Genomic DNA, 49,490 nt, shown 5'->3' with positions numbered 1-49,490 from the left:
ATTGGCGGCATGGCTTTTGCCTTTCCAAGCAGGAGTTCCACCTGCTAAATTACACGACTTTACCATTGGTCGCTCGCGCCTTGTAGTTCCCCTTCTTTTCAGCGAGACATGGAGACTCCCCGCATCAGGACGAGCTAGCTCACCTCTGCTTCCTCCGGACTTAATATGACTGTGCCAACACCGAGAAGAATCAAAGCAAACAAGGTGAGCACCCCCATGTGCATCCACATCTGCGACAAAGCGTGCCCCGCGGCCATGCGCTGTATCGCATCAATGGCCCATTTCTGCGGCACGAAGTTGGCGATTTTCTGCATCCACTCCGGCATCAGCGTTACCGGCCAGAAGCAGCCGCCGAGCATGCAGGTTGGGGTTACGATCAAAGAGTTGATCATGCCCAAATTCGACGCATTCTTTACCATGCCGGCAACCGCGCTGGCAATACCCATGCTGGCCAATAGGAAAAACTCCAGAATGACAAATTGCGAGAAGAACGGAAGGCCATAATCGTAGCCGGCCACATAGCGGGTAACAAGCAAGATAACAAGCACTTGCAGCGTTCCTACCAAAAAACTGCCCAGAAAGTTGCCCAGCATAATTTCGATGGAGCGGACCGGGGCCGTAAAGGTTCTCGCCATCGTCCGCATTCTCCGATCCTCCATAATAACAGAGATGGTGTTGTTGATGACTCCCATCATGAACATCAGCATGAACCCAATGACCAGATGCATACTCGGATTCACATATAAATTCAAGTCCGTGACATTCGCCTTCACTTGGTGTTTGTTCATCTGGGTGAGGGTCTTTTCTACGGCTGCTTGAAGCGGGCTCTCCTGAAGTCCTTGCTTTCGATGCACATCCACCGTTTCCTGATAGCCGGTAAGGATGCTGTCAAGCGCTATTTTCAGCGTAACGGCAGCTTCGCTTACACTCAATTGGTACATGTCGACTTGCGGTTCGGCGCCCTTGAGCAGCGTCTCGCTGAATCCTTCCGGAATGACGAACGCGCCTCCGACCTTTTGCTTGGTCACGTCTTCTTTGATGTCGTCTTCAGAGGGAGCTTCCAGCAATCGGTAATCCGGAATCAGCGTCAGCTCCTGCACCAAGTGAGCGCCGAGAGGACCGCGATCCATGTTGACATAAGCGATATCAACTTGACGCTTGTCGTGCCCTGTAACACCTATGATCAAAGAAACAAGGCTGGCCGGAATGAGCAGGTAGATCAGAAAGCCCCTTTTCTGCAAAAGCGTTCGCCGAAGCATATTAAATGCGATAAACAAGCTATTCATGATATCCCGCCTTTCGGTACACGATGAAGGAAACGAGCAGCAATCCGCCGCTTATGCATGCCAGAACGAACACGTGATGGCCTAAGACGGAGAGATCGCTGTCCAGCATAATGCGATACATACTTTGCATCGCCCAATAGTTCAGTGTGAAATTGCCCAATTGACTCAGCAATCCATCTGGAAGAGGCGTAAATCCTCCGCTAAGAAAGGACATGGCTAGAACGATCATCTGGAAAACGGTAGAGATTCCTTTGGACGCTTTCACCACCAACGCTGCGAGAACGGCGAGACTCATGGACGCCACGATGACAAAAAAGCAAACAAGCGCCAGCATCCCGTATGAGGTTCCCCAGTCCACATGATAAAAGAGAACGGTTGCCGCTATGATAATTGCCGCTTGGCAGATCGCAATGAACGCATTGCCGAGCACTTTGCCAAGCAAAATCTTATACTCATGCACGGGCATGGCATTTAATCGGGATAAAGTATGGTTATCTTTCTCGCCTTGAAGTCCCATCGCGGTAGACAAGCCGGAATACAGCAAAAACATAACCAGCATCGATACCGCGTAATACTGCATAGCGGAATATTGGGAATTGGACGCCGACAAATGGCCTAACCTAACATGAGAGGCGGCTCCTGATGCCGGGATGGTATCCGCCCCGCCCTGCTTTTGCAGCTCAGCCGCCGCCTCCGGCCCGGCTGAAATGGCGACAGCTTGATTCAGATTCACTTTATCCAGGAAGGAGCGCAGCACCGTTTCAGCGGTCAAATTCTGCTCATAGTTATTGCCGAGAATCATCTCCCATTCCGCCTCTTTCCCTTCCAGCACGCGGGCGCTGAAATCGCTCGGGATGATAAGCGCAAACTCGGAATCGCCTGCTCGCAGATGCTTGACTGCCTCATCGCGCGACGGAACGGCCGTGGCTTGGATTAGATTCGCCAATTGGGGCGAATGAAGAAACGCATCCACGGCGGATTTCAGAGCGCCGGAGTCCGCTTCTACGACATCCAATTTAACAGGCTTTATGTTCCGATCCTCTACTTTGAAAGCGCCTGAAAGCGCGGAACCCAATATGAAAATGAGCAAGAGAGGCATGACGAATTGGATGAGCATGACGTAACGCATACGCATCATCCGCACTATTTCATATTTTGCAATCGTCCAAATCTGCATCGCGCTCTCCCCCTAATCCCGCAAAGTTCTTCCGGTCAATGACAGGAACAAAGCCTCTAAATCGGGCTCTACCTGTACGAGCGATTGAATTTTGACATCGTGTTTGGATAAGATGAACAAAATATCTTGCAAATAAGCTTGCGAGGAGCCGACTAACAGCTCAAGCGCCTGCTCATGGACGTTCACCTGTTTAATCTTCGGATGATCCCGCAGCTCCTTCACCGCTTGTTCGCTTAAGTTCGCTACCTGCAGCATAATTTTGTTGTCCTGCGCGACTTTGCCCCGCAGCTCCTCCTGCGTGCCGCAGGCGATCAGGCGGCCATGGTCCATGATGCCGACACGGGTGGATATGGCAGCCACTTCTTCCATGTAGTGCGAAGTGTAAATAATCGTCGAGCCCATGCGATTCAAGGTTTGGACCGACTCCAGGATATGGTTCCTCGACTGGGGATCGATTCCCACGGTCGGCTCGTCCATAATGATCAGTTTGGGATGGTGCATAATCGCGCAGGCAATATTCAATCTCCTCTTCATTCCGCCGGAGAAGGCCTTGGGCTTATCGCCCGCCCGGTCCGACAAGCCGACGAATTCCAGCGCCTCCTTTACCCGGCTTTGCAGCAGATTGCCTCTTAAGCCGTAAAGTCTGGCAAAAAACGTAACGTTTTCTCTTGCGCTTAAACTTTCGAAAATGGCAAGCTCTTGCGGCACAAGACCAATGAGGCGTTTCACCTCCAGCGTCTCCTTCGCAACGGAATAACCGTCAACAACCATTTCGCCGCCGTCCATTTTGAGCAGGCCGCTGAGCATTTTGATCGTGGTGCTCTTACCCGCTCCGTTAGGGCCCAACAACCCGAAGATTTCGCCTTTCTGAATCGATAAATTCAAGTGATCTACGGAGATTTGATTGCTGTATTTTTTGACAACATTTTTAATTTGAATAAAACTCATGAGATCCTCTCCCTTTTGCCAAGTGCTTTGACTATCCTTATTGTATCCTGGAATCATCGCCGCTACAGGTAGAATAAGTCATTTTGCATAGTGACAAAAGTCATAAACACGCAGTAAAACATATAAACCAGCTTGTCAATTATGCTATAATTTGGTTATCAGCTTGCGAAGGAAGGGAACCGCTTGTCACCTTTACTGCCAGTAACGCGCTACGCTCTCATTCTCATTCCAGCAGTTGCTTCTATTTATCTGGAAAACTACGCGTCCAATAGCAATTATGCGTTCTTTATTCTTTTATTTATTTGGGTCGCCGAGCTGCGCAGAAAGATTTTCAAACAATCCGCATGGATGCTGCTCGTCGAAATCGGATTCGGCGGATGGTTGAGCAATCAGTATCACGGCTTATTATTCCTGCTCTTCTTCTCCACGCTGCTGACCTATCTGTTCGCCTTTCATCGTTCTATCGGCTATTCTTTCTTTGGCCTCCAACTGGTCCTCCTAAACTTGAGTTTGCATGGCCAGCCAAGCAGCTATTACGTCATAGCCAATCTGATGTTAGCCGCTCAAGCGCTGCTTTTGCTGCATATGCACCGGATCGAGCAAAACAAAGTGGACATCGAGCTTCTATACGATCGGCTTCGGCGGCAGCATTACGAGCTGGATGAAGCCCGCATGCAACTGCTCGATTATGCCAAACAGGTCGAGAATATCGCGCAGCTCAATGAGCGGAACCGCATTTCCCGCGATATTCACGATGATCTCGGGCATCAGTTAATCCGTCTCAAGATGATGATGGAGGCGGCCCTGCGAATATTGCCGGTGCAGATGAGCAAAGGCATGGAGATGTTAACTTCGGTCCGGGACCAATTGACTGAAAGCATGGAGCTGCTGCGCTCAACGGTGCGGAGACTGAAGCCGGATGACGATTCGATGCAGACCTTTACCCTTGACAAGCTCATCGAAGGATTAACGAAGGAAAACGGCATCTCCATTGACGTTGACATTCAGGGAATGCCCTACGTCCTGTATCCCAGTCTTGCCTTTATTTTATACCGCAACGCCCAAGAAGCCATCACGAATGCAATTCGACACGGCGGTGCAACCCGGGTACATATTCAGTTAATCTATGAAACCAAGCAAATTACGATGCATGTTGCGAACAACGGTCAGCCCCCTGCGGGTGACACCGTGAAAGGACTCGGCATGACAGGCATGGAGGAACGCAGCAAGCTCATAGGCGGGCAGCTTTATGTGGCGTTCGAGGCACCTTTTTCCGTGACGACGGTTCTGCCGACGTTTCGCCAAACGCACTAACGCACTAATACAGGAAAGGGATGACATCAACATGATTCATGTTCTCATAACCGATGACGATCCATTCATCCGGGAAAGCTTAAAACTAATCATCGGACTTGACGAAAATATCACCGTGGCAGGCACGTGCACCCATGGCGATGAAGCTCTCGCTTTTATCCAAAGCGGCCAAAAGGTCGATGTCGTGCTCATGGACATTAGAATGCCCATCTGCGACGGCGTCGAGGGGACGCTCAAGATCAAACAAGCGTATCCGGCAATTTCCGTTCTGATTTTGACGACGTTCGACGACGATGAATTTATCGTACAGGCGCTGAGAAACGGAGCCAGCGGTTACCTGCTGAAAAACATATCGCCGGATCGCATCATTCAAGGCATTAAGACGGTTGAACAGGGCAATCTGCTGATTCATCCCGACATCGCCAAGAAATTGGCCAGCTTCATCAGCCCCAGCCCTGCTCCTAACGCGGCGGCTCCCATTACGCTCAGAGATTATGGATTAACAGCCAGCGAACAAGCTGTCGTTGAGAAAATTTCAGAAGGGCTGTCGAATAAAGAAATCGCCCAGGAGCTTTTCCTGAGCGAAGGCACGGTAAAAAATTATATAACTGAAATTCTCAGCAAGCTCAATCTTCGCGACCGCACGCAGATCGCCATTTTTTATTTAAAAAAACAATCAGGCGCACACGGCTAGATCATTAGTTTTTAACCTTTTCGACCTGGATATCCTCCTTGGAGGAGCTGCCTACAACATAATCCGGCGTGTTATTGATGCTGTTAATCTGTGTCAGCTTGAGTGTTGTGCGGTAGTAATGCCCATTCTCTGACAGTAAATAGTTGTATGTATTGAGCTCCGGCAGCGCATCGATGATAATGGGGCTCGTCATATAAGGCGTCTTGTTGATTTCATAATATCGGAAGTTATCGACGTATTCCTTGATCGCTTTCAGCTTGACTGGATCCTTTTCTCCGGTAATGGGGACGGCATTATAATTCGCATACGATACTTGCGGAGGCTGGTTCCCCCAGACCTTCTTCAATTCATCCTCGCCGACGTACAGCTCCTCCGAATATTTCTCCTTCGCTTTGCGCAGGCCCGCCGTTTTCAAACCCATTCGTTCCACATCCGCTAAACGGTAGTAGGCCTGCTCCGTCGTATTCGTGAGAACCGGATAGGTGGCACCGAGATATTCGAAATATTGGACATAGGGATATTGGAACACAATTTCCGTATAGCTCGTCTCGTTCCCCTCCGAAGGTTGGGCAGGATTAACCCGCGGATTGATATAGATCGTTTTGGTGCTGTCCTGCCAATTGACGATCGCCCCCAAGTAATTTCCCAACTCTTTCACAGGCAAATAGCTGCTGTTGTTATAAATCAACGGCGGATTCGCCAGCTTCACCTGCTGCCCGTTGACAACCACATTGAAATCAGTTCTTAAATACGCATCGACACGCTGCAGCACATCCTGCGCATAAACGCCTACCGTAAAACAAGTTGCCATCAAAGTGCCCAGAATCGTGATTTTCGTCCATTTTTTCATTTTCATAGCTAGATTTCTCCTGTCCATCCTTTTATGATAATTCCATAATTCGGCAAACTCCTATTTTTTCCTGCTTTTTTTGACAAAATGAGACCTTCTTCCTACTTAACTTCTATGAAACTTGCAAATCATTGCAGAGCGTACGAAATTCCTTTAAAATAATTGGAAAAACGCAAGTGAAAAGAGGCCTGCCGATTATGAGTTTTACCGGATTTACACAGCATGATTTCGATACCTTTGCTATAGAAGGCTTGGATGGCCGGATGGAAGCCATTCGCGAGCGCATTCAGCCTAAATTTAAAGCGTTAGGAGATTCATTGACGCAGGATCTCTCTCTCTTATCCGGGAACGAAATGTTCCTACATATTGCCAAACATCTGCGCCGCAAAATTAATCCTCCGGTGGACACCTGGATGGCCATCTGCCCGAACAAAAGAGGCTATAAGCAAGTTCCTCACTTCCAGGTCGGCCTTTTTGACGATCGTGTGTTTATCTGGCTGGCGCTCATCTATGAGCTGCCGAATAAGAGCAACATCGCCACAACTTATATGAATCAGATCGACCGCATTCAGGAAGAGATTCCTTCCGATTTCGTCCTTTCCTTCGATCATATGAAAAAGGATGTCACCCCTCTTGCCGATTTAGACCGCAGCGGCTGGAACGACGCATTGATTCGTTTCCGCGACGTCAAAAAAGCGGAGCTGCTGATCGGCAGAAACCTTCATTACCAAGATCCGCTGCTCAGCCGGCCTGAGGAGTTTGAAAGGTTAATTAAACAAACGTTCGAGAAGCTCATTCCCTTGTATCAACTTGCCGTCGACGCGAAATAACTCGAAACGTGGAAATTTTTATGTAAAACTAAGGTAATTTTAAACTAAAATTAATCCCTCCTGCACAGACTATGTTCTGTAATTCCTATTACTCGGGAAAGGAGGTCGTACACGCATGAACCAGCCTTATATGAAAAAGCTTCTAGTGAGCACGATAGCTTTCTCTTTCGTTCTGGGAGCAAGCATGCTTCCTACCCTCTCCGCTTCGGCCAGCGCCCCTTCCGGGGACCCGCAGGAAATCGTTTCTCTGCAGCAAACCGATGACAAAGGGCATGGGCATCACAGCCGCAAATGGCCGATTATCGAGGAATCTGCTACGGTCATCGGCGTTGACAAAGAAGTGCTGATGAAGTCGCTCAAGAGCGGCAAGAGCATCGTGGAAGCAGCCGCTGACAAAGGGATAAGCGAAGCCGACTTAACGGCAAAGCTCCAGCAGCTTCGTACCGGGAAAATTGAAGTAGCCGTTAAAGACGGCAAGCTGACCGCCGATCAAGGCGAGCATATGAAGCAAAAGCTCGGCGAACATTTAAAGTTCATCCTCAACGAGAAAAACCTGCTCGACAACCACGGCAAAAGCAAGTGGCAACGGTTCGGAATGAAACCCGACACGGAAAAGCTGGCCAAAACACTCGGACTGAGCAAGGATGAATTGCATGCCCAGCTCCGTTCCGGCAAATCGCTCGCCGAAATCGCGCAATCGAAAGGCATGTCCAAGGACAAGCTTGTTGCGTCCATCAAAGAGCAGTTAACCCCTTCCATTGAGAAATGGGTTGACCACAAGAGAGATACGAAAGCTAAGGAATAACTGCACGCAAAAAAGACTGCCCAATGTCATCGTTGATGGTTTGAGCAGTCTTTTTTTGTTATTGAGGTCTTTCGTAAAAAATGAGTGATTACTCACTTCACAAATACATACAGATAACGTATGATGAGGATATTAAAAAATGAGTGATTACTCACTTCAGAAAGAGGTGCCCGACCATGGCGATCCACACATCTATCCAAGTCCAGCATGTCAACAAGCAATTCGGAGAAAAAGCGGTGCTGCAGGACATTACCTTAACTGTTCCGAGCGCGCAAATTTTCGGCCTTCTCGGTCCCTCCGGCTCTGGCAAAACGACACTTGTAAGGCTCATTGCAGGGATTGATGCTCCCACTTCCGGCACCGTCGACGTGCTCGGAGAACGCATGCCGCAATTGGCGATGCTGTCCAAGATCGGTTATATGGCGCAATCCGACGCTCTGTATGCAGAACTGACGGCACAGGAGAATATGGAGTTCTTTGCTTCCTTGTACGGACTCGCGGGAGCAAGACGCAAGCAGCGCATTCAGGATGTGATGGAACTCGTTGATTTAGGGCCGCACTTAAAAAAACAGGTTTCCAACTACTCCGGGGGGATGAAGCGCCGTCTTTCGCTCGCTATCTCGCTTCTGCATGAACCATCCATTCTTATTCTCGACGAGCCGACAGTCGGCATCGATCCCGTATTGCGAAAGTCCATCTGGGATGAGCTCACAACGCTCAGCCGGAAAGGCACCACGATTCTCGTCACCACGCACGTCATGGACGAAGCGGACAAATGCCACCAGCTCGGGATGATTCGCGACGGCAGGCTTACGGCAGTAGGCACTCCGGAGGAATTGAAACAAGCGACCTCCTCTTCGACAATTGAAGAAGCATTTCTATACTACGGAGGTGTGCGCGCATGAGAATTCGGGCGATCGTTATTCGGATTTTACGACAGTTTTTCCATGATAAACGGACATTGATGATGATGCTTGTTGCTCCCATGCTCATTCTTTTCATGATGTCTTTGGTTTTTAACGGCAGCACCTATGTCCCTAAGCTGGGCGCTGTGAATGTCCCTGCTCCGCTCATTCAGAAGCTGCAGGACTTGGATGCGGAAGTCACGGTCTATACGGCCGAAGAGGCTCAAAAGGAACTTGAAGCTGTCCGTTTAGACGCTGTCCTTACGATGAATGGAGCAGCCCCGCAGCTGACGCTTGAAGGCAGCGATCCCAGCAAGAATAAAGCCGTTTTATTCCTGCTGCAAAAGGCTTTGCAAGCTGCAGTTCCGGCCAGCTCTTCCCAGCAAGCACCGGTCATCGCCTATTTGCACGGTTCAGCCGACATGGCCGCATTCGATAATTTCGGACCTGTTCTTATTGGGTTCTTCGTCTTTTTCTTCGTCTTCCTGCTCTCCGGCGTATCCTTTTTAAGGGAACGCACCGGCGGAACGCTAGAGCGCCTTTTGGCTACGCCGCTGCGCCGCTGGGAAATCGTTGTCGGCTATATTCTCGGCTTCGGCATCTTCACTATGCTGCAAGCGGCTCTTATCGCCTGGTTTTCAACAAGCGTGCTCGGCCTTATGATGGTTGGCTCATTCTGGTATGTGCTTCTGATTACGGTTCTGCTTGCGTTAGCGGCGCTATCCCTTGGCACCTTGATCTCTGCTTTCGCCAACAATGAATTCCAAATGATTCAATTCATACCGCTCATTATCGTGCCGCAGGTGTTCTTCTCGGGCCTTTTCAGCTTAGATACGATGTCTGTCTATCTCCGCTGGATCGGAGTCGTCATGCCCTTGAAATACGGCGCAGACGCCCTGCGCAATATTATGATTCGCGGAGCAGGATGGGATCGCATTTGGTTGGACATCGTTGTACTCGCAGCGTTCACGTTGATCTTCATGCTCTTGAACATACTGGCACTGCGGAAGCATCGTAAGATATAATAGTTGAATGCGATCAGCTAACTTTAGGAGGTGAATGCATTGTCCGACACCGAGAATGAAATCGAGCCATGGCTGAAAGAGCTGCTTCGCTTGAATGACGAAGAGGAGAAAATGACCGGTAAACAAATCAAAATTGTTCAAGCGGCTGTTGAAGTTTTCTCCGAGAAAGGATTCGCAGGCTCCTCAACCAGTGAAATCGCCCAGAAAGCAGGCGTAGCGGAAGGAACGATTTTCCGTCACTATAAAACCAAAAAAGATCTGCTGCTCTCGATCGTCGCTCCGATGATGACGAGGCTTATCGCCCCTTTTGCCGTGAAAGATTTTACGAAGGTGCTGGAGGCAGATTATCCGACTGTAGAACAATTTCTTCGTACCGTTACGGTGAACCGGCTGGAATTTGCCCGCAAGCATTTTCCCGTGATCAAAATATTCATGCACGAAATCCCCTTCCATACCGAGCTTAGGGAGCAATTCAAGCAGAACGTAGCCGATATGGTGCTGCAAAAAGCGTACAAAGCGATCCGGCATTTTCAAAAGGAAGGCCAGCTGATTGATATTCCGGCTCCGACCAGTATGCGGCTCATTGTTTCCAGCATCATCGGCCTGTTGATTACCCGGTTTTTATTCGTTCCGGAATCGGAGTGGGATGAAGCCAAGGAAATCGATTATACGGTCAATTTCATCTTGTACGGCTTAGCCCCGCGGGAACCATAAGCGCCAAGATAAAAAAAGCTGTACACCTGTCTTCCTTGTTGGGAAGGCGGGTGTACAGCTTTTTGCAGTTGTATCAGACCGTTTGCTGCTGCACGCGCGTCTGACGATCGACAAGCATGAAGCGCTGCAGCAGCAGAATCGCCGCCAAGCAGAGCACGCCGCCGATAATAAACGGCAAGGAGTGCGCGATGGCGAACACCGCTCCGCCAAGCAGCGGGCCGGCAATACGGCCCAGGCTGTCCATCGAAGAGCTGAGGCCCGTTGCGACGCCCTGCCCGACTGTCGTCCGCTGTGTAATCAGCGACGTCACACAAGGGCGTATGAGCGCGTTGCCCGCTCCGAATACCGACAGGTAGATCGCGGCGGTTACTACGCTGCTGGAATACAGCAGCAGGAAGAAGCCCGCTGCCGACAGCAGCAACCCGATGCCGATCACCTTTTGCTCGGCGCCTTGCTTGACCAATCGGCGTACAACACCGCCTTGGATCAAGGCTCCGACGATGCCGCTGGCAAGGAACATCATGCCGATATCGAATGGCGTCGCGCCGATTTTGTCCATTTGGTAATACTGAAGCGTCGCTTCCAATCCAGCAAGCGTAAAGGTAACGAAGAAGGACAGCACATACAAGTATTTGGAGGCGCCGGAGAACGCCGTCCATCTGGATGGTGCCTTTTCCTTCACAGAGGATCGCTTATCGGCGGGCAGCGATTCCGAAAGAATAGCGAAAGCAAAGAGGAACGATGCGAAGGCCAGCGCCGACGCAGCAAAGAAAGGCACATAAGTCCCCCAGCGGCTCAGAATCCCCCCAAGCGCCGGCCCGAAAATAAAGCCCAGACCGATCGACATGCCTACCATTCCCATGCCTTTCGTCCGGTTCTCGGCCGTTGTAATGTCCGCCACGTAAGCGACCGCACAAGCCGTTGCCGCTCCTGAGAACAAACCTCCCAGAATACGGGACACGTACATCACCCACAGATGGCCGTTCGCGAATCCGAAAATCAAAAAGGAGATGCAGAAGCCTAGGAGGCCAACCAAGATAATGGGTCTGCGTCCGATACGGTCCGAAATCCCGCCCCAGATCGGAGACATAAGAAAGGAAGCTGCCGAGTAGACCGATAACAACAGCGCGTTATGGTACTGGGAGCCTGCCCCCTTAACAACCTCCGGAAGTATGGGGATGATAATGCCAAAACCTACGAAAATGGTCATCAACAGCAACATGATGATTCCAATTTGTTTATTCATGATGATGTTTATCCTCCAAACCAAACGTTTTCCTTATCGTATCATACCTTTTTTGGGGATGGAAATGAACATTTGAAGAACAAGCAGCAGCACAAGCACTGCTCCGCTCATCAAAAAAGGCGCATGATAGCCGTATACGTCCCACAGCTTGCCGGAAACGATCGGCCCGATAATCATGCCCAGCCCCTCTATCGTCAGAAAGAATCCCCATACGGCACCTCTTTTCTCAGGCGGGATGGCCGAAGCTATCAGCGCATTCCAAGCCGGTATGATGCATGCATAGCCGATCCCAAGCAAGGCAACCAACATATACAGTATGGTCATTGATTTAGCAAACGTAAACATTAACAGTGCCGCAGCGCTCATCGTAAAGCCGGTGATCAAGAACGGACGTATGCCGCGGCGATCCACCCATTTTCCCACCGGCACCAGGCAAATGACCGTCACGGCCCCCCCAGCGACCAAAAACATGCTGTAGGCAAACGAAGAGAGTTTAAGCACCTCTTTCGCGTACAGGGTAAGAATGGGTGTCAATATGCCAAGTGCAAACGTCTGTGCGAACATAGCCGGAAACATCAGCGGACTAACCGACATAGAGCGTCTTACTTCACTTAGATAGGTCGAGATTCGCTGCATGAGCGGCGCCGCTGCCTTGCTGCTCTGGGTCACCGCCTTCTCTGCTGCGCCCTGCTCTCTCGAACGCTTTCTTGGAAGAAACAGCGCCACAATCACCACTATCGTCATACAAGCAATTAATAGACGAAATGCGGTCATGTACCGGTTTTCGCCGACAAAGAAATTAATGGCCACCGGCCCGAGCCCAACCCCCGACAGCCATGCCATGTAGACAACGCTCATGATTGTCGCTTTGCCATCCTCCCCGGCCACTTCGGTCGTTCCTGTAATGACACAGGGCCATAACGGAGCCGTGCCAAAGCCGAGCAGCGCGCAGCCGACGATCATCCATATGTATTGGGATGTCGTAGCCATGAGGACTACCGAGATGAAGGTCAGAAGCACACCGGTGAGCATCGTCGTACGATAACCGAGCTTGTCTATGATCCAGCCGACAGGTGTGCGCAGCACGTTATCGCCTATATACTGAGCCGCAAGAGTCCAGCCAATAATAAACGCCGACGCACCGAGCGCAGTTTTCATATATACCGGCAATATCGTAATCAGCAGAGCGCCCTTCACAAATTCGACGATAAACATAATAATTAACAATTCGATCACAAATGGGGAAAACAGCCGGTTTTTCCGCCATTTTTGCATCAAACTCATATCATTTCTCCTTATTTAGCCGTATTTTAACAAGTGCTGTTAGTTTTTCCCCAATTGGCACAAACTATTTTCAAAAAATTAGCTTGCATGAAATCTCTAGTTTGATATACTCATTTTGTTTGTTGCAACTTTCGACAAGCAATCTACGATAGAAGGGAAGCGATAATCAGGTGGATCATACCCGTACCCCCCTGTTCCATGCATTGCTTAAGCATGCTGAAAGAAATCCGATTCAGTTTCACATTCCTGGCCATAAAAAAGGAGTCGGCATGGACCCGGAGTTTCGTTCCTTTATTGGGGACAATGCCCTGTCCATCGACCTCATCAATATAGCACCGCTAGATGACCTCCATCAACCGATGGGCGTCATCGAGGAAGCCCAGAAGCTTGCTGCGGACGCCTATGGTGCCGATCATACGTTCTTCTCGGTACAAGGAACGAGCGGAGCCATCATGACGATGATTATGACGGTCTGTTCGGAAGGCGATAAAATTATCGTCCCGCGAAATGTACATAAATCCGTCTTGGCCGCCATTATTTTCGTAGGCGCGAAGCCGGTATTTATTCAACCTGCACGCGACAAGAACTTAGGGATCGATCACGGCATTCCGACTCGTTCGGTCCGCCGGGCGCTGGAGAAACATCCTGACGCCAAAGCCGTATTGGTCATCAACCCGACCTACTATGGCGTATGCACCAACCTGAAAGAGATCGTTGACCTGGTACACAGCTACAACATGCCGGTCCTCGTCGATGAAGCGCACGGGGTGCTCATTCATTTCCATGACAAGCTGCCGATGTCTGCGATGGAAGCCGGCGCCGATATGGCGGCAACGAGCGTTCATAAGCTGGGCGGTTCCATGACGCAAAGCTCGGTCCTTAACGTGAAAGGCAACCGTGTAAATCCGAAGCGTATCCAGACGATTATTTCCATGCTTACGACGACTTCGACGTCTTATATTTTGCTAGCTTCGCTAGATACCGCTCGCAGACATTTGGCTTTGAACGGGCATGAAATGGCGGAACGCACCATTGCGCTTGCGCAGTATACCAGAAAGCAAATCAATGAAATTCCAAACCTGTACTGCTTTGGGGAAGAGATTTTGGGAGAAGAAGCTACTTATACTTACGATCCTACCAAAATATGCGTGCATGTGCGCAAGCTTGGCATCACAGGCTTTGAGGTCGAGAATTGGCTGCGCGAGCATTACAATATTGAAGTCGAAATGAGCGACATGTACAACATCCTGTGCCTCGTTACGCCGGGAGATACGCAAGAGAACGTTGAAATTTTACTCGAAGCTCTGCGCAAGCTCTCCCACATGAATGACGATGTGGTTGAGGTGAAAGAGGTTGTCATTAAAGTGCCTGCGATCCCTCAATTAACGCTGACGCCACGGGACGCTTTCTACGGAGAGACGGAAGTATTGCCGTTCAAGGATTCCGCTGACCGCATTATTGCCGAATTCATCTATGTGTATCCGCCGGGAATTCCAATTCTGCTTCCGGGTGAAGTCATCACACAGGAGCTTATTGATTACATTGTCGAGCATGTGGAGGTCGGGCTTCCTGTCAAAGGGCCTGAGGACCGCAGCGTTCAAAATGTTAAAGTCATCGTCGAGACGCAAGCGATTTTCTAAACGCCCGTCATTCAGGTATATATTGTAAAACCGTTTACATGATGCTATGATGTTGGTGATGTTTAGCGAATGAGGTGAACAAGGAATGGCTCAAAGCGCTTATATTAAATTCGTAACAGGCTCCCAAGTATCCGCACTCACCTTGGATGAACTCAAGGAAAAGCTTTTGCATTACCGTGATCAGCTCAGTCTGACAGCCAAGCAGCTTGGCTGGGAGTATGACGAGGCCGGATTCCCCTACACCATTGAGACGAAGCCGGAAGGCGAAGGCAAATGGTTCTATCTGAAAGGTATCAATCCTTTATACAAATATATCGTGATTGGTGTCGGCAGCGAGAAGAATCAAGAGGAAGACCGGCATTATGTCCAAGTCGTATTACCCGACGACGCCACCCATGGCGACAAGAGCAAAGGCAACGAATTCTGCAAATACCTTGGCAAACTGCTGAAAGCTGAACTTCATCTATTCAACGGCAGAATCATGTACTTTAATCCTCGTAAATGAATTCTTACACAAATGGGCTGTCCCGGAAGTTTTTCAAACTTCCAGGACAGCCCCATTTTACAGGCCAATAATTAGCGAAGGGCTGCCCATCCAGTAGGTAATCTACTAGAGGGGCAGCCCTTCTTATGTATAGCTCTTATTCTTCGCCTTCTTGAGCTACGATCTCATTGTAAATGGTCACTACGCGCTCCCATTCTTCTTCATCCTCAATGTTGACTAGGAAAGCATCGTCGCCATCTTCTTCAACACGGAAAATTACGCCGTCCGCTTCAGGATCATTGCGATCAAGCAATACAGCATATGCTTGCTCTTGAGATTGGAAGGTATATACCATCACCATCTCGTGCTCTTCACCGTTCTCGTCCGTTACGATAAAAACATCTTCCCCATGCTCGTGATCGTGGTCACAGTCCGGGCCGTGTACATGATCGTGCTTCTCATCGCTCACAGGCAGAACCTCATTTCGTCGAATAATTAGTTACGTCATTATCCTATCATTTTCATATTCAGAGGTCAAACCACTTTCTGATCAGCTTATCCTATTCCGATTGGATCTGCTTCTCGGAAACGACGGAATAATCGCTGGCTCCATCCTGCTTCATCGCAAATTTAACGACATAGGTGCCGGCCTCGTCAAAGGAAACGCCGTACAAAGGCACCTTTAGCCAAAAAGCCTGCTTCGACTCCGTAATGGATTTCACAACCGGTGTAACGACACTCTTGCCGCTTGGCGATATGATCGAAACTCTCACCGAATTAATGTTCGTCTTCAAATTGTCTACTTGCGCAAATACGATAAAGTCCGCTAGCTTGCCCTTCTCCACGACGCCGAACGGAACGATGGCGGAGTCTTTACGCACTTCTGTCGTGAAGAACAAGTGCACGTTCGGTTTGTATAAGTAAGCGGTCTTGTTCGAATTATCCCATTTCACCAACGCTTGCAATGCATCGCTTACAGCGCGTAAAGGCAAAACCGTGCTCCCATCGACGATCAGTGGCGGAACATCGGAATCACCGAACTCCGACGTCGTATCGTTGACAACCAGACGGGCAACGTTGAATCCCTTAAAATCCCCCCATATCGACGAGGCCACCACTGCAGCCGTACTTAGAACAAAAAACACCAGCATCAACGTGAATATCCGCTGAACTACTTTCATCTTCAATAACCTCCAGCTCTCGTTAGTAATCTTCATGTCTGCATCTTTATACTCCGAAGGCACAGAAGAGTTGCGATGATTTTATAATTTTGATAAAAAAGCTAGAACGCGTTGGATATACGCCTCCGGCTGCATCTGATAGGAACCGACATGCCCCGCTTTTTGGGTGATCCACAGCTCGAAAGCGTCCGGATGACGGCGCCACATCCCTTCGCTATTGGACCAAGGGATCGCGTTATCGTCCCGGCTGTGTATGAACAGGATCGGTCTGGGATAAATACGATCGACTGCGGCAAGCGCATCCACATGCTTCGGATTAACGCCTATCAACCTTGGCAAAATGCCCAGAATCAAGGGAGTGAACGGAAACCGCGGCAGTTTGGACCATACCGGCAGGTTATCTCTTAAATAAGGACTCAGTTGGCTGAAAGCACTGTCCGTAATAACTCCCGAAACGGAGGACTCTTCGGCTGCTGCGAGTAGCGATGTGCTGCCCCCCATCGAGAAGCCCAATAAGCAAATTTTACCTGGCACATGCTCCTGCACCCAGCGGATGGCTCCTAGGATATCCTGCTTCTCCAAATAGCCGACGGTTGTCAAATGGCCTTCCGAATTGCCGGAATTGCGAAAATCAAACATGAGTACATGATAGCCCGCATCTACGATTGACTTGGCTAACGCTAGTGCCGGAAGTCCCTTTTCCAACCGGGTTCCGGCATAGCCGTGAGACATAATCACCGTTACGGCAAGCTCGCGAGCTCCCGCCGAAGGCGATTGAAAAAACCATCCATCAAGCTTAACATCATCCGACAGGCTTGAGAATGTAATATCCTGCTTCAGCAAGCCGTATTGCTCCGGAGACTCGTCGACGATCTTGCGTTTCGGATGGGTCAACTGCCAACCTACGTAGGTAGCTATACCTATTAAACTCAAGCCCACCAGCACAATCAGCGTACCAATTATGAACCAAATCATCGTCATTATCATCACCTTTAGGATAAAAATAGGAGTTAAGCATGATGCTATAGGCTTTCCAGGCAAGCACATAAAGGTTGAAATCGGACAACCACCCATGCTACATTAGAAAAAGATGGTTTTTGTCGAAAAATGGGGGCAGCTGAATGAGTTTGCAAATTCAAATGTTGGGAACCGGCAGTGCTTTTGCCAAAACATTTTATAATACAAGCGCATTAGTCCGTTCAAATGGGATGAACATCCTCATCGACTGCGGGCTAACGACGCCAAAATCACTTTACGACATCCACATGAAGCCAGACCAAATCGATGGTATCGTCATTTCACATATTCATGCCGATCATGTCGGCGGCCTGGAAGAGATCGCTTTTCGATTATTATATGAAAGCAACCAGAAGAAAACAAAGCTTTTCCTTACGAAAGCGATTGCCGATATTTTGTGGGAAAACACCCTGAGAGGCGGCATGTATAATCCGGAGGAAGGCTACTATGCCCTCGAGGATTATTTCGATGTCAACGTGATCGAGGAGCGAGTGCCTTTTGAAATCGGTCCCGGACTCTCCGTTGAATTCATACCGACCCTTCATATTCCCCGCAAACCCAGCTACTCGCTGTTCATCAACGACCGCATCTTCTATAGCGCGGATATCCGCTTCAATGAGGATTTGCTTGTTCACGAAGTCGTTGATAAAAGAAATTGTCATACGATCTTTCACGATTGTCAATTAAGCGGCCAAGGCTTCATCCACGCCACGCTGGGCGAATTGCTAACATTACCAGAGCATATTCAGCAGCGGATGTATCTCATGCATTATGCGGACAATATGAATGAATTCATAGGTAAAACCGGCAGCATGAAATTTGTCCACCAGCACCAAGTCATCGAATTTCCAGAATCATGATACGCCTGAGAACCTGAGGGATTCACACTCCTGCAAGGTTCTTTTTTTCGCGCTTATCCGTGTTTATTTCCTATTCTTTTCGTCGTCTAGCAGGATTTGGATAACAGACAGAGAACAAGTCATGCATGTAGATTATGGACATCGTAACTTGCAGGAGATGATACAATGGCTATCAATTGGTTTCTTTTTGCCTATGCGTTTGTTTATTTGCTATATACGGCCGTGCTGCAAACTTCACTTAACATTCCCTTGCAAATCCTGCTCGTTATCCTGTTCATGATAAGCTTGCGGATTCAGTCGAAACACGCCGCACTGCCCTGGCTTCGCCTGCTGATCGTCGGTCTCATGCATTTCTTCGGTCACTTAAGCCTCCTGCTCCCTCTTTACATACTAACGCTGATCTATGATATTTATACAGAAGAAAATCGCAAAAAATCGTATATTCTCGCCGTATCCTACGGAGTTATTTTTTTAAGCAATGTCTATCTGATAAAAGGTTTTTATGACCTGTTTTGGATCTATGTCGTTGAATGCTGCCTGCATTTCACAACGGTCGCCCTGCTTACCAGAGAGACTTATGCCACTTTCAAGCAGGCGGATCGATTGAATAAAGAGCGCTACTTCTATTCACAGCAGGATTCGCTCACCGGGCTTTACAACTATGATGAATCCCATCGCAGGCTTGACCAGCTTATTCGGCAAAAGCAAGGCTTGGTGCTGATCTTAATTGATTGCACCGATTTGAAGGCAATGAATACAACCCGCGGATTTCAGGCTGGAAATTTTATTTTGAAACAGCTGGCGGAGCTCCTGAAAATATTGTTTAAGGATGCCTTGTTTATCGCAAGGTATGGCGGGGATGAATTCGCCATCGTGATGCCGCTAGTGACCGATCCTTCGTCCACCCAATCGTTGACGCAGAAGCTGGATTCCGAGCTCCCTAAGCTGACAGGCATACAGATCACTTACGGGATCGCTTCCTACCCTCTTGACGGCCTGACAAAAGATGAACTCATCTTATTGGCCGAGCATAACTTATTTACAAAGAAACGTGAATCTTGGCTAAAACGGGAAGAGCATATGCTGCGGTCCGACAAGCTTAGAGTCATCGGCGAGTTGGCTTCCGGGATGGCTCACGAAATACGCAACCCGCTGACGACGATCAAAGGTTTTATGCAAATTTCAAAAGCAAACGGTTACAATATTGAAAATTGGTACGGCCTGATCATGGAGGAAATTGACCGGATGAGTGATTTAACCGCAGAATTTCTCCAATTCTCCAAACCGCACAGCATCGATTTCCGCGTTCATTCTCTACATGAGTGCATGCTCAAGGTCATCGCGCTGATGGAGTCGGAAGCAACCCGTTTCGGTCATCAAATTCATTATAAAGCCTCCATGGATGCCGCTCTCGTACTGATGGACCAGGATAAAATGATTCAATTGCTGCTGAACATCGTGAAAAATGCTTGCGAAGCTATGCAAGAGAACGGTGTTATCCATATGCAGTTAATGTGCGATGCGAAACAGGTGACGGTCATCATCGCCGATAACGGTCCAGGGATTCCAGGCGAGCAGTTGGAAAAAATCTTTCATCCGTTCTTTACGACCAAAGAATCCGGCACAGGTCTTGGTTTATCGATTTGCTACAAAATCGTGCAGGATCACCAAGGAACGCTGGAAGTTGAGAGCGAGCTCGGGACAGGCACAAGATTTATTATTACTTTCCCTTTAGCCGACAAGCAAGCATAGCAAAAAGCCGCTGTACGCTACAGCGGCTTCTTCATTCTTACATGCAAAATGCCGGCATCATAAAAGGGTTCTGTGGAGATGACGGAATATCCCAGTTGATTGTAGAAGCCTTCCGCTTGACACTGCGCATCCAGAATGGAAGACGTGCAGTTCTCTTCGCGGGCTTGCTGCTCCATAGCCAGAATAATTTGCTTGCCAAGGGATTGACCTCTATATTCTTTCAACACGGCTACACGCTGCATTTTGGCCGTTTGGGGCTGGTATTCATACCAACGCGCTGCAGCGACAGGTTTTCCTTCGTCTTCAATTAAAAAATGATGGCAAGCTTGAGGCGATTCATCCTTCTCATCCATTTCCAGATGTTCAGGCACCTGCTGCTCGTCCACGAATACTTTAAAGCGGACCTTAAAACAAGCCTGCAGTTGATCTTGCGTAGTAACACGAATGATTTCCATGTGGACTTTCTCCCTTTCTATGAACATTCCTTGATCTTATCGCATTCAAGAAAAGTTGTCCACACGCTTTAAACCTACTTCTTTTTCTCCAGCATATAGCTGCAAGCACCGATGGCAACGCCCAGCAGCGCTCCTCCCAAAACTTCCCGCGGCAAATGTCCCAGTCTTTCCTTCAACGCTTTGCGTCTGCGTGCATGGTACAACCCCGGCTGCTGTTTAGCCAAACGCTCCACCTGCTCATCCAGGTCATTCACTTCCACCGCAATTTCTCCAGCTGCACGGCGAATCCCCATCGCATCATACATGACGACAGCCCCGAAAACAGAAGTTACGGCAAAATCGATCGCAGAAATCCCTCTTTTCATAGCGATATAAGCGGCGAGGGCAGATACGCCTGCGGAGTGCGAACTTGGCATTCCGCCGGTTTGAATCAATTGCGACCAATCCCACTTTTGAGATGTCATATAAGCCAAAGGAATTTTTATCGCTTGCGCAGTTCCTATTCCTATCATTGCGGTTGCCAAAGCTCGATTCATTGCATTCACCTCACTTGTAGCATCCATCACAGGTTTAGATTCTATTCGTAAATTTTGATACAATAAGGATGTGTTGGTTTATTTCCTACAACAGCTTCCTACCCATAACTCTAAGGAGTGTTGAATGATGAATATCGCATTTTTCCTATTACCCAAATCAGAAGTTATTACGACAACATTGCAAACGACGCTTCGCCAAACACTTGAGCGCATGGAATATCACCGCTATACAGCCGTACCGATTCTATCTGATGATGGCCGTTACGTAGGAACCGTTACAGAAGGCGACTTATTATGGTTTATGAAAAATTCGGACGGCATCACGTTTGAGAATGCCCACAGGCATCTGTTATCCGAGGTTCCGCGGCGCGTGCAGAATAAACCCGTTCATATTCATGCTGACATGGTCGATCTCATTGATTTAGCAAAGGTGCAAAACTTCGTACCGATTGTAGATGATTCCGATAAATTCATCGGCATTGTTCGAAGAAGCGAAATCATTGAATACTGTGCGAAGCAAGTCGTTTTTAAATCCCCCTCCGCTGCTGGAGAGAGGTAGTCACGGCATAACGGATCAGATGGAGCACTTGCACGATCAAATGCGCACTGGCCAACATAAGAAATGGAAGCATAGCGTACACATACCGATCTACCGGAATGAAGAGCAAATGAATGCCCAGGAACAAAAGGAACGCTGCCGCGATATATTGAACTGCCTGATTGCGATAGCTGAAGGCAACCATCACAAAGCTGCCCGCGGCGATCAAAAAGGTGTGAAGATGCGTAAGCATCGTCATATACCAGGCAGGCACGGTAAACGGGTACGGACCTACCCACATCGTTTTGAAAAACACATGCAATTTTCCGACTGTCATCCATTTTATCCATAATACCGGGTCTGTGCGCAATCCCTCCTTGATTCGTTTCACGCCTTCTGCGAACTGATGTTCCATGTCGATGCGGTCCCAGTCAATGGAGTTTTGGAAGTAAGGGTCCGTTCCGCCCAGGAACGGATTGCCCGCTTCCCCTTTGGCGATGAAAATCAGTTGATGGAACGTCATCCAATTTCTAATCCACCACGGCATCATCACACAAGCAAAAGAAAGAGCGGCGAGGCCGGCATAGGTCGCGTCGATTTTTTTCGATTTTGCCCACAGAAATAAATAAGGAAGAATGCCTAGCGGAAGCACATTCGGTCGGATCAAAACGCAGAGACCCAGCAGCAGCCCCATCCATAGATGATCCCTCCGCTTGTTCTCTTGCATAATGCGCACCTGGACATACAACAAACCTGTGAACGCTGTCAAAAATGGGACTTCCGTCAGGATCAAAGAGGTTGACCACACATAGGATGGGTAAACCGCAGCAAACCCGCTTGCGATTAGACCCGTTAACGGATGAAACAGCCTCGAGCCGATCAGATAAAGGAAAAAGACAGCTCCCAGCGCCATAAAACAGTTGAAGATACGAACAACCATTAAGGCGGATTCCAGCGATTCATGGCCGGCAAGCTTAAAGACTCCCGCCAAGAGCAGTGGAAAACCAGGCGTAACCAGCGAGTTGGGCACGGTGTCGCGGTAAGCATAAAAGCCTTTATCCAACAGCTGAATCGCTGTCTTCGTATATTCAAGCTGATCCCACTCCAAAGGAGGATACTCCGCTTCCATCACATAATGAAGGCGTACATATAAGCCCGCAGCCATGATGAATAACAGGGCAAACCAGATGCCGCGTTTCATATCCTACCTCCTTTCCTACTTTATGTTCACTTCTTATTTGGCCAACAGATAAGCCCCTCCGACCAAAAAGAGCAGCCCTACCCATTGCGAGAACGAGAACGATTCCTTAAATACCAACCATCCGAACAACGCTCCAAAAACATAAGCTATGGACTGCAGCGGATATACCCGGCTGAGGTCATATTTGCTAAGCGCATAAAACCATATCAATGTGGCGGCTGCATACAATAAGCACCCTGCCAAAATATAGGGCTGCAGGAGAACAGCCGCTAAATTGTGCATCCCCGTTAATGGCACACGATTAAGTGCAATTTTCCATATGATTTGACCGCTGACCAGTAAAATGACATTGAGCAGAACAACGAAAAGAGGCGCCTGCAGCAGCATCATCCGGAACCTCCTCGACGTAACTGCTCTTGCAGCAAAGCGACCTCTTGAACGAGCCGGGTTAATTTGCGGTGGAGTTTTGAAATGACCAGCGTCAAATGCATAATAAACGCTAACGAAAATAACAACCCAACCAGAAACAATAAGGAAGGCGCATAATGGATATGCAGCTTGGTTGATAATTGATCCAGCAAGCTCGGGAATAGGCTAAACAAGGCCATGATAAAGCCAAGGAGAAGCCAAAGTATGGCGTATTGCTCCTGCAGCTTTTGCCTGCGGATCAGCTCTACGGAAATGAAAATAAACACTAAACAAAAGGAAATGGCCAATAAATACACATTCATCTGATATCAACTCACATTACGGATTCTTGTAATACAGATGGCTAACGATACTTTAATCATATAGTAAAGCGATTTCACCGGCGTGATGGACGAACGCCCTGCCTGTCTGGCATGCATGACCACCGAGACTTCTTTGACTCTGAAGCGCTGTTTTTCCAACAGCACGATAGCTTCTACTTCCGGATAGTCCTCCGGATATTCGTCAGCAAAGAGTTCAATGATTGGCCGGTTCACCGCGCGGAATCCGGAGGTTGGGTCTGTGAAGATTTTACCGGTCATCCATCCGATCATCCACATGAAAAATAATATTCCCGCTCTTCGATTCCACGCAGATCGATAGCTCGTTTTCATTAAAAAACGCGAGCCGATGCAGCAATCGGCCTGCCCTGCGGCCAGCGGCTCTAGGATGTGGGACAAAGCCTGCGGATCATGTTGGCCGTCTGCATCGATTTGTACGGCAATATCATATCCATGCCTTGATGCATACAGATAGCCCGTTTGCATAGCGCCGCCTATGCCGAGGTTGACCGGCAAATCGATCACCGTAGCCAGCTGCGTCAAACGGGCAACTTGTGAGGTATGATCGTTTGACCCGTCGTTGACGATCACAATGTCCATGTCAGGCTGTGCGCTTTTAATGGCTGCCACGACATGCGCGATGCTTTTTTCTTCGTTGTACGCCGGAACGATGGCAAGCATCTTCAATGAACATGCTCCTTCCCTATGTGGAGTTCGACCGTTCTGCCAGTCTATTTCCAAGCATACCCTCATCGCCTCCCAAATAAACCAGTTCCGCAGGTGAACATTGCTACGATTTCCAGCTCCTTCAGAGAGAATACAAAGAAGAGCTTGACCTAATCGTTAGGCCAAGCTCCTTATTGATGATATTCTCTTGCTTCCAGTAGGATGTCGGGTTACACGGCCCCAATCTTAGGCCATGCCAGTTCGATGCCGTTCGCCGTCAGCAAATTTTGAAGTTCTGTTAGCTTTGCGGCGTCCGCGCGAACCCTGCTAGGCGTCATGCCTTGATCCAAACAGAAAGCAGCCGTATAGCCTGCCGACTCCCCGATATTCCATTCCACCGGATGAAGCCTGTAGCAGCCATTGGTAATATGGGTTGTTCCTATATTTTTGCAGGCAGCCAGCAAGTTCGTAACCTGCTTGGGAATCAGACTTCCTAATGGAATTTGAAAAGGCAGCGAAGAGATATCAAGAAAATTCCGTCCCCGCATACTCGGATGCAAATCGATCCGGTAGCATCCAATACCTACGCTGTCCGGAAACTCCTCTGCCCCTCGATCGCCTCGTATCGCTGCGCTTACATGCTGCTCTAAAACCGTGAATTCCGCTTTAATCCTCCGCGATTCCCGTATATACGGTGCCTGGGCCATACCATCCGTGGTCCCGACGACGTCCGGACGCAGCCTCAGTCCTGGATAGCCGGTTCCCCCGTCAGGCCGTGGAGCTTCCGTCTGCAGCCAGTACAACAAAGAAAAGCTCAGTTGTTTCGCTTGATGCAAATGCTTTTCGGCTACGTGCCCAGGCACGTCGTAGATATTGCCAAGAAAGTAATCGTTCTGGGCCCAGTTGACTAACGAAATATCCGAAGGGTATGTCCCCGCTGTGAAATTCGCCCGATCGGCAATCCGACGATAAATAAACAAAGGATATTTGTCCGTACCGGGAAAAAGCGTTTCTTCTGTCGGTTCCAACGTCTTAGGATCCGGCGATACCCAATTCAACTGCGGATTCGGCCAGAACGGCGCTTGAAAAGAACGCCAGAACTCGTAATCTGCAGGTTTATCTATGACATGATTCTCGCCTTCGAAGTAATCCATCGCAAAGCAGTAAGTAAAAGCCTGTATATCATGAGGATCGGCAGGCCCCTCCAAGGCATGGGGCTCGTTTGTTTCTGATTTCGATTCTGCCCCGGTTACGTATTCGACATCCGCAAGCGGCAATACATCCCCGCATTCCGTAGCATCAAGAAAATAAGACGCGCGGACCGTTAACTTCTCTCCGTTTTCACGTTTAACGGTAACCGCGTGGATCTCGTTTCCATGTTTATGTGCTTTAATGATCTTACAACGCGTATGGATGGTAAGTTTCCCGCTGTTAACGAACGGTGCGAGCATCTGCTGCAATACGGCATGCGTGACGCGCGGTTCGGCGCACAGCCGGCTTACCCCGCCGTTGCCAGGATTCAAATAGTAGGCCGAACGCCCATACTCCGACAACGGATAGTGCTGACGGTAGTATGCTCTAACGTCGTCGCGGAACTTGCGATAGCTTCGCGTACAGCCAAATTGCTCAATCCATTTATGCTCATCCGGCGGCACCGCCTGACTCGTCAACTGACCGCCAATCCAGTCATATTCTTCGGTCATGTATACGTTTTTGCCCATCCTGCAGGCGGCTAGTGCCGCTGCGCACCCTCCTACCCCGCCACCTATAATGACAATATCTGTGTGCAGATCTCTTTGCGTATTCTCCATTCGTTACTCCCTCCTTAATCCATATTTGTTTAATTAAACCTATTCAAATAGACGTAAGACCCCTTCTTAAAGTTGCAAATTTCACTTAGATGTATGAACAGGCAGGCGAATCGTCACCTTAGTTCCTCTCATCAATTCACTTTGCACCGTTAGATCAGCTTTGGATTGATAAAAAATTCGCAGCCGCCTGATGACATTAGAGAGGCCGACGCCGGTTTCTGTGTGCGGTTCGGCTTCCGGGCAGCCAGCTTGCAGTTGGTCAGCCTCCTCCTCATCCATCCCTACGCCATCATCCTCAACAATCAGGAATAAATAGCTTTCATCCGTATATGCTTTGATATGCACCTTGCCTCCGCGCGATTGTTTCGCAATCCCATGGTGAATGGCATTCTCGACGATGGGTTGCAGAATGAATTTCAGCACGGGCAGCGCTAACGTCCCGGCATCAATGTCCCATTCTACCTGTAATTTATCTCTATACCTTGCTTTCAAAATCGTACAATAATTCGTAATATGTTCCAGCTCCGTGGCAAAAGGAACTTCCATCGGCCCTTTCCCAATGGCAAAACGAATCATATCGGCAAAAGCGCCCACCATCTCGCTCACGCCTAGTTGGTCGCCAGCTTTGGCCTTCATGTTAATGGATTGGAGTGTGTTGTACAGAAAATGGGGATTAATTTGCTGCTGCAGCATGTGAAGCTCCGCCTTTGACTTCAGCGCGGTTAATCTTTCTTCCCGAACTTGGCTTTCGATTTTGGCCTCGAGCAGCTGTTTAATTTCTTCAATCATGCGATTAAAACTCCGCGACAACTCGCTGACCTCATCATTCCCATCAACAATGACCGTACTCCACTCCCCGCTTCCTGTTTTCTCCATAGCTTCGCCGAATTGCTCCAACTTTGTGACAACGCGGTAAGAAAACCAGTAAGCAAAGAGAAAGGCGGAACAGGCGAGAATGCCTGCCAGCAAGGTTAAAGTGACCACAAGCTTGCGGCTTTCGGCGTTTACCGCGTCCAAGCTCTGAATAACGGCTATTTGCCTATCACCATTGGCATTCAGCCCTGTTTTAACAAGAAGACTCTTGGATTGTTTCAAGGATAAATCGCTTGCGCTTCTATACATCATTTGGCGGTTGACATCCCATACGATAATACCAGGAGCTTGTTTTGCGAATGAAGGCTCAAGCGCTCCTTGCTTTAAACGAAGCACGATATATCCCGCCGTTGCGCCATCCACGTATATTCTTCTGGCAATAGACGGAACAGACCGGCCTATGGCATCGCTTTGTTGCGGCAGCCATAGAATCCGGGTGAAAGAACTGCTTAATATGGCTGGCTCGATCGATGCTGCTTGGGAAGCGACCATTTGAAAATGAAATGGCTCCAGAATACCAAGCCTGTTATACCGATCGGCATAGGCGACATTAGACATGCGGGGATGAACAAGCGCAGCTCCGGGATGCTCAAGCCGGTCTTCCGTGACATAGACATAGTCAGCCAGTTGTTCGTAACTGCGCAGCTGCTGAGAGGTGTATAAGCTAATTTGTTGAGACAGCGCCTTGGTTGAAGCGACTACATCAGATTTGGACATCGTATAGAAAATATATGTATACAACATCCCTAATACTAGTATGGGTACAATGACTGAACTGCCGTACAAGTAGACTAACTTCCATCGCAATGGCCACTTTGTCATCACTGACTCCGGCGCCCTCTCGGGGAGTGGGGCCAACGGCCACCTGTCCTTATGCCGGCTTATTAGACCGGCCATGCGGCGAATGGGACCGAAGATCGCCGATCCCATCGATTTTGATATTTTTTTCGTGATCCATACTGAGATGGCAATAAAAAGACTACCTATGAGCAAGAACAAGCCAATAGCATAATTAGAAGTAGCTGAAGACACCCATTCTAAGCGAAAACGGTAATGCTCCAAATTCATACTCAGAGTCGGACGTTCCGGTATGGCATTACCATTGACCGAAGCTTGGCCATTACTGGACCCAATCAAGTTGCCTTGATCGTCTCGCAGCGTAAATGCCCCTTTACCCTCAAGAGGGTGGATGAAGTTCGTAATGAAATCAGGCCGTAAAGTTAACAGGACAAGCACGTTCGAACGATAACGGCAGAACACGATGCGCTGATCCGTTTGATCCATAAATTGCGCAACTCTGGTTAATTGATCATTATCCCATCCGATAGAAACATGCTTCTCCAGCAAAGAATACAGCTGCCTTTTTTGAATATAGACCGGGTCTCCGCCGTTCCGAAGAAGAGATGACAAGATGCCTGCCTGTTCCAAATCATCCACCGACGGCAGCTTTTCGCTGCTCCATCCTGTTTTTCCGATCCATTTTTGAAACTGCGCTTGATTATGATTTTGGCCTAAAATTTGAATGCTTTCCACGTAGGAGGAGGATACATTCAATTCATTTAACAGGGCATCCATATTCTCGGCATATTCCCTTTGTTGGTGCTGATCCTGCAAATTCAGATAGACCTTTGAATTGTGGATGATTTCGTCCGTACTCACCAATGCCATGATAGCTTCCGTTTCTTCAAAAAACTGAACCAGGCTCTCATGCTGATATTGAAGCATACGCTCCATCGTCGTTTTCTCATTATTATGAAAAAAACGCTGATAGTTGCCAACAACACAGCTGTACAGAATCAAATGTGACGCCATCATGAGAGCGATTGCTCCTATGACAACTTTTCGATACATGCCCATCATCCTGCCCCGTTCTGTTTATTGGCCACTCATATTCATACTTTCCTGTATCTTACGGTTCATTTCTTCTGACAACTTATAGAAAACGGAATCCGTCAGCGCAGGATTGAAATACGCCGGGAAAACATATTTATCCAACCCGTTATTGAGTGTATTTTCCAGTAAGTACGGATTATTATCCAAGAAAACATCGGAGTAGGCTAACTCTGATTGTACGAACGCAAGCGCTGAACGCTCAGCTTCCGTATTTTGGGGAAGCAGCTTCATCTTGGAACGAAAAGCGGGCAGCCCCCACCCATTCAATGCTCTTTCATCGACGGGAGGACCTGCAAAGAACCATTCGAATACTTTCCACGCTTCTTCCGAATGGATGGTTTGAGCGGAGATGATCCCGCCAACTCCGGCTTGCACGGGTGAAAGGCGCTTCCCATCCGCAAAAACCGGAACTGGCGCGAATCCAAAATCAGCCAATGCGCTAGAACCCAGCTGCTGGCTTATAGAACTGTAGAACCAGTACCCGACCATGAACATAGCCATCTTCCCTTGTAGAAACAAGGACGCTGGCGTTCTTAATTCTCCATTCCGTGGCGTAGGGCCGATCGAACGGTCCACCGCCTTTCCCCAAAAATCAAAGATGCGCCTAACTTCAGGTGATGTGAAGTCTGCTTTGCGGTGATTATCATACCAAGGGGATTGCCGCAGCTGGGCGAGCTGCAGCAAGAGTACCTCCTGATTAAGCGCTGTAAAATAGTTATGAATCCCTAAGCCATATTGCTCGTGACTCGCCGTGGTTCCAGCCGCTTTAGGATCATTCAACCTTTCAGCCAAATCGAGCAATTGCTGCCAAGTCATCGGAGTTTCCGGATCAGGATATGGAATTCCCGCTTCATGAAACAAGGTTTTATTGTACATAATCGTGAAATCAGGCGACCAATCCTTCAAAAATCCATAATAAGAACCCTTTCCCTGTTCACTCCCATTAAATCGAAACGCGCCGGTAATCGGAAACATATCTTCCTGCTGAAATAGCGGGCTTTGATTGATTCGGTCATCCAGATTCATTGCAAGCCCGTGCAAAGCATAATAAGGCAGTTCCTTAGCACCACGGATCAGCAAAATGTCCGGCGCTTCTCTGCTTTTACTAAGCAGCGCCATCTTCCCTTGCTCCTGATCCATTCGTCGAATGGCGATGTTCGGATGTGCTCTCTCAAAATCGGCAATCATGACAGGCGTCAATTCAATGTCCCGTGCGGCAAATGTAACCGTAACGCGCGAAGAGTCACTCAAATCCGCTAAATCAGAAGGCGTCATTGCCGTGAATTTCCTTTCATATGCCATGACAAGGGCTGCACATCCAAGTACAAAACCTATGGCCAGAGCAGTTGAACGCCATCGCATTTTATCGCTTCCTTTTAGATAAAACCTAGTTCAAGATATCAACTCGGTCTGCGCTTATTTTAGTTCCCGTAGCACTCGTGTTTTTTGTTCCGCTGACCCGGACTTTAAGTGTATGCAAGCCTTTCGTCAAATTGGGACTGCTCCATACGGAAACGTTATCTACACGGGCTGCCGCGTAGTGATCAACTAATATTTCCGCTCCGCCATCAATGGAATAGGCGCCTATCCCTTGACCAGGACCCTTGGAATTAAAGACATTGATTCCAGTACCATAAAATTTAACTTGATAATAATCATCCGTTGTACTGCTAAAGTGAGTTTTACCCAAGTAAGAACCGCTCTGGGCAGCTGCCGTCCAATTTCCGTCAAAGTCAAACTGTGCCTGATAGCCGCCTGTTAAACTATCATCAATAGATTGCTCCGATTTCTTCCATACTCTTACATAATCGTAGCTTGCTGTCCCGGGAAAGCCTGAGCTTGTTGCTTTTGTATTGTAGGGCTCCCTTAACCCTAGCGATGCATAGATCTGCATAGCAATTTGATCATAATCTGCGTAATTCGTTGTTCGTCTCAATACACCGTCAATATACCATTTCTGATATCCGGGGCCCCAGTCTAAACCATAGGTATGATAGCTGGAAGATGGGTTAAAAGAACCAACATACGTGCCGCCGCTGCTCCAATGAGCAGTAGAACCGGGTTTCTTCCAGTTATGCAGCACCATATCTAAAGCGCGGATATTGGAAGGTGTTTGCCCAAATTCAATAATATCGATTTCATTCCCCCAGGTGTCATCTCCTCCATATAACCAGAATGCCGGGCACGTTCCTGGAATAGGCGTTGATCCGAACATGCGGCTTTCCAGATAACCATACTTGATTTCGGCAAAACTTCTCACTCCGCCTGATTTGTAATAAACCGTATTTTTTGTTTCAAAGCCGGCATTCGTGACAAGATTAGTTTGCGGCGAAAGGTTATGAAAGAAAGCAACATCGTCAATTCTCAGCCAAGAGTAAGCGGGAGCGTCCGATTCGATGGCAATTGTGCATTGTCCGTTCGTTACTTGAATGTTATCGATGGTGTACTGGATATACCCGCCATTATTGCTGTCAATGTCTGTATATTGGGTCGTTCCGCCAAAGTCTTTGGCAACTAACCGCTTTGTGGTTTGCTCCCCCTCGCTCCATACATAAGCGGTAAACGAATAGGTTCCATTTACAAGACCTTTAATCGTTTGTTCGGTCTGTACATGATACGGGGAATACAAGTAATGCACTAATGCGGAATCCCCGCTTCGATGCTGCTCCGTTGTGACAGAATCTGCATTTGCCGTGCCAACGGTGGTCCAATTTTTCACAGTTTGGTTGTGCTTGTCAGTTGCCTCATAAGCCATGGTTAAGTTCAAGCTGCCATTGCTTTCAACGGCTTGATCGTCATCCCATAGCCAGGTATCCCGCCAGCTAAAAGGGAGCTTCTCCCATTTGCCTTCATCTAATGTCCCATTATTAAATTCATCCGAGAATTCCTCCATAAATGACCAACCTTGCGCATTGTTTGGATCAGAGGCCGGATTTGCTGCAGATGCTGCTGCATTCCCCCAAACACCTTGCGCAGCAATGGCCAACAACAGCATAGACAAGCAAGCGATTTTCTTCATCTTTACATCTGCCTCCTCCATATTTTTCCTATCCTTCAGAATGGCTATTACCCTTTAATTCCTGAATGTGCAATGCCTTGAACAAAGTATCGTTGCGTAAAAGCGAAGAATAGAATCGGAACCATAATGATTAAGCTTGCGCCAGCCATTTGCATCGCATAGTCCGAGCCGTATTCCGTTGCGAAGAATGTGAGTCCGACAGTAACCAACTGATTTTTCATACTCGTGATGAAAATAAACGGGTTGGCGAAATCGTTCCAGGTCCATATAAACGTAAATAGGATCATCGTAATGATTGCCGGTTTAGCCAATGGGAGAATAATTCGGACATATACGCCGTAGTGATTGCAGCCGTCTATGATTGCCGATTCGCTTAATTCTTTGGGAATGCCGATGAAAAATTGTCTTAACAGGAACAAAAAGAACACATCAAAAGCTGCGGGGATAATGATGACCCAGTGCGTGTCCAACAAGGACATATTCTTGTACAGCAAAAATCTGGTCACTATCGTTGTGTCTTGTGGAACCATGATCTTAGCCAGTAAGATGAGAAATAAGATGTCTTTCCCCGGAAACCTCAATCGGGCGAAGGCGTAAGCGGCCATGGTCACGATAAGAATGCGAAATGCAATCGTGAAGGCCACAGTCTTCAGCGAATTCCAATACCAGGTAAGGTAATAAGTATGGTTAAGCACATTTTCATAATTTTCCCAATGTAGATCTGCGGGTATGATTTGCATCGGTGTGGAAAAAACCATCGCTGACGTTTTCAAGGAAGCCGATAGCATAAAGATAAAGGGGAGCACCATTGTGAGAGAAAATACAAACATAAACAAACTAAGCACCATGTTTTCAGTGCGATATTTCTCTTTGCTGCTTCCTAGTCGTGCACCCATTTCTTCTGTCCCTTCCATTGAACGATGGTAATAATCAATAAGAATACAAATAAGAGGATGGCTTGCGCAGAAGCGTAGCTGTAATGGTTATAAGTGAAAGCTTCCTCATAAATGTTTAAGGAGATGACCCGGGTAGAGGTTCCCGGTCCGCCATTTGTTAATGTGCGAATCAACGCATAGTTTTGGAACGAATGGATAATCCCTGTTATTATCAAAAAGAACGTAGTAGGAGAGATTAATGGCAAGGTGATATACCACGACTTCTGCCATCTCCTAGCTCCATCAATCTCTGCAGCCTCATATAAATCAGCTGATACCATTTGCAAGGCTGCTAAAAACACGATGGTCTGAAAAGCAAAACCTTGCCATGCATTTATCATAGCCACGGTAGGCAAAGCGCTCTGAATGCCTCCGAGCCATAATGGAGGTTTCTCGATTCCCATTGACATAAGTATCGTATTAACAGGCCCGCCAAAAGGATTGAGCAAAATAGAAAAAATGAGGGCAACCGCAACCATATTGGCCACATAGGGCAATAAAATGAAAGATCGGGCTAACCCTCTGAGCCAGAATGAACGATTTAACAATAGAGCAGTCAGGTACGAAACAACTAATGTCGCAGGAACAAAGAAAAGGGCGTACAACGCGCTTCTTCCATAAGCTCCAATGGCTATGGGATCCCTGAGGATCCTTATATAATTATCAAATCCCAACCATTTGACTGAGCTCAATTCCTTCATCGCATTGTAATCTAATAAACTGATCACGAATGCGTATAAGGTCGGCGTAATTACAAATATGAGGAAGCCTGTCATAAATGGAGCAATGAACGTTACAGCTACCAACGCTTCTTTGCGTTCTAATGTATATTTGTTTTTTTTCAGCAGTGTATTTTTCTCTAATTCCACATCCATCACCTCAAAGTGAGGGTCGGACTCTCTGCTGAAAGCCGACCTCCGAATCATGCTTTCCGTTACTTTGCCGCTGCTATGGCTTTGTCCGCCCGCTCCTTTATCGATTTTACCGTGTCGTCCAAGGATTTCCGTCCGACCAAATACAACTCCCCTTCTTGCAAAATAATATTGGCGTATTCCGCAGCAGCCGGACCTACAATCTTCTCGTTAAAGAAGCCTAATTGGTTGTCAGTTATTGCACTCTTATATTCAGCAAGGGTAAAGTCACCTTCTTTTGTTCTGTTCATTAAGACTTTGAACCCTTCATCTACTTGCTCTTTGCTTAAATCAACGCGAGCCGGGGTAAAACCGGAAATTTTGTAGAAATTTTCCGCTTGAAACTTGACGAATTCGTAAGCTTCTTTCGCATGTTTAGAAGTTTTACTCACACCATAGCCGGAAACGATCCCCAAATTACGATTGCCGCTGTTATCGCTCGGGACAGGAATCTGGGTAATGCCTACTTTCCAATCTCGCGGATACTTCTTGGTGTCCGATATTGTACTAGTCAACCAGTCGCCAATCAGCATCATGCCGTATTGACCGGACATAAATCCGTCGAATTGGAGCTTCTTCGTCTTGAACTCCAGCCAGCTCGGTTGAATCTTATACTCGTTGCCGAGAGAACCGAAGTTTTTCAAAGCCTCTTTAAAGGCTGGATGATCAAAATTGGACGTACCGTCTTCTTTATAAGGTGAAACGCCTTTTTGCATCGCTGTAAAGAACAAATACACGTCATAATCGAGGTTATAAGTGCCGTAAATCCCTTTAGCCGGATTATTCAGTTTCTTGGCGGTATCCATATACTGATCCCAAGTCCATGAGGCTGGGGGATAAGGAACGCCGGCATCGTCGAAAACTTTTTTATTGTAAAATACCGCCCATTTTCCCACTGCTTCCGGGAGTACAAACGTCTTTCCATCGAACAATGGGATGTAATTTCCAAACACTTTCTTTGCCTCATAATGATCTTGTTTCATCATATCGTCCAAGGCCACTAATGAACCATTGGATGAATACTTGTGGATGGCTGTAGGATTACGCATCGAAATCAAGTCTATTTCTTCGCCTGCCGATAAGGAGATGTCGACTTTCTTGTAAACATCCTGACCAGTACCCGGAACAGGTTCAATTTGAATCTTTATTCCTGTCTTTTCCGTAAAGGCTTTGATCACTTTTGCCAGATCGGATGTCTCCGCTGCACGGCCAGCCGTTTCATACATTTTTAAAGTGACTTCTTTCTTCTCGACGACCTTCGGTGTTTGCGTTTGTATGTCTCCGGCTTGATTTGCCGGTGTGCTGCAGCCAATTGCCAAGCTGGACAGCATGCCAAGCGTTGCAATCAAATTTATTGTTTTTCTCATTTTCAAACCCCTTCCTATGGTGAACATAGATTTCGAAACCAATTCCAAGTAAATCAATGAGTTTTATGTATATTTCCATTATAGTAAACTAGATTTTTTTGTCAATTCAAACTTTTTTCGGATTAATCGCCATGAAACTAGGCGTAAGCCGCCCGCTTCTGTCTGGTTTCCATTTTCTCCAATTCATGCAGCAGCTTGATAAGCATAGTCAATTGGATCTCCTTATAATCAGGATGAAGCCATAAATTGTTTCTTTCCAGTGGATCTATGCTTAGATCATAAAGTTCTCTGGCTTGAAGATTGTATTCGCCATAGTAAATCGTCAATTTGTACTGCTCGGAGACGACCGTCTTAAGGCGCAGCTTGTTCGGATCATCTATGCATTCAATTAACGCTGCATCACGCACTTTGTCTGTCCAGCCATGCAATAAAGGGGTTAGATCGCTGCCGTCCAGCCGCGCGCCGTCTTGCTCCAAGCGGCATAAAGTCAATAGCGTCGGCGCTAAATCAACCAGACTTGCAATCGCAGAGTGGCGGTTAGCAGGGATATAGGCAGGGCCATGAATGATTAAAGGGACATTAATCAGTTGTTCATAATGAAAGGGCCCTTTCATCCAAATCCCATGGTCGCCAAGCAGTTCGCCATGATCGGATGTGTAGATAATAATCGTCTCTTGAGCAAGACCTGCTTCCTCTAACGCGGCAAGGATATGCCCAATTCCCTCATCAATCATTTCTACCATGCCATAGTAGTAAGCTTTACCCAATCTGGCATCTTCATCGCTCACCTGTCTGTAATCCGTGCCGTCCGAAGATTGGCCAGCCATCGGAAAGGCACCATGAAGCGGATGCCGCTCATTCCATTGTCCGCTATGCACAGCTTGATAATGCGGGGGCTTGTCCAGCAGCTCGCCCTTCGCATAAGTTGGGAGGGGAATATCCTCGAGCTTCACCTGCTTGGCACGCTCCATCGGCAGAGCATGCGGATGGTGCGGATCTTGGAAACCGATGCTGAGAAAAAAGGGCTGCTCCTTCTCCGAAGCATGATTGCGAATAAAAGCGGCTGCCCGCTCCGCTGTCCATCGGCTGTTATGAAGCTCCTCCGGAAGCTCCCAATCGTACGCTTCGCCGCCAAATGACATTGAGCTTCGCCGCGATGCTTTAAATTCCTTTGCACCGGTTTTCTCTTTGACCCAGAGACCATAATGCCCCCGCATTCCATATAACGAATGGCCTATCGCCAACTCAACCGTTTCAAAACCGTAGTACGGTCCGTCGAAAGCTTCTACATTCCGCTCCCACCCATCCTCCTTGGACTCCATCGATTGCTCGGGGGAAAGAAAGTAGGGTTGGAAATGAGCCTTCCCAATATGGTGCGTCCGGTAACTGTTATTCCCAAACCGATGTGAAAGCAGCACTTCATCCGGCGCGATAGAGGTTCCCACATTCCATGCTCCGTGATTGCCGACGTACCTGCCGCTGTAAATAGAGGCCCGGCTAGGCGTACATACGGGGTTGGTACAATAGGCCCTATCGAAAATGGCCCCCTCCTTCGCCATTTTATCCAAATGAGGCGTATGCACGAAGGATGAGCCATAGCATCCCAGGCTGTCTTTGCGTTGTTGATCCGTTGTAATCAGAATGACATTAGGTCTTTTTTTGGAACTGTTCACGTCCCCACCTATCCTTTCACAGCGCCGGACGTTAAGCCCTTGACGAAAAGTGGTTGCAAGAAGAGGAAAATGACGGTCACCGGAGCAGACACTAGAATGGAAGCAGCCATCATCCCCCCATAATCAGAGCTTCCTTCGCCAATATAGGTCATAACAAGCCCGGGCGCTAAAGTTCGTTTAGCCGGATCTGTCACGAGTGTCAACGAGTATAATAAGTCATTCCAGCTCAGTACAAATCCGAAAATGGCAACTGAAATCAGTCCGGGCACAGCAAGCGGAAAAATGATTCTATGGGTGATTCGCATCCAGCTTGCCCCATCCATTTTGGCCGACTCCAGCAGCTCGTTTGGAATTTCATCGAAATAGGTCATCAGTGTCCATGTTCCCACCGGGAGCGTAAAGGTGATAAATGACAAGATCAAGGATAAATAACTGTCCAACAATCCGTAGCGCTGCATAAGCAAATAAATGGATAAGAGCAATACGCCATGCGGAAACATTTTGGAAATCATAACAGCAGTCATAAACGTTTTGCGGCCCTTATAGCGAAATTTGGAAAAACTAAGGCCTGCATAAGCGGAGATCAGCGTCGCAAATAAACTGCTGGCGCCCGCAGTGAAGAGGCTATTTTTCACATACTGCCGGATTTGCACATCCCGTATCACTTTCCCAAAATGTTCAAGTGTCGGATGCGAAGGTCTAAAGGTCGGCAATAGCGTTTCTGCTGCTGGCTTTAAAGCCGTATTTAGCATCCAGTACAGAGGAAATAAAATAAATAAACCAACTACGATCAATGTCGTCCAAAAGAAGATGCGAAAGCCTGCCGTTTTTTCAAACATCGCTGTGTCTACCTCCGCTTATGTTTTATCCTTCATGCTGCGCACGTACATCACGGCCAATACCGACAACAACAGCACCCAAACCATGCCAACCGCTGCAGCACCGCCGATATCATAGCTCTCAAATGCTCGTCTGTAGACTTCGATCGTAAGCGTTGTTGTTGCCCTGGCAGGGCCTCCCTGACTCATAACCCAAATGAGATCAAACTGCTGAAAGCTGCCAATTGTACCCAGAATGAGAGTGATATAAACAAGGGACTTCACATGGGCAAGGATGACATGGCGCATCACCGTCCAATTGCTGCCTCCATCCAATTTAACCGCCTCCGCTTGATCTTGTGGGACAGACTGCAATCCGGCTAATAAAAATGCCATAAACCAGGGAAGTGTCTGCCACGTCTTGGCGATGATGACGGCCATCATAGCCGTATCCGGTCTTCCCAGAAACGTAATGTTCTCGGATATGAGACCTACGCTCTTCAGCATGGCATTGATAACGCCATAATTGCCGTTGAACATCCATACCCATATGAATCCTATAGAAGTACTCGGAATTACCCAGCAAATAAGCGTTAAAGTGCGAAGCAGCTTCTCTCCCCGAAAGCCTTGATTGACAACAATCGCCCATGCAAAGGCAAGCAAGAAGGGAATGAGTGTCCCGCCCGCAACGAAGACAAGCGTATGCAGTAATACTTCGATAAAATTCGAATCTTTAAAAAGGCTTATGAAATTAGCAAAACCGCTGAATCCGGCTTCCGGTACGAGCAAGCTTTTATTCGTAAAGCTTAATGCCAAGGAACTGAGAAACGGATAAAATATAATTAACGCAAATACGGCAAGTGCTGGAATAAGAAGCAGAAAACCGAATCGGGTATCTGCCTTTTTAGCAGGAGTATTCATCATAGCGGATTACTCTTTTTTCATCGTTTCTTTCAATCTGGCTGCCGCGTCATCCAAGGCTTTCTGTGGTGTTTTGGCATTCAGCAATGCCGCTTGAATCTCCTCCGCGATGATTTGCTCCATCGTCTTGGACTGAGCGTACCGATCCGTTTCACCCGGCTTTGAGAACGAGGCAACCTTCAAGTATCCCGATGTATACGTGTCGTTCTTCACTTCCGGCAGCTCCGTGGTTTTCTTGATAACCGGAGGAACGGACGCCGATTTGTAGTATTTTATAGCGAGCTCGTCAGATAGGATATGCTTAACAAACTCAGCAGCTTTCTTAGGATCTTTGGCATCTTTGCTTATCATCAGATAGTGCCCCCATAGTTTGGCCTGGGGCGTATCGCCTTCCTTCGCAACCGGACGAAGCATAGGAACCATATGTTTCGGCATATCGGCTTCTGAGAAGCCTTTGGATTGTTGAAAGCCGCGAGCTACAATCGAGTCATCGTAGAAAGCTACTTTATTTTGCGAAAAAAGGTTGCGTGCCTCCACACGATCGATATCCATTTTAATATAGCCTTTGTCCAGCAAGCTCTTTAACCAGGAAAGCGTTTGAACGCCTTGGTCATTGTTAATCGTGACGTTGCCACTCTGATTAAACAAGGTTCCCCCATTTGTCCACAGCCAAGCCTGAAAGTCCTGCGCAATGTTGGCTCCGTTCTTGGTCATGGCCGCATAAGGAATAACGTCCGGATTATTGGCTTTAATCTTTGCCAGCGTCTCTTCGAACTGAGCCAGCGTTGTCGGTACTTGCGTGATACCCGCTTTCTCAAGCAACGCAGGATTGTACAGCATAGAAATTGCAGCGACGGTCCATGGGAGCGCATACTGCTTTCCATCTTCTTGGCCTGCTTTCAAAGCGGCCGCATCGAAATTGTCTTTGATCCACTGAGGGTCAAGCAGCGTGTTGAAATCGAGCATTATGTTCATTCTCTTCAACGTCTTGAACCAAGTGACATCGATTTGGGAAATATCCATCTCTTGTTTGCTTTGTGCTTTGACAATTAGCTGCTCCAAGGTGGTGGCCCAAGGATAGCCAATGGTCTTGATCGTTGTGTTTGGTTCTTTCTGGTTCCAAGATGCGACCATATCTCCTTGAATCACTGGTTTTCCAGTCGTCTCTTCACTTGACCAACTAACGAAAGTCATCTCTGTTTTCTTAGCGGCCTCCGTGCTAGAGCCTGCCCCTCCCGTTGCCGCAGAATTAGACGGCGCTTTTGTCGTAGAGCACGCTGCGAGCGACAAGACGAATACAGCGGATGCCGTTGTCCCTAGCACCATTTTCCTATAGGTCATCCCCATTTACTGTTCAACCTCCAAGTGTACGTTATTGTTGCCTAGTTAAAGGGTAAAGAAAAAACGGCATCGTCTCAATGCCGCTATCTTTAGATCCATGTTCATTTTTTTTGGGAGATGGTCAATGGGTAGGTCGATCCATTGCGGTATTCATAGGGGGTTTGGCTCGTTAATTTACGGAAAATTTGTGAAAAGTATCTGGGATTCTCATAACCGACCCTCTCCCCGATCTCATAGACTTTATAATTGGTGGTCCTGAGCAGCTTCCGCGCAGCTTCAATCCGGCAATGGGTCAAGTATGAAATATAATTCTCACCGGATACTTCTTTGAATAGATAACTTAAGTAACTGGCGTTAAAATGGACATGCTCTGCAACCTCAGTCAACGTAATGGACCGGTTGTAATTAGCTCGAATATACGCCTTAGCCTGCGTAACAATATTCATTCCCATCGCTTCTGAAGTATCTACAACCAGAGTATGCAACAAATTTAACGGATCACCAGATTCAGTACGCGGCGATTTGTCAGGCGGCTCATTCCAATGAATGCAATCCCTCCCCCCTTTGGCCAATGCCTGCTCCGCACTCTTTCTTGAATTTGGAAGCTCATTCGGCGCATATACGGCATGTCCAATACCTATCGAGAAGGTAGACGGGAAAAGCCCTCTTAGGCTGTATAACTGTTTTCGCAGCTCCTTCATCTTATCGATGACAGACTCCGTCCCTTGGGCGATTAATATGATTTCGGCCGTAAATTCATTCACGAACTGGTAGCCATGATGATCAGCCAATAAATCGTTCACAACATTATTCATGGCAAAAGCCAGCAATCGAAAGTCAATTCCATGAGTCTCCACCGCAGCGTCAAATCGCAATAGGCAAACCGTGTATGGCGGATGCTCCATCAACATCTCGCTGCTGGAGCATCCTTCCTCCCATTCTTCTTCCGTAATCGGCACAGTCGTGCAATGCTGGATGAATTTCTTCCGCAAAACGCCCGTCAACAAATTCGAACGCCTCTCGAGCAATTCGGTTCGCAGTTGCTGTTGTTTGTCCCTATTCAAGCTTTCGACGGCCCGAAGCATAGTGTCTCTCCATTGGTCAATGCGAAGCGGCTTTAGCAAATAATCCTCAACACCATAGCGCATGCAGTTTCTAGCATATTCAAAATCATCATGTCCTGAGAGAACGATAACCTTCGTAAAAGCAAATTGCTCATGTAACTTCGCAGCAAGCTCAATCCCATCCATATGCGGCATACGAATATCCGTTAAAACGAGATCTACCGGGTTTTCTTGAACCCACATGTAAGCCTCGAGCCCATGCTCGCAAACCTTTGTGACGGCAAGCCCCAGTTCCGCCCAATTCAGCGCCACTAAACCTTCCCTGATTTCGATTTCATCATCGACGATCAGCAATTTCAGCATAGGCCCCCTCCTCTTTCCCCCTACTATTTCTTCTATTTCTTCTATTTCTTCTATTTCTTCTACTTTATACTATTTTGCACATAAAAAGCATGCTCATGTTCATGATCCAAAAAAAATGGCATAAACCAAATATCGTGGTATTTCCGCCGGAATGATAGTAAGCGCTTGCAAAGCTAACCGGAAGAAGAACCAGTCTGGATTTCCAGACTGGCAGATTTTGAGCGATCACCATTTGTGAGATATTCGGTTATTGCAGCTGTCCGTTGGAGGATGCTTTAGAGGAGACAAATTCGCTGGCCCAATCGACCATTCCGTTCATTAACGTCAATATCAGATTCACGGCATCCTTCTCGGATAATGTGCCATTATTGGATTGGCTGCTGACATATTGAGACGTCTTCTGTTCAAGCTTTTCAACCATATCCTTAATTTTCAGCAATTCATTGGCTAAGTCCGAGACTTGTTGGCCGTTGCCGCCATTTTGACATGCCTGCTGGCCTTGGCCCTGACTTTGATTTTGGTTTTGACCGTTTTGACCTTGGTTTTGACCGTTTTGACTTTGGTGGTTTTGACCTTGACCTTCATTTTGACCCTGACCCTGACCCCGACCTTGAGCTTGACTCTGGCTTTGCCCTTGATCTTGTCCCTGAGCTTGTTGTTGACCGGAGTCAGAAGCTTGCTGCTGCTGATTTTGGCCTCCTTGTCCCCCCTGTGATCCTTGAGATCCTTGAGAGCCTTGGGAGCCTTGAGATCCCTGAGAGCCTTGGGAGTTTTGGGAGCCGCCTAACAACATTTTTTTCACTTGCTCGAGCTCGATAAGCACCAAATCATTTTGCTTTGTGAGTTCATCCATTTGCAGCTTGAGATCTTGTGTTTTGATCATGATGTCAAGATTCTCCTTCCTTTATTTCACGGGACCGCAGGCGATTCGTTTACCAGAATTACCGGATGGATCCGTCTTCAGATCATCTTCTTTCTCATGAATAACCAGAGAAGTCCCTCCTGGCTTTAGCAACGAATTCGGCTTGTCAGGAAGCAGCACAACAGATTGAGTGACCGTACTCAAACGACCATTCCCTTGTTCATCTACAACAAGATTAGGAAGGTCCCCGGCATGAAAGCCTTTAGGATTGAGAAATCCATGCTGTTTATGCGTCGGATTAAAGTGCGCGCCTGCCGAGTCAAAAGTCGGCGCCTCACAAACTGATTTTTCATGAATATGAAATCCGTGGAGACCCGGCTTCAGCCCGCTAACTTGAAGATCAATCCGTACCCCCTCCTGAACAGCCGTTAATTGAGCCGTTCCGGTAGGTTGTCCATTCGTACCAATTAATGTAACTTGCAGGGGCGGTGATGAGGCGGTTTCAGCAATCGCTGAGCTTTTGACGGTTTGACATCCTGTCAGTACGAGCAGTCCTAGACTTACAGTTACAACAGTTTTCAGTGATTTCATTAAGTATTATCCTCCCGAAACTTTGCGTTTTACATCATCTAACCTTATGATGCGCAACTGACTTCTGCTGTAACCGTATCCCAAGAATAAATTTTCATAAGCCATTCAGAAATAACAAAAAGCCCGCAATCTTCCGATTGCAGACTTTGGATGATGATCGTCCTATTTACAAAATGGTCATCAATTTCGCTATGATTTGAAGATTCTCAAGTTTCCGCTTGTAGAAATGAAACTCTACCTTGGTATGCTCGACGGCATCCTCCATTCGCAGCACTTGCTCCTGCAAATCTTTCGTATATGGCCAGATTTCGGCCTGACGCTGCTGTTCATTTTTTCCCGTGACCAAACCGTCTCCAATGACCTCGCATTCCTTCGCCAAAAGCTGATGTTTGGCCCAACTTAGCTCCGATACCGCATCCACATAAATAGCTTCGGCTTGTTTGAGCAATTCGGGTACTAGCTGCAGTTCCAAAATAACATCCGACCGGTTCATTCGGACTCCTCCTAATAAGAGCAGATCATAAGCTTTTGCTGCTTCGCTTCATGTATATTCATAGAAAAATAAAACATGCTTATCATGAAAATCCGGCGAAAATAAGCCATTTCCAAACATAAAACGACCCATATTGCTAAGCGCTTTCAACATGCTTTGACAATTCCATTAAGGTTACATTAAATCTATTGAAAACGCTTTATTCCCTCTTGAATACCCTGCTAGAAGCAGATAGAATGTTACTATACATATCAGAGGAGGTGACAATATATGAGCCAAGAGGAAGAAGTAGTATCCCAAAATGAAGAAGAAATCGCCGAAGAGTCCGCTGAAGAAGTAGAAGCAGTGAACGAAGAGGCGGCTGAGGAAGTAGCTGAAGCTAGCCAAGAGGCTGCAGCGGCTGAAGAAAGCGTGGAATCCGAAGAGGAATAATTAATCTTTATTTTAAAATAAATCTCCCCTCCAGCCAACCGGTTGGGGGGTTATTAATTTTATGGATTTTTTTATTTTTTTGCGTATAAATTTTCTGAACATTCAAATAATACTGGTGTACCATAAAAAAGGAGATGATTTTGAATGGCTAGAAACAACACTTTAGTCGTACAACAAGCAAAAGCAGCATTGGATCAACTGAAGTTTGAAGTCGCTCAGGAAATTGGTGTCCCTCTCTCCCCTACTGGCTACAATGGTAACTTGGCAACACGTGATGCCGGCGCAATCGGCGGAAACATCACGAAGCGTTTGGTACAACTTGCTGAACAGCAACTTTCCAGCTTCAAACGTTAATCCTTTGATGTAGGAGCAAGCTCAAAAAGACTGATTTCACTCGATCCTCCTTAGAGTGGCCTTCAGTCTTTTTCTTTTTTTCTTCAAAATCGTCCTTTATTTCTTCGATATCCTCACCAGTTTTAGCCTGCATATTTTATTCGCATTAGCACTTTAGTATGATGACCTTATCCCTGATACCAAAAGGAGTGGTAATCATGACTGAACAGCAATATGAAATATTCCGAGATCCGTACCGCATGCTCATTCTGTTGGCAACATTAGTCAGCGAACAAAAAGGTGAAAAAACGCTTCAGTTTGACAACGTACCTTACTTTGAGAACGCTACATTCCTCATCCAGCACGGCAAATTCATCTACAAAAAAAATCAAACCGAAATCACCTGGTTCCAATTCCTCGGAAGAGACATCGCCTGCAACAAAGACTATACCCGCGAGGAGTATAACAAAATGTTCGTCGATTGTCTCGCTTCCCTTTACAACATCGCCTAGCCTGCCCACAAGGATAAACGACTTCGCCGTCCTTTTAGGGCGGGCGCGTTTGTCAAGGTAGATGCGAAGCAAAAGTATAAAACTTATACTTTCTTATCTACAAATAAAAGCGCTGCTTAGCGGAAATATCCGTCTAGACAGCGCTTTTGGCTATGCGTTATTTCTTTTTTACTTCTTCAACAAATACATCGCTTGCATCACGGTTGCTTCCAAGCTCGAGAATCGTATATTTCTTCTCGCCAATCATAATCACATCTTCCACTTCAGGCAGCGGGTCGCCTAAATATACCGTACCTAAATACACATTGCTGCTCTTCAAACGCAAATTCCATCGATGCTGCTGCTTCGTCATTCCTGTTCCTCCCAAACTCTAATGACACCAAGTTACCATAAATCACGCTAATATGAAAGTCCTATATCCTACTCGTTTATTTTTTGATATATTAATGACATGATCGTCCAGAAAGGTTGACAACTCCCATGACATCCCAAGGCTTAACAAATGATGAACTTTCCATCCTGCTCGGTAAAGGCAGTTCAACGGCCATACCCGCTTCAGCGACCGACCTATCCTATATTCCAAGGTCCAAAAAGAAGCGTAAATCTTACCAACTTTTCATGAAGTTTTTCCGCCTATGGCGTCAATAACATATACAGTTATGTATGTGTTGACAATCTTAAGAATTCTTGGTATATTACTAATTGTCTTCACAAAACGACTTGTTAGCTCAGCTGGGAGAGCACTATCTTGACAGGGTAGGGGTCAGTGGTTCGAGCCCACTACAGGTCATAGCAAATCATTGCAAGAAACCCTTGATAAATAAGGGTTTTTTTGTTATCTATTTTTCATTTAAGGCTCGCAGCATAACCTACTCTCCTTCAATTAAAGTAGAGCTTAGTCTTCTTCTCATCTTCAGAAATAACAAAAAAGCCACTCCATTTTGGTGGGAGCGGACTTGTGTAATCTAATATTTATTTATAAGTAATAAAATGAAACAGAGACTGGAAAAGTATCCAGCCTCCCAAGAAAAACATTCTGGTCACGCCATAATAGGCATGTGCTTGCGAGCGTTCCGCTCTAGGTAATAATAAAGTAACATGGAAAATTCTAATTTGCAATCTTTTTTAGCAAAATCTCGGAGAGTTTCTCTTCAACCACTTGCTTTTCAATGCCTTCATGTGATACAAACCATTCCATCATTTCTTCAAGAATTTTATCTTTCTCAGAGATCTCGTTGGTTAATTCACGAATCCGCTTCTCATCTTTTGTTTTATCAGAAAGGAGCATATTAATTATTGAATTTCGTTTAGTATTCATTGGAATCAATGCAAGCTGAAACTCATCAATTTTATCTAGAAGTTCACTGGAGGCTTCGCCGCTCATCTTATAAAGTATCCTATTTTTATGAATCCATCTTATACTTCCAACTTGTACCCCTGTATTCTTTTTAAATCCTTGTGTATTAGCGACAGAATCAATAACATCAGAGTATCCTTTCCCATATGCTCCTCCGCTACAAGGGACTACAAGAACTTTGTTTTTTCGATTAGCCAAAATAATGCATGGATGTTCATAGGAAGGTTCGTTCCTAAAATTTGAAGCACCCAAGTCCACCATGACAATCTTCCCTCTTTTATATTTCTGAGTGTTTTCGTATGTATGATTATGTATCCATCTGTCTTTGAATAGCACCCAGTTCGCCATTGTGTAGCTGTCAAATGCACTAATAAAATCAGCCAAATTCCACATTTTGAGCTTAAATGAGGTAAACACGTCTTGTACTGAATTTCCTGATAAGACTTTTGCGTTTGCTGCTCTTGCGAGATTTTGTAGTTTTGATCTATTAATACTAAAGCTCATCCCTATTATCACCCCCCTATATATTACCATTATATGACAAAATAGGAGGTTAGGACTAGTGTAAAGTTGTAGTAATCTGACTCACTCATACCTTCGTGGGAGCAGTCAGATAAGTATGATGAAACTGTGGCATACATACTTCTATTGCTCTGTTAGTCTGCCCGTTGCCACTAAGAGCAACTACACAAATATGAGTACAGAAGCCGATACCACTACCTTGAGCTTCAGCTTACCGCTGCTCTCGAGCCATATTTGTTTGGCTTTATCCCTATCCGAGCCACGCTCTCTTGGCCTTACATATCTGCCACCTCCAGAATATAAGTTGGAAACAAATTAAAAAAAAGAGCCAATTAGACTCTCACAATTAATCGCTGCTACTACTGCCTCCGCTGTCACTACCACCTCCACTATCACTTCCGCCTCCGCTAGAGGAATCATTGTGATGGTGATTGTGATGTTCATGATCGTGATTGTGATGATGGTGGTCATGATGAATATGATTATGGTTGTTATGATGATTGTGGTGCTGGCGATGGATATCATGATCTGAAGAATTATTAATAAACTGATTAGTGCTGTGATTGTGACTATGGCTAGAATTACTTCTTCTACTCTTGTCTTTGCTGAACATGCCAATTAAACAAAAAATAACGAACATAATGACAATAATAACTATTGAACTCATTAAATCAGTCCTCTCAGTTTTACATATTTAGGTGATCTCAATATTATAAGTATACGACATGCTTAAGCTCCCCCATTACACTAACTCATCATTTTAATTGATCGTCTTAGCTCACTTTAAATACTTTTAAAATAAGGTTTATGCCTAAGGTCACACATGCCATAACATTCCGACGACGATTAATTTTTTGCCTGTAAGTGTATCTGTGCTCTCTATCGCTAAGCCTCGACAAAGCTTCTTCAATCTCCTTAAGTAAACCATCTGTATTTCGTAGTTTCAATAAACCTTATTCGATGCTTTTTGTTTAGGTATCAGAACAAAAAGAACCCCTCACAGGGTTCTCAAGCAAAACTTATCAAATACTACACTTTAAATTTATCAACAACTTCTTGCAAGCTCGTCATCTGATTGTGCAGCTCAATCGTTTCTTTATGTACACGATCGAACATTTCGCCTAGCGTCTCTACGTTGGCCAAAACTTCCTCGGAACTTGCCGCCGTTTCTTCGGAACTGGCTGAGGAAAGCTCGATAAACTTAACAATTTTGTTTTTACGGTTATCTACACGCTCCATATCTGTCGTGATATTTTCAATAGATTCATGCATTTGCTGCAAAGAGGTATGAATTAAATCAAATGTATGGGATGTCTGCCCTGCGTTCTCTTCCTGCGAGCCTACGATATGAAGCGACTGCTCCATCGCTGTAGACGTTTGCTGGGCAGAATGCAAAACGTTCTCAATCAACACCTGAATATGGCCAGCTGCCTCGCCTGCCTGAACAGAAAGCGTTCTCACTTCAGCAGCGACTACGGCGAATCCGCGGCCATTTTCTCCGGCCCTAGCTGCCTCAATCGAAGCGTTAAGCGCAAGTAAATTGGTTTGCCTCGATATAGAGTGAATGGTCGTGACCATCTCTTGAATGGCGTCAATATCATGCATGAGTTTACTAACGCTGGACTCTACCTCTCTGGTCACGGCAACGTTATTGCGAATCAACTGGATCATCGCCTGCATCGCTTCAGCGCCTCGCTCTTCCTTCTCCCGAATAATAGCACTATTATTTTGTAGAATTTGAACGTGTTCGTTGGTGTCATCAATCAATTCGGCCAATTCTTGAACGCCCTTCATCCCATCCTCCACTACCTCCGCCTGACTCGCAGCAGCTGTTGCCAATTCGTGGATTGTCGTATTGATTTCATAAGAAATCGTATTTGTTTGTTTCATCGAATCTTTGATATGATCTGCATTACCTTTACTTAGACTCGCAGATTGTTTAACATCCTTGACGATGGCATGAATTTTCTCAATAAATTGATTTGTCGCAGCCGACAGTCTGCCGATTTCATCCATCGAGGCGTCGGGCAATCTTCTCGTTAAATCTCCGTCCCCCTGAGCTATCGCGACCATTGCTGCTTGCAGTCTCTCCAACCTCTTGAACTGGCGACTGACAATTAAAAACAATACAGCCCCGGCAATCAGTAAGCCTGCAAGTGTGGCAATACAGGTTGTATAAAAGAATTTTGTCAATACCTGCTCCGACAACGCAAGTACGAGCACTTGACCGTTCGATAGCGATTTAAAATAATACTTGGCTTTCGTTCCATCGAACGACATCGTCTTGTATGCTTTGTGGTCAGCCCCTGCCAAACTAACGTTTAGAGAGTCCAGCAGTTCCGCGTCAAGCTGTGAAATGGTATCATCGGAAGAAGCAACTAGTTTACCTGTGGAATCAACGATCCCCGCGAACAGTACATCTCCGCCAAGCTCCGACTTTAGCTGAGTCAGCACCGGCTTCGCTCCGATTTTGCTATCGAGTTCGGTTAGCGTGGCTCCATCTCTTCCTGTTTGCACAATGCGCGGAGATGTCCATCCGGACACGCCGACGTATTTATACACCTTAGAATCAATGCTCCGCTGCTGAGCCGGCTGCGTTACTATTTTCTGTTTGCCGGTAATTAAATCCATAAATTCATATGCTTGATTCTTGGCGTCAGCCCCAAAATTGAAGTCAATCTTTTCGCCCGCATTGGTCAGTACTAACTGTCCCTGTGCATTGGTGATCCAAAACTCGTCGATACCGGAGCGCCCGGCTAATTCGGCGGCTTGCTTAAAGTTCATAGGAATTTTATCATACATATACGACAGGAGGACTGCTTGTCCAACCATCTCCCTCTCCATCACACTTTCCGTTGCCTTCCTCGCAATGTATGCGTTCTCAATTCCAATTCGTGCTGTTTCTAACGTTGTAAAACCTTTCTCATGAAGACTTTCAGCCGTTTGTCGATACGTAATTGTTCCTGTCCCTACGGACACTGCCAACAACACTACCATCAAGGGCCAAATTATTTTGTGTTTGATTGATTTAAAAGCCATGTTGCTCCCCTTTTCTATAATTTCAGAGATTACTCATCTATTATTTCGACATTTTTCAACATTTTCCTGCAAAATCATCTGATATCCGCGGACTGATGATATTTAGGAGTCGAAATCATCCCCCCCTTATTCACCGATCAACAGCTTTCTTCATTTTTGTTAAATACAACACAGAATCAAAAAAATACTATGTGATATAGTTT

General features: G+C 46.9%; 49 protein-coding genes, 1 tRNA gene and 1 pseudogene. 16 read left to right on the top strand and 35 right to left on the bottom strand.

What is annotated here, in order from left to right; all coding sequences use genetic code 11:
* Positions 1–134 precede the first annotated feature (134 nt).
* Genes AC3WRW_RS26605 through AC3WRW_RS26595 form a run of 3 tightly spaced genes read right to left on the bottom strand, consistent with a single transcriptional unit; the run spans position 135 to position 3,411 of the window.
* Positions 135–1,286: an ABC transporter permease gene (locus tag AC3WRW_RS26605; protein WP_492549240.1), complete on the bottom strand. Its 1,152-nt coding sequence runs from the start codon at positions 1,284–1,286 to the stop codon at positions 135–137.
* Complete coding sequence (locus tag AC3WRW_RS26600) at positions 1,279–2,463, bottom strand: ABC transporter permease (RefSeq protein WP_492549239.1); 1,185 nt, start codon at positions 2,461–2,463, stop codon at positions 1,279–1,281. Before AC3WRW_RS26600 ends, AC3WRW_RS26605 begins: the two co-directional genes overlap by 8 nt.
* 12 nt (positions 2,464–2,475) lie before the next feature.
* Positions 2,476–3,411 (bottom strand): ABC transporter ATP-binding protein, encoded by a 936-nt coding sequence (locus AC3WRW_RS26595; RefSeq protein ID WP_492549238.1) that lies wholly within the window; start codon positions 3,409–3,411, stop codon positions 2,476–2,478.
* A gap of 183 nt (positions 3,412–3,594) precedes the next feature.
* Here AC3WRW_RS26595 and AC3WRW_RS26590 point away from each other — a divergent pair, with 183 nt between their 5' ends.
* A complete protein-coding gene (locus tag AC3WRW_RS26590) occupies positions 3,595–4,725 on the top strand; it encodes a sensor histidine kinase (RefSeq protein WP_492549237.1) in 1,131 nt (376 codons plus the stop codon).
* A gap of 31 nt (positions 4,726–4,756) precedes the next feature.
* Positions 4,757–5,419 carry a response regulator transcription factor gene (locus AC3WRW_RS26585; RefSeq protein WP_492549236.1) on the top strand — a complete coding sequence of 221 codons (663 nt, stop codon included), beginning with the start codon at positions 4,757–4,759 and terminating at the stop codon, positions 5,417–5,419.
* Positions 5,420–5,423: 4 nt separating this feature from the next.
* Here AC3WRW_RS26585 and AC3WRW_RS26580 read toward each other — a convergent pair whose 3' ends face one another.
* The gene (locus tag AC3WRW_RS26580) at positions 5,424–6,275 is read right to left on the bottom strand and encodes a stalk domain-containing protein (RefSeq protein ID WP_492549235.1); all 852 of its coding nucleotides are present in this window, start codon (positions 6,273–6,275) and stop codon (positions 5,424–5,426) included.
* A gap of 191 nt (positions 6,276–6,466) precedes the next feature.
* On the opposite strand from AC3WRW_RS26580, the gene AC3WRW_RS26575 reads away from it, so the two are divergent.
* From AC3WRW_RS26575 to AC3WRW_RS26555, 5 genes are all read left to right on the top strand, one after another.
* The gene (locus AC3WRW_RS26575; protein WP_492549234.1) at positions 6,467–7,099 is read left to right on the top strand and encodes a YktB family protein; all 633 of its coding nucleotides are present in this window, start codon (positions 6,467–6,469) and stop codon (positions 7,097–7,099) included.
* 115 nt (positions 7,100–7,214) lie between these two features.
* Positions 7,215–7,904, top strand: a complete 690-nt coding sequence (locus tag AC3WRW_RS26570; RefSeq protein WP_492549233.1) for a hypothetical protein — start codon at positions 7,215–7,217, stop codon at positions 7,902–7,904.
* A 176-nt stretch (positions 7,905–8,080) separates the two neighbouring features.
* Complete coding sequence (locus tag AC3WRW_RS26565) at positions 8,081–8,809, top strand: ABC transporter ATP-binding protein (RefSeq protein WP_492549232.1); 729 nt, start codon at positions 8,081–8,083, stop codon at positions 8,807–8,809.
* The gene (locus AC3WRW_RS26560; protein ID WP_492549231.1) at positions 8,806–9,834 is read left to right on the top strand and encodes an ABC transporter permease; all 1,029 of its coding nucleotides are present in this window, start codon (positions 8,806–8,808) and stop codon (positions 9,832–9,834) included. Before AC3WRW_RS26565 ends, AC3WRW_RS26560 begins: the two co-directional genes overlap by 4 nt.
* Before the next feature lie 39 nt (positions 9,835–9,873).
* The gene (locus tag AC3WRW_RS26555) at positions 9,874–10,548 is read left to right on the top strand and encodes a TetR/AcrR family transcriptional regulator (protein ID WP_492549230.1); all 675 of its coding nucleotides are present in this window, start codon (positions 9,874–9,876) and stop codon (positions 10,546–10,548) included.
* A gap of 73 nt (positions 10,549–10,621) precedes the next feature.
* Here the strand turns inward: AC3WRW_RS26555 and AC3WRW_RS26550 are convergent, their stop codons facing one another.
* Positions 10,622–11,794 carry an MFS transporter gene (locus AC3WRW_RS26550; protein ID WP_492549229.1) on the bottom strand — a complete coding sequence of 391 codons (1,173 nt, stop codon included), beginning with the start codon at positions 11,792–11,794 and terminating at the stop codon, positions 10,622–10,624.
* 33 nt (positions 11,795–11,827) lie between these two features.
* Complete coding sequence (locus AC3WRW_RS26545) at positions 11,828–13,078, bottom strand: MFS transporter (protein ID WP_492549228.1); 1,251 nt, start codon at positions 13,076–13,078, stop codon at positions 11,828–11,830.
* Positions 13,079–13,248: 170 nt separating this feature from the next.
* On the opposite strand from AC3WRW_RS26545, the gene AC3WRW_RS26540 reads away from it, so the two are divergent.
* The gene (locus AC3WRW_RS26540) at positions 13,249–14,718 is read left to right on the top strand and encodes an aminotransferase class I/II-fold pyridoxal phosphate-dependent enzyme (RefSeq protein WP_492549227.1); all 1,470 of its coding nucleotides are present in this window, start codon (positions 13,249–13,251) and stop codon (positions 14,716–14,718) included.
* Positions 14,719–14,803: 85 nt separating this feature from the next.
* Positions 14,804–15,223 (top strand): DUF1885 family protein, encoded by a 420-nt coding sequence (locus AC3WRW_RS26535; RefSeq protein ID WP_171686134.1) that lies wholly within the window; start codon positions 14,804–14,806, stop codon positions 15,221–15,223.
* A gap of 136 nt (positions 15,224–15,359) precedes the next feature.
* Here AC3WRW_RS26535 and AC3WRW_RS26530 read toward each other — a convergent pair whose 3' ends face one another.
* The 3 genes from AC3WRW_RS26530 to AC3WRW_RS26520 all read right to left on the bottom strand — a co-directional run bounded on the left by AC3WRW_RS26530 (position 15,360) and on the right by AC3WRW_RS26520 (position 17,358).
* Positions 15,360–15,671 carry a DUF1292 domain-containing protein gene (locus tag AC3WRW_RS26530; protein ID WP_127452090.1) on the bottom strand — a complete coding sequence of 104 codons (312 nt, stop codon included), beginning with the start codon at positions 15,669–15,671 and terminating at the stop codon, positions 15,360–15,362.
* 91 nt (positions 15,672–15,762) lie between these two features.
* A complete protein-coding gene (locus AC3WRW_RS26525; protein WP_492549226.1) occupies positions 15,763–16,383 on the bottom strand; it encodes a stalk domain-containing protein in 621 nt (206 codons plus the stop codon).
* 81 nt (positions 16,384–16,464) lie between these two features.
* Positions 16,465–17,358: an alpha/beta hydrolase gene (locus AC3WRW_RS26520; protein WP_492549225.1), complete on the bottom strand. Its 894-nt coding sequence runs from the start codon at positions 17,356–17,358 to the stop codon at positions 16,465–16,467.
* 146 nt (positions 17,359–17,504) lie between these two features.
* Between AC3WRW_RS26520 and AC3WRW_RS26515 the strand changes: the two genes are divergently transcribed.
* Both AC3WRW_RS26515 and AC3WRW_RS26510 read left to right on the top strand, forming a co-directional pair.
* Positions 17,505–18,260 (top strand): MBL fold metallo-hydrolase, encoded by a 756-nt coding sequence (locus AC3WRW_RS26515; protein WP_492549224.1) that lies wholly within the window; start codon positions 17,505–17,507, stop codon positions 18,258–18,260.
* A 165-nt stretch (positions 18,261–18,425) separates the two neighbouring features.
* Positions 18,426–20,012 carry an ATP-binding protein gene (locus tag AC3WRW_RS26510; RefSeq protein ID WP_492549223.1) on the top strand — a complete coding sequence of 529 codons (1,587 nt, stop codon included), beginning with the start codon at positions 18,426–18,428 and terminating at the stop codon, positions 20,010–20,012.
* 17 nt (positions 20,013–20,029) lie between these two features.
* Here the strand turns inward: AC3WRW_RS26510 and AC3WRW_RS26505 are convergent, their stop codons facing one another.
* A complete protein-coding gene (locus tag AC3WRW_RS26505; RefSeq protein ID WP_171686140.1) occupies positions 20,030–20,467 on the bottom strand; it encodes a GNAT family N-acetyltransferase in 438 nt (145 codons plus the stop codon).
* 74 nt (positions 20,468–20,541) lie between these two features.
* A complete protein-coding gene (locus tag AC3WRW_RS26500; RefSeq protein ID WP_492549222.1) occupies positions 20,542–21,003 on the bottom strand; it encodes a divergent PAP2 family protein in 462 nt (153 codons plus the stop codon).
* A gap of 127 nt (positions 21,004–21,130) precedes the next feature.
* Here AC3WRW_RS26500 and AC3WRW_RS26495 point away from each other — a divergent pair, with 127 nt between their 5' ends.
* Complete coding sequence (locus tag AC3WRW_RS26495) at positions 21,131–21,562, top strand: CBS domain-containing protein (protein ID WP_171686142.1); 432 nt, start codon at positions 21,131–21,133, stop codon at positions 21,560–21,562.
* On the opposite strand, the gene AC3WRW_RS26490 is transcribed toward AC3WRW_RS26495, so the two are convergent.
* The 19 genes from AC3WRW_RS26490 to AC3WRW_RS26400 form a co-directional block, all read right to left on the bottom strand.
* Positions 21,531–22,742 carry an ArnT family glycosyltransferase gene (locus AC3WRW_RS26490; protein WP_492549221.1) on the bottom strand — a complete coding sequence of 404 codons (1,212 nt, stop codon included), beginning with the start codon at positions 22,740–22,742 and terminating at the stop codon, positions 21,531–21,533. The genes AC3WRW_RS26495 and AC3WRW_RS26490 overlap by 32 nt on opposite strands.
* A 33-nt stretch (positions 22,743–22,775) precedes the next feature.
* Positions 22,776–23,132, bottom strand: a complete 357-nt coding sequence (locus AC3WRW_RS26485) for an EamA family transporter (RefSeq protein WP_492549220.1) — start codon at positions 23,130–23,132, stop codon at positions 22,776–22,778.
* The gene (locus AC3WRW_RS26480; RefSeq protein ID WP_492549219.1) at positions 23,129–23,473 is read right to left on the bottom strand and encodes a DUF2304 domain-containing protein; all 345 of its coding nucleotides are present in this window, start codon (positions 23,471–23,473) and stop codon (positions 23,129–23,131) included. The genes AC3WRW_RS26485 and AC3WRW_RS26480 overlap by 4 nt, the downstream gene beginning before the upstream one ends.
* Positions 23,474–23,479: 6 nt before the next feature.
* The gene (locus AC3WRW_RS26475) at positions 23,480–24,172 is read right to left on the bottom strand and encodes a glycosyltransferase family 2 protein (RefSeq protein ID WP_492549242.1); all 693 of its coding nucleotides are present in this window, start codon (positions 24,170–24,172) and stop codon (positions 23,480–23,482) included.
* A gap of 215 nt (positions 24,173–24,387) precedes the next feature.
* A complete protein-coding gene (locus tag AC3WRW_RS26470; RefSeq protein ID WP_492549218.1) occupies positions 24,388–25,968 on the bottom strand; it encodes an FAD-dependent oxidoreductase in 1,581 nt (526 codons plus the stop codon).
* Positions 25,969–26,049: 81 nt separating this feature from the next.
* Entirely contained in the window at positions 26,050–28,692 is a 2,643-nt protein-coding gene (locus AC3WRW_RS26465) for a sensor histidine kinase (protein WP_492549217.1), read from the bottom strand.
* Between the two features lie 24 nt (positions 28,693–28,716).
* Positions 28,717–30,096: an ABC transporter substrate-binding protein gene (locus AC3WRW_RS26460; protein ID WP_492549216.1), complete on the bottom strand. Its 1,380-nt coding sequence runs from the start codon at positions 30,094–30,096 to the stop codon at positions 28,717–28,719.
* Between the two features lie 25 nt (positions 30,097–30,121).
* On the bottom strand, positions 30,122–31,753 hold the full coding sequence (locus AC3WRW_RS26455; RefSeq protein WP_492549215.1) for a glycoside hydrolase family 16 protein: 1,632 nt from the start codon (positions 31,751–31,753) through the stop codon (positions 30,122–30,124).
* 47 nt (positions 31,754–31,800) lie between these two features.
* Complete coding sequence (locus AC3WRW_RS26450) at positions 31,801–32,649, bottom strand: carbohydrate ABC transporter permease (protein ID WP_492549214.1); 849 nt, start codon at positions 32,647–32,649, stop codon at positions 31,801–31,803.
* Positions 32,634–33,557, bottom strand: coding sequence for a carbohydrate ABC transporter permease (locus tag AC3WRW_RS26445; RefSeq protein WP_492549213.1), 924 nt, complete (start codon positions 33,555–33,557; stop codon positions 32,634–32,636). Before AC3WRW_RS26445 ends, AC3WRW_RS26450 begins: the two co-directional genes overlap by 16 nt.
* 65 nt (positions 33,558–33,622) lie before the next feature.
* Positions 33,623–34,966 carry an ABC transporter substrate-binding protein gene (locus AC3WRW_RS26440; protein ID WP_492549212.1) on the bottom strand — a complete coding sequence of 448 codons (1,344 nt, stop codon included), beginning with the start codon at positions 34,964–34,966 and terminating at the stop codon, positions 33,623–33,625.
* Positions 34,967–35,103: 137 nt separating this feature from the next.
* On the bottom strand, positions 35,104–36,639 hold the full coding sequence (locus AC3WRW_RS26435; RefSeq protein WP_492549211.1) for a sulfatase family protein: 1,536 nt from the start codon (positions 36,637–36,639) through the stop codon (positions 35,104–35,106).
* A gap of 8 nt (positions 36,640–36,647) precedes the next feature.
* Positions 36,648–37,478 (bottom strand): carbohydrate ABC transporter permease, encoded by an 831-nt coding sequence (locus AC3WRW_RS26430; protein ID WP_492549210.1) that lies wholly within the window; start codon positions 37,476–37,478, stop codon positions 36,648–36,650.
* Between the two features lie 18 nt (positions 37,479–37,496).
* Positions 37,497–38,381 carry a carbohydrate ABC transporter permease gene (locus AC3WRW_RS26425; RefSeq protein ID WP_492549209.1) on the bottom strand — a complete coding sequence of 295 codons (885 nt, stop codon included), beginning with the start codon at positions 38,379–38,381 and terminating at the stop codon, positions 37,497–37,499.
* A gap of 6 nt (positions 38,382–38,387) precedes the next feature.
* On the bottom strand, positions 38,388–39,725 hold the full coding sequence (locus tag AC3WRW_RS26420; RefSeq protein WP_492549208.1) for an ABC transporter substrate-binding protein: 1,338 nt from the start codon (positions 39,723–39,725) through the stop codon (positions 38,388–38,390).
* A gap of 95 nt (positions 39,726–39,820) precedes the next feature.
* Complete coding sequence (locus tag AC3WRW_RS26415; protein WP_492549207.1) at positions 39,821–41,146, bottom strand: response regulator; 1,326 nt, start codon at positions 41,144–41,146, stop codon at positions 39,821–39,823.
* Positions 41,147–41,393: 247 nt separating this feature from the next.
* Positions 41,394–42,029 carry a hypothetical protein gene (locus tag AC3WRW_RS26410; protein ID WP_492549206.1) on the bottom strand — a complete coding sequence of 212 codons (636 nt, stop codon included), beginning with the start codon at positions 42,027–42,029 and terminating at the stop codon, positions 41,394–41,396.
* 21 nt (positions 42,030–42,050) lie between these two features.
* Positions 42,051–42,599, bottom strand: a complete 549-nt coding sequence (locus AC3WRW_RS26405) for a superoxide dismutase family protein (protein ID WP_492549205.1) — start codon at positions 42,597–42,599, stop codon at positions 42,051–42,053.
* A gap of 166 nt (positions 42,600–42,765) precedes the next feature.
* Positions 42,766–43,092, bottom strand: coding sequence for a hypothetical protein (locus AC3WRW_RS26400; protein ID WP_171686149.1), 327 nt, complete (start codon positions 43,090–43,092; stop codon positions 42,766–42,768).
* A gap of 270 nt (positions 43,093–43,362) precedes the next feature.
* Between AC3WRW_RS26400 and AC3WRW_RS26395 the strand changes: the two genes are divergently transcribed.
* Positions 43,363–43,524 carry a hypothetical protein gene (locus tag AC3WRW_RS26395; protein WP_171686150.1) on the top strand — a complete coding sequence of 54 codons (162 nt, stop codon included), beginning with the start codon at positions 43,363–43,365 and terminating at the stop codon, positions 43,522–43,524.
* Positions 43,525–43,668: 144 nt separating this feature from the next.
* Complete coding sequence (locus AC3WRW_RS26390) at positions 43,669–43,878, top strand: alpha/beta-type small acid-soluble spore protein (RefSeq protein ID WP_492549204.1); 210 nt, start codon at positions 43,669–43,671, stop codon at positions 43,876–43,878.
* On the opposite strand, the gene AC3WRW_RS26385 is transcribed toward AC3WRW_RS26390, so the two are convergent.
* Positions 43,868–44,011, bottom strand: a complete 144-nt coding sequence (locus tag AC3WRW_RS26385; protein ID WP_492549203.1) for a hypothetical protein — start codon at positions 44,009–44,011, stop codon at positions 43,868–43,870. The genes AC3WRW_RS26390 and AC3WRW_RS26385 overlap by 11 nt on opposite strands.
* A gap of 64 nt (positions 44,012–44,075) precedes the next feature.
* Here AC3WRW_RS26385 and AC3WRW_RS26380 point away from each other — a divergent pair, with 64 nt between their 5' ends.
* Complete coding sequence (locus tag AC3WRW_RS26380) at positions 44,076–44,369, top strand: hypothetical protein (RefSeq protein WP_492549202.1); 294 nt, start codon at positions 44,076–44,078, stop codon at positions 44,367–44,369.
* Positions 44,370–44,526: 157 nt separating this feature from the next.
* On the opposite strand, the gene AC3WRW_RS26375 is transcribed toward AC3WRW_RS26380, so the two are convergent.
* Complete coding sequence (locus AC3WRW_RS26375) at positions 44,527–44,721, bottom strand: hypothetical protein (RefSeq protein WP_029196081.1); 195 nt, start codon at positions 44,719–44,721, stop codon at positions 44,527–44,529.
* Between the two features lie 365 nt (positions 44,722–45,086).
* On the opposite strand from AC3WRW_RS26375, the gene AC3WRW_RS26370 reads away from it, so the two are divergent.
* A tRNA-Val gene (locus AC3WRW_RS26370) sits at positions 45,087–45,159 on the top strand.
* Positions 45,160–45,477: 318 nt separating this feature from the next.
* Here AC3WRW_RS26370 and AC3WRW_RS26365 read toward each other — a convergent pair.
* The 3 genes and pseudogenes from AC3WRW_RS26365 to AC3WRW_RS26355 all read right to left on the bottom strand — a co-directional run bounded on the left by AC3WRW_RS26365 (position 45,478) and on the right by AC3WRW_RS26355 (position 49,245).
* Positions 45,478–46,230: a type II toxin-antitoxin system PemK/MazF family toxin gene (locus AC3WRW_RS26365; protein WP_492549201.1), complete on the bottom strand. Its 753-nt coding sequence runs from the start codon at positions 46,228–46,230 to the stop codon at positions 45,478–45,480.
* Between the two features lie 180 nt (positions 46,231–46,410).
* Positions 46,411–46,509, bottom strand: a pseudogene (locus AC3WRW_RS26360) (phage terminase small subunit-related protein); the annotation flags it as partial.
* A 768-nt stretch (positions 46,510–47,277) separates the two neighbouring features.
* Complete coding sequence (locus AC3WRW_RS26355; RefSeq protein WP_492549241.1) at positions 47,278–49,245, bottom strand: methyl-accepting chemotaxis protein; 1,968 nt, start codon at positions 49,243–49,245, stop codon at positions 47,278–47,280.
* Positions 49,246–49,490: the final 245 nt, after the last annotated feature.

The organism is Paenibacillus sp. FW126-R14, from assembly GCF_058789495.1.
This window is presented reverse-complemented; position numbering and strand designations above follow the sequence as displayed.

What these genes read in the sequence shown, in the direction of transcription:
- AC3WRW_RS26475 (WP_492549242.1), bottom strand. Translation starts at nt 24,172, where the DNA reads ATGCTTGCCATCGTTCCGGCGTACAACGAAGAAAAAAGCATCGCGCAT.
- AC3WRW_RS26500 (WP_492549222.1), bottom strand. Translation starts at nt 21,003, where the DNA reads ATGAATCGAGCTTTGGCAACCGCAATGATAGGAATAGGAACTGCGCAA.
- AC3WRW_RS26400 (WP_171686149.1), bottom strand. Translation starts at nt 43,092, where the DNA reads ATGAACCGGTCGGATGTTATTTTGGAACTGCAGCTAGTACCCGAATTG.
- AC3WRW_RS26420 (WP_492549208.1), bottom strand. Translation starts at nt 39,725, where the DNA reads ATGGGGATGACCTATAGGAAAATGGTGCTAGGGACAACGGCATCCGCT.
- AC3WRW_RS26405 (WP_492549205.1), bottom strand. Translation starts at nt 42,599, where the DNA reads ATGAAATCACTGAAAACTGTTGTAACTGTAAGTCTAGGACTGCTCGTA.
- AC3WRW_RS26415 (WP_492549207.1), bottom strand. Translation starts at nt 41,146, where the DNA reads ATGCTGAAATTGCTGATCGTCGATGATGAAATCGAAATCAGGGAAGGT.
- AC3WRW_RS26480 (WP_492549219.1), bottom strand. Translation starts at nt 23,473, where the DNA reads ATGAATGTGTATTTATTGGCCATTTCCTTTTGTTTAGTGTTTATTTTC.
- AC3WRW_RS26470 (WP_492549218.1), bottom strand. Translation starts at nt 25,968, where the DNA reads ATGGAGAATACGCAAAGAGATCTGCACACAGATATTGTCATTATAGGT.
- AC3WRW_RS26510 (WP_492549223.1), top strand. Translation starts at nt 18,426, where the DNA reads ATGGCTATCAATTGGTTTCTTTTTGCCTATGCGTTTGTTTATTTGCTA.
- AC3WRW_RS26535 (WP_171686134.1), top strand. Translation starts at nt 14,804, where the DNA reads ATGGCTCAAAGCGCTTATATTAAATTCGTAACAGGCTCCCAAGTATCC.
- AC3WRW_RS26515 (WP_492549224.1), top strand. Translation starts at nt 17,505, where the DNA reads ATGAGTTTGCAAATTCAAATGTTGGGAACCGGCAGTGCTTTTGCCAAA.
- AC3WRW_RS26450 (WP_492549214.1), bottom strand. Translation starts at nt 32,649, where the DNA reads ATGGGTGCACGACTAGGAAGCAGCAAAGAGAAATATCGCACTGAAAAC.
- AC3WRW_RS26565 (WP_492549232.1), top strand. Translation starts at nt 8,081, where the DNA reads ATGGCGATCCACACATCTATCCAAGTCCAGCATGTCAACAAGCAATTC.
- AC3WRW_RS26585 (WP_492549236.1), top strand. Translation starts at nt 4,757, where the DNA reads ATGATTCATGTTCTCATAACCGATGACGATCCATTCATCCGGGAAAGC.
- AC3WRW_RS26365 (WP_492549201.1), bottom strand. Translation starts at nt 46,230, where the DNA reads ATGAGCTTTAGTATTAATAGATCAAAACTACAAAATCTCGCAAGAGCA.
- AC3WRW_RS26605 (WP_492549240.1), bottom strand. Translation starts at nt 1,286, where the DNA reads ATGAATAGCTTGTTTATCGCATTTAATATGCTTCGGCGAACGCTTTTG.
- AC3WRW_RS26395 (WP_171686150.1), top strand. Translation starts at nt 43,363, where the DNA reads ATGAGCCAAGAGGAAGAAGTAGTATCCCAAAATGAAGAAGAAATCGCC.
- AC3WRW_RS26575 (WP_492549234.1), top strand. Translation starts at nt 6,467, where the DNA reads ATGAGTTTTACCGGATTTACACAGCATGATTTCGATACCTTTGCTATA.
- AC3WRW_RS26600 (WP_492549239.1), bottom strand. Translation starts at nt 2,463, where the DNA reads ATGCAGATTTGGACGATTGCAAAATATGAAATAGTGCGGATGATGCGT.
- AC3WRW_RS26525 (WP_492549226.1), bottom strand. Translation starts at nt 16,383, where the DNA reads ATGAAAGTAGTTCAGCGGATATTCACGTTGATGCTGGTGTTTTTTGTT.
- AC3WRW_RS26425 (WP_492549209.1), bottom strand. Translation starts at nt 38,381, where the DNA reads ATGATGAATACTCCTGCTAAAAAGGCAGATACCCGATTCGGTTTTCTG.
- AC3WRW_RS26505 (WP_171686140.1), bottom strand. Translation starts at nt 20,467, where the DNA reads ATGGAAATCATTCGTGTTACTACGCAAGATCAACTGCAGGCTTGTTTT.
- AC3WRW_RS26550 (WP_492549229.1), bottom strand. Translation starts at nt 11,794, where the DNA reads ATGAATAAACAAATTGGAATCATCATGTTGCTGTTGATGACCATTTTC.
- AC3WRW_RS26545 (WP_492549228.1), bottom strand. Translation starts at nt 13,078, where the DNA reads ATGAGTTTGATGCAAAAATGGCGGAAAAACCGGCTGTTTTCCCCATTT.
- AC3WRW_RS26455 (WP_492549215.1), bottom strand. Translation starts at nt 31,753, where the DNA reads ATGAAGAAAATCGCTTGCTTGTCTATGCTGTTGTTGGCCATTGCTGCG.
- AC3WRW_RS26560 (WP_492549231.1), top strand. Translation starts at nt 8,806, where the DNA reads ATGAGAATTCGGGCGATCGTTATTCGGATTTTACGACAGTTTTTCCAT.
- AC3WRW_RS26495 (WP_171686142.1), top strand. Translation starts at nt 21,131, where the DNA reads ATGAATATCGCATTTTTCCTATTACCCAAATCAGAAGTTATTACGACA.
- AC3WRW_RS26380 (WP_492549202.1), top strand. Translation starts at nt 44,076, where the DNA reads ATGACTGAACAGCAATATGAAATATTCCGAGATCCGTACCGCATGCTC.
- AC3WRW_RS26355 (WP_492549241.1), bottom strand. Translation starts at nt 49,245, where the DNA reads ATGGTAGTGTTGTTGGCAGTGTCCGTAGGGACAGGAACAATTACGTAT.
- AC3WRW_RS26465 (WP_492549217.1), bottom strand. Translation starts at nt 28,692, where the DNA reads ATGTATCGAAAAGTTGTCATAGGAGCAATCGCTCTCATGATGGCGTCA.
- AC3WRW_RS26485 (WP_492549220.1), bottom strand. Translation starts at nt 23,132, where the DNA reads ATGATGCTGCTGCAGGCGCCTCTTTTCGTTGTTCTGCTCAATGTCATT.
- AC3WRW_RS26430 (WP_492549210.1), bottom strand. Translation starts at nt 37,478, where the DNA reads ATGTTTGAAAAAACGGCAGGCTTTCGCATCTTCTTTTGGACGACATTG.
- AC3WRW_RS26385 (WP_492549203.1), bottom strand. Translation starts at nt 44,011, where the DNA reads ATGCAGGCTAAAACTGGTGAGGATATCGAAGAAATAAAGGACGATTTT.
- AC3WRW_RS26490 (WP_492549221.1), bottom strand. Translation starts at nt 22,742, where the DNA reads ATGAAACGCGGCATCTGGTTTGCCCTGTTATTCATCATGGCTGCGGGC.
- AC3WRW_RS26460 (WP_492549216.1), bottom strand. Translation starts at nt 30,096, where the DNA reads ATGCGATGGCGTTCAACTGCTCTGGCCATAGGTTTTGTACTTGGATGT.
- AC3WRW_RS26375 (WP_029196081.1), bottom strand. Translation starts at nt 44,721, where the DNA reads ATGACGAAGCAGCAGCATCGATGGAATTTGCGTTTGAAGAGCAGCAAT.
- AC3WRW_RS26390 (WP_492549204.1), top strand. Translation starts at nt 43,669, where the DNA reads ATGGCTAGAAACAACACTTTAGTCGTACAACAAGCAAAAGCAGCATTG.
- AC3WRW_RS26520 (WP_492549225.1), bottom strand. Translation starts at nt 17,358, where the DNA reads ATGATTTGGTTCATAATTGGTACGCTGATTGTGCTGGTGGGCTTGAGT.
- AC3WRW_RS26595 (WP_492549238.1), bottom strand. Translation starts at nt 3,411, where the DNA reads ATGAGTTTTATTCAAATTAAAAATGTTGTCAAAAAATACAGCAATCAA.
- AC3WRW_RS26580 (WP_492549235.1), bottom strand. Translation starts at nt 6,275, where the DNA reads ATGAAAATGAAAAAATGGACGAAAATCACGATTCTGGGCACTTTGATG.
- AC3WRW_RS26570 (WP_492549233.1), top strand. Translation starts at nt 7,215, where the DNA reads ATGAACCAGCCTTATATGAAAAAGCTTCTAGTGAGCACGATAGCTTTC.
- AC3WRW_RS26440 (WP_492549212.1), bottom strand. Translation starts at nt 34,966, where the DNA reads ATGAGAAAAACAATAAATTTGATTGCAACGCTTGGCATGCTGTCCAGC.
- AC3WRW_RS26410 (WP_492549206.1), bottom strand. Translation starts at nt 42,029, where the DNA reads ATGATCAAAACACAAGATCTCAAGCTGCAAATGGATGAACTCACAAAG.